The 57,671-nt window shown below is 53.9% G+C and carries 54 protein-coding genes (1 of these 54 running past the window's edge); 35 read left to right on the plus strand and 19 right to left on the minus strand.

Annotation, left to right across the window (positions count from 1 at the left end; genetic code table 11):
• Positions 1-357: 357 nt before the first annotated feature.
• The gene (locus tag AC07UY_RS19445) at positions 358-1,629 is read right to left on the minus strand and encodes a dicarboxylate/amino acid:cation symporter (RefSeq protein WP_494660518.1); all 1,272 of its coding nucleotides are present in this window, start codon (positions 1,627-1,629) and stop codon (positions 358-360) included.
• A 437-nt stretch (positions 1,630-2,066) separates the two neighbouring features.
• On the opposite strand from AC07UY_RS19445, the gene AC07UY_RS19450 reads away from it, so the two are divergent.
• The 10 genes from AC07UY_RS19450 (at position 2,067) to cheZ (ending at position 12,096) form a co-directional block, all read left to right on the plus strand.
• The gene (locus tag AC07UY_RS19450) at positions 2,067-2,627 is read left to right on the plus strand and encodes a Csu type fimbrial protein (RefSeq protein ID WP_238929238.1); all 561 of its coding nucleotides are present in this window, start codon (positions 2,067-2,069) and stop codon (positions 2,625-2,627) included.
• A gap of 86 nt (positions 2,628-2,713) precedes the next feature.
• On the plus strand, positions 2,714-3,181 hold the full coding sequence (locus tag AC07UY_RS19455) for a Csu type fimbrial protein (protein ID WP_494660519.1): 468 nt from the start codon (positions 2,714-2,716) through the stop codon (positions 3,179-3,181).
• A 15-nt stretch (positions 3,182-3,196) separates the two neighbouring features.
• On the plus strand, positions 3,197-3,952 hold the full coding sequence (locus tag AC07UY_RS19460) for a fimbrial biogenesis chaperone (protein WP_494701782.1): 756 nt from the start codon (positions 3,197-3,199) through the stop codon (positions 3,950-3,952).
• Positions 3,928-6,318, plus strand: a complete 2,391-nt coding sequence (locus AC07UY_RS19465) for a fimbria/pilus outer membrane usher protein (RefSeq protein ID WP_494701783.1) — start codon at positions 3,928-3,930, stop codon at positions 6,316-6,318. The genes AC07UY_RS19460 and AC07UY_RS19465 overlap by 25 nt, the downstream gene beginning before the upstream one ends.
• Positions 6,315-7,280, plus strand: coding sequence for a Csu type fimbrial protein (locus tag AC07UY_RS19470; RefSeq protein WP_494660447.1), 966 nt, complete (start codon positions 6,315-6,317; stop codon positions 7,278-7,280). Before AC07UY_RS19465 ends, AC07UY_RS19470 begins: the two co-directional genes overlap by 4 nt.
• 82 nt (positions 7,281-7,362) lie before the next feature.
• Entirely contained in the window at positions 7,363-9,024 is a 1,662-nt protein-coding gene (gene tar / locus AC07UY_RS19475; protein WP_494701784.1) for a methyl-accepting chemotaxis protein II, read from the plus strand.
• A 97-nt stretch (positions 9,025-9,121) separates the two neighbouring features.
• Complete coding sequence (gene cheR, locus AC07UY_RS19480) at positions 9,122-9,988, plus strand: protein-glutamate O-methyltransferase CheR (protein WP_494701785.1); 867 nt, start codon at positions 9,122-9,124, stop codon at positions 9,986-9,988.
• Entirely contained in the window at positions 9,985-11,034 is a 1,050-nt protein-coding gene (locus AC07UY_RS19485) for a protein-glutamate methylesterase/protein-glutamine glutaminase (RefSeq protein WP_494660450.1), read from the plus strand. The genes cheR and AC07UY_RS19485 overlap by 4 nt, the downstream gene beginning before the upstream one ends.
• A gap of 17 nt (positions 11,035-11,051) precedes the next feature.
• Positions 11,052-11,441 (plus strand): chemotaxis response regulator CheY, encoded by a 390-nt coding sequence (gene cheY, locus AC07UY_RS19490; protein ID WP_203360901.1) that lies wholly within the window; start codon positions 11,052-11,054, stop codon positions 11,439-11,441.
• Positions 11,442-11,451: 10 nt separating this feature from the next.
• A complete protein-coding gene (cheZ, locus tag AC07UY_RS19495) occupies positions 11,452-12,096 on the plus strand; it encodes a protein phosphatase CheZ (RefSeq protein ID WP_203360902.1) in 645 nt (214 codons plus the stop codon).
• 39 nt (positions 12,097-12,135) lie between these two features.
• On the opposite strand, the gene AC07UY_RS19500 is transcribed toward cheZ, so the two are convergent.
• The 4 genes from AC07UY_RS19500 to AC07UY_RS19515 all read right to left on the minus strand — a co-directional run bounded on the left by AC07UY_RS19500 (position 12,136) and on the right by AC07UY_RS19515 (position 17,199).
• Positions 12,136-13,296 carry a fimbrial protein gene (locus AC07UY_RS19500; protein ID WP_494701786.1) on the minus strand — a complete coding sequence of 387 codons (1,161 nt, stop codon included), beginning with the start codon at positions 13,294-13,296 and terminating at the stop codon, positions 12,136-12,138.
• Positions 13,286-15,841, minus strand: a complete 2,556-nt coding sequence (locus AC07UY_RS19505) for a fimbria/pilus outer membrane usher protein (protein ID WP_494701787.1) — start codon at positions 15,839-15,841, stop codon at positions 13,286-13,288. The genes AC07UY_RS19500 and AC07UY_RS19505 overlap by 11 nt, the downstream gene beginning before the upstream one ends.
• 9 nt (positions 15,842-15,850) lie before the next feature.
• Positions 15,851-16,543 carry a fimbrial biogenesis chaperone gene (locus AC07UY_RS19510; RefSeq protein ID WP_494660454.1) on the minus strand — a complete coding sequence of 231 codons (693 nt, stop codon included), beginning with the start codon at positions 16,541-16,543 and terminating at the stop codon, positions 15,851-15,853.
• Between the two features lie 92 nt (positions 16,544-16,635).
• A complete protein-coding gene (locus tag AC07UY_RS19515) occupies positions 16,636-17,199 on the minus strand; it encodes a fimbrial protein (RefSeq protein WP_494660455.1) in 564 nt (187 codons plus the stop codon).
• A 554-nt stretch (positions 17,200-17,753) separates the two neighbouring features.
• On the opposite strand from AC07UY_RS19515, the gene flhB reads away from it, so the two are divergent.
• The 5 genes from flhB to bglB all read left to right on the plus strand — a co-directional run bounded on the left by flhB (position 17,754) and on the right by bglB (position 24,407).
• Positions 17,754-18,908 (plus strand): flagellar biosynthesis protein FlhB, encoded by a 1,155-nt coding sequence (flhB, locus tag AC07UY_RS19520; RefSeq protein ID WP_494660456.1) that lies wholly within the window; start codon positions 17,754-17,756, stop codon positions 18,906-18,908.
• The gene (flhA, locus tag AC07UY_RS19525; RefSeq protein ID WP_203360908.1) at positions 18,901-20,979 is read left to right on the plus strand and encodes a flagellar biosynthesis protein FlhA; all 2,079 of its coding nucleotides are present in this window, start codon (positions 18,901-18,903) and stop codon (positions 20,977-20,979) included. Before flhB ends, flhA begins: the two co-directional genes overlap by 8 nt.
• Positions 20,979-21,374, plus strand: a complete 396-nt coding sequence (gene flhE / locus AC07UY_RS19530; protein ID WP_494660457.1) for a flagellar protein FlhE — start codon at positions 20,979-20,981, stop codon at positions 21,372-21,374. Before flhA ends, flhE begins: the two co-directional genes overlap by 1 nt.
• A gap of 306 nt (positions 21,375-21,680) precedes the next feature.
• A complete protein-coding gene (locus tag AC07UY_RS19535; protein ID WP_494701805.1) occupies positions 21,681-23,264 on the plus strand; it encodes an MFS transporter in 1,584 nt (527 codons plus the stop codon).
• 3 nt (positions 23,265-23,267) lie between these two features.
• Positions 23,268-24,407: a beta-galactosidase BglB gene (bglB, locus tag AC07UY_RS19540; RefSeq protein ID WP_494660458.1), complete on the plus strand. Its 1,140-nt coding sequence runs from the start codon at positions 23,268-23,270 to the stop codon at positions 24,405-24,407.
• A gap of 5 nt (positions 24,408-24,412) precedes the next feature.
• Here bglB and mrdA read toward each other — a convergent pair whose 3' ends face one another.
• Both mrdA and argS read right to left on the minus strand, forming a co-directional pair.
• The gene (mrdA, locus tag AC07UY_RS19545) at positions 24,413-26,329 is read right to left on the minus strand and encodes a penicillin-binding protein 2 (protein ID WP_494701788.1); all 1,917 of its coding nucleotides are present in this window, start codon (positions 26,327-26,329) and stop codon (positions 24,413-24,415) included.
• 186 nt (positions 26,330-26,515) lie between these two features.
• Entirely contained in the window at positions 26,516-28,249 is a 1,734-nt protein-coding gene (gene argS / locus AC07UY_RS19550) for an arginine--tRNA ligase (protein WP_494701789.1), read from the minus strand.
• 239 nt (positions 28,250-28,488) lie between these two features.
• On the opposite strand from argS, the gene AC07UY_RS19555 reads away from it, so the two are divergent.
• Together AC07UY_RS19555 and cutC are read left to right on the plus strand one after the other, a co-directional pair.
• Positions 28,489-29,058, plus strand: coding sequence for a VOC family protein (locus AC07UY_RS19555; RefSeq protein ID WP_494701790.1), 570 nt, complete (start codon positions 28,489-28,491; stop codon positions 29,056-29,058).
• A 71-nt stretch (positions 29,059-29,129) separates the two neighbouring features.
• Complete coding sequence (gene cutC, locus AC07UY_RS19560) at positions 29,130-29,876, plus strand: copper homeostasis protein CutC (protein WP_494660462.1); 747 nt, start codon at positions 29,130-29,132, stop codon at positions 29,874-29,876.
• Positions 29,877-30,027: 151 nt separating this feature from the next.
• On the opposite strand, the gene cmoB is transcribed toward cutC, so the two are convergent.
• Genes cmoB through AC07UY_RS19585 form a run of 5 tightly spaced genes read right to left on the minus strand, consistent with a single transcriptional unit; the run spans position 30,028 to position 33,605 of the window.
• Positions 30,028-30,996: a tRNA 5-methoxyuridine(34)/uridine 5-oxyacetic acid(34) synthase CmoB gene (cmoB, locus tag AC07UY_RS19565; RefSeq protein ID WP_494701791.1), complete on the minus strand. Its 969-nt coding sequence runs from the start codon at positions 30,994-30,996 to the stop codon at positions 30,028-30,030.
• On the minus strand, positions 30,993-31,736 hold the full coding sequence (cmoA, locus tag AC07UY_RS19570; protein WP_494701792.1) for a carboxy-S-adenosyl-L-methionine synthase CmoA: 744 nt from the start codon (positions 31,734-31,736) through the stop codon (positions 30,993-30,995). Before cmoA ends, cmoB begins: the two co-directional genes overlap by 4 nt.
• A gap of 40 nt (positions 31,737-31,776) precedes the next feature.
• The gene (locus tag AC07UY_RS19575; protein ID WP_192612502.1) at positions 31,777-32,172 is read right to left on the minus strand and encodes an MAPEG family protein; all 396 of its coding nucleotides are present in this window, start codon (positions 32,170-32,172) and stop codon (positions 31,777-31,779) included.
• A 51-nt stretch (positions 32,173-32,223) separates the two neighbouring features.
• The gene (locus AC07UY_RS19580; RefSeq protein ID WP_494701793.1) at positions 32,224-33,042 is read right to left on the minus strand and encodes a DUF72 domain-containing protein; all 819 of its coding nucleotides are present in this window, start codon (positions 33,040-33,042) and stop codon (positions 32,224-32,226) included.
• Positions 33,039-33,605, minus strand: a complete 567-nt coding sequence (locus AC07UY_RS19585) for a hydrolase (RefSeq protein ID WP_494660465.1) — start codon at positions 33,603-33,605, stop codon at positions 33,039-33,041. Before AC07UY_RS19585 ends, AC07UY_RS19580 begins: the two co-directional genes overlap by 4 nt.
• A gap of 322 nt (positions 33,606-33,927) precedes the next feature.
• On the opposite strand from AC07UY_RS19585, the gene aspS reads away from it, so the two are divergent.
• The 4 genes from aspS (at position 33,928) to ruvC (ending at position 37,598) form a co-directional block, all read left to right on the plus strand.
• Entirely contained in the window at positions 33,928-35,700 is a 1,773-nt protein-coding gene (gene aspS / locus AC07UY_RS19590; protein WP_203360919.1) for an aspartate--tRNA ligase, read from the plus strand.
• 117 nt (positions 35,701-35,817) lie between these two features.
• Positions 35,818-36,270, plus strand: a complete 453-nt coding sequence (gene nudB / locus AC07UY_RS19595; protein WP_276295165.1) for a dihydroneopterin triphosphate diphosphatase — start codon at positions 35,818-35,820, stop codon at positions 36,268-36,270.
• Positions 36,271-36,298: 28 nt separating this feature from the next.
• The gene (locus tag AC07UY_RS19600) at positions 36,299-37,042 is read left to right on the plus strand and encodes a YebC/PmpR family DNA-binding transcriptional regulator (RefSeq protein WP_192612498.1); all 744 of its coding nucleotides are present in this window, start codon (positions 36,299-36,301) and stop codon (positions 37,040-37,042) included.
• 34 nt (positions 37,043-37,076) lie between these two features.
• Entirely contained in the window at positions 37,077-37,598 is a 522-nt protein-coding gene (gene ruvC, locus AC07UY_RS19605; protein ID WP_203360920.1) for a crossover junction endodeoxyribonuclease RuvC, read from the plus strand.
• Here the strand turns inward: ruvC and AC07UY_RS19610 are convergent, their stop codons facing one another.
• The gene (locus AC07UY_RS19610; protein WP_494701794.1) at positions 37,599-38,201 is read right to left on the minus strand and encodes a YebB family permuted papain-like enzyme; all 603 of its coding nucleotides are present in this window, start codon (positions 38,199-38,201) and stop codon (positions 37,599-37,601) included. It abuts the gene before it with no gap.
• 488 nt (positions 38,202-38,689) lie between these two features.
• Between AC07UY_RS19610 and AC07UY_RS19615 the strand changes: the two genes are divergently transcribed.
• From AC07UY_RS19615 to ruvB, 3 genes are all read left to right on the plus strand, one after another.
• Entirely contained in the window at positions 38,690-39,274 is a 585-nt protein-coding gene (locus AC07UY_RS19615; RefSeq protein ID WP_494724437.1) for a hypothetical protein, read from the plus strand.
• A 139-nt stretch (positions 39,275-39,413) separates the two neighbouring features.
• Complete coding sequence (gene ruvA / locus AC07UY_RS19620) at positions 39,414-40,025, plus strand: Holliday junction branch migration protein RuvA (protein ID WP_276294834.1); 612 nt, start codon at positions 39,414-39,416, stop codon at positions 40,023-40,025.
• An 8-nt stretch (positions 40,026-40,033) separates the two neighbouring features.
• A complete protein-coding gene (gene ruvB, locus AC07UY_RS19625) occupies positions 40,034-41,044 on the plus strand; it encodes a Holliday junction branch migration DNA helicase RuvB (protein ID WP_192612496.1) in 1,011 nt (336 codons plus the stop codon).
• A 76-nt stretch (positions 41,045-41,120) separates the two neighbouring features.
• On the opposite strand, the gene znuB is transcribed toward ruvB, so the two are convergent.
• Together znuB and znuC are read right to left on the minus strand one after the other, a co-directional pair.
• Positions 41,121-41,906 carry a zinc ABC transporter permease subunit ZnuB gene (znuB, locus tag AC07UY_RS19630; RefSeq protein ID WP_203360922.1) on the minus strand — a complete coding sequence of 262 codons (786 nt, stop codon included), beginning with the start codon at positions 41,904-41,906 and terminating at the stop codon, positions 41,121-41,123.
• The gene (gene znuC, locus AC07UY_RS19635; protein WP_192612494.1) at positions 41,903-42,658 is read right to left on the minus strand and encodes a zinc ABC transporter ATP-binding protein ZnuC; all 756 of its coding nucleotides are present in this window, start codon (positions 42,656-42,658) and stop codon (positions 41,903-41,905) included. Before znuC ends, znuB begins: the two co-directional genes overlap by 4 nt.
• A 78-nt stretch (positions 42,659-42,736) precedes the next feature.
• Between znuC and znuA the strand changes: the two genes are divergently transcribed.
• The 10 genes from znuA to AC07UY_RS19685 all read left to right on the plus strand — a co-directional run bounded on the left by znuA (position 42,737) and on the right by AC07UY_RS19685 (position 51,497).
• Positions 42,737-43,681 (plus strand): zinc ABC transporter substrate-binding protein ZnuA, encoded by a 945-nt coding sequence (gene znuA, locus AC07UY_RS19640; RefSeq protein WP_494701795.1) that lies wholly within the window; start codon positions 42,737-42,739, stop codon positions 43,679-43,681.
• Between the two features lie 15 nt (positions 43,682-43,696).
• Positions 43,697-45,019: a murein DD-endopeptidase MepM gene (gene mepM, locus AC07UY_RS19645; protein WP_203360924.1), complete on the plus strand. Its 1,323-nt coding sequence runs from the start codon at positions 43,697-43,699 to the stop codon at positions 45,017-45,019.
• A gap of 257 nt (positions 45,020-45,276) precedes the next feature.
• On the plus strand, positions 45,277-45,636 hold the full coding sequence (hinT, locus tag AC07UY_RS19650; RefSeq protein ID WP_061381942.1) for a purine nucleoside phosphoramidase: 360 nt from the start codon (positions 45,277-45,279) through the stop codon (positions 45,634-45,636).
• 2 nt (positions 45,637-45,638) lie between these two features.
• Positions 45,639-46,013 (plus strand): YcfL family putative periplasmic lipoprotein, encoded by a 375-nt coding sequence (locus tag AC07UY_RS19655; RefSeq protein ID WP_203361262.1) that lies wholly within the window; start codon positions 45,639-45,641, stop codon positions 46,011-46,013.
• Between the two features lie 13 nt (positions 46,014-46,026).
• The gene (gene lpoB, locus AC07UY_RS19660) at positions 46,027-46,671 is read left to right on the plus strand and encodes a penicillin-binding protein activator LpoB (protein WP_203361263.1); all 645 of its coding nucleotides are present in this window, start codon (positions 46,027-46,029) and stop codon (positions 46,669-46,671) included.
• Positions 46,652-47,476, plus strand: a complete 825-nt coding sequence (gene thiK, locus AC07UY_RS19665) for a thiamine kinase (protein ID WP_494701796.1) — start codon at positions 46,652-46,654, stop codon at positions 47,474-47,476. The genes lpoB and thiK overlap by 20 nt, the downstream gene beginning before the upstream one ends.
• A gap of 10 nt (positions 47,477-47,486) precedes the next feature.
• Positions 47,487-48,512 (plus strand): beta-N-acetylhexosaminidase, encoded by a 1,026-nt coding sequence (nagZ, locus tag AC07UY_RS19670; protein WP_494660470.1) that lies wholly within the window; start codon positions 47,487-47,489, stop codon positions 48,510-48,512.
• A 38-nt stretch (positions 48,513-48,550) separates the two neighbouring features.
• Entirely contained in the window at positions 48,551-49,093 is a 543-nt protein-coding gene (ycfP, locus tag AC07UY_RS19675) for an alpha/beta hydrolase YcfP (protein WP_192612489.1), read from the plus strand.
• A gap of 237 nt (positions 49,094-49,330) precedes the next feature.
• Positions 49,331-50,635: an NADH-quinone dehydrogenase gene (gene ndh, locus AC07UY_RS19680; RefSeq protein ID WP_494701797.1), complete on the plus strand. Its 1,305-nt coding sequence runs from the start codon at positions 49,331-49,333 to the stop codon at positions 50,633-50,635.
• Positions 50,636-50,957: 322 nt separating this feature from the next.
• The gene (locus AC07UY_RS19685; RefSeq protein WP_192612487.1) at positions 50,958-51,497 is read left to right on the plus strand and encodes a glycine zipper 2TM domain-containing protein; all 540 of its coding nucleotides are present in this window, start codon (positions 50,958-50,960) and stop codon (positions 51,495-51,497) included.
• Positions 51,498-51,631: 134 nt separating this feature from the next.
• On the opposite strand, the gene comR is transcribed toward AC07UY_RS19685, so the two are convergent.
• On the minus strand, positions 51,632-52,264 hold the full coding sequence (gene comR, locus AC07UY_RS19690) for a TetR family copper-responsive transcriptional repressor ComR (protein ID WP_494701798.1): 633 nt from the start codon (positions 52,262-52,264) through the stop codon (positions 51,632-51,634).
• 241 nt (positions 52,265-52,505) lie between these two features.
• Between comR and bhsA the strand changes: the two genes are divergently transcribed.
• Positions 52,506-52,763: a multiple stress resistance protein BhsA gene (gene bhsA, locus AC07UY_RS19695; protein ID WP_192612485.1), complete on the plus strand. Its 258-nt coding sequence runs from the start codon at positions 52,506-52,508 to the stop codon at positions 52,761-52,763.
• Between the two features lie 80 nt (positions 52,764-52,843).
• Here bhsA and ldtC read toward each other — a convergent pair whose 3' ends face one another.
• The 3 genes from ldtC to AC07UY_RS19710 form a co-directional block, all read right to left on the minus strand.
• A complete protein-coding gene (gene ldtC, locus AC07UY_RS19700) occupies positions 52,844-53,809 on the minus strand; it encodes a L,D-transpeptidase LdtC (RefSeq protein ID WP_494701806.1) in 966 nt (321 codons plus the stop codon).
• 147 nt (positions 53,810-53,956) lie between these two features.
• Entirely contained in the window at positions 53,957-57,403 is a 3,447-nt protein-coding gene (gene mfd / locus AC07UY_RS19705) for a transcription-repair coupling factor (RefSeq protein ID WP_494701799.1), read from the minus strand.
• A 128-nt stretch (positions 57,404-57,531) separates the two neighbouring features.
• Positions 57,532-57,671 carry the end of an acyltransferase family protein gene (locus AC07UY_RS19710; protein ID WP_494660473.1) on the minus strand. 934 nt of this gene lie beyond the right edge of the window, so 140 of the gene's 1,074 nt are visible here — the last part of the coding sequence; the start codon falls outside the window, past its right edge; its stop codon occupies positions 57,532-57,534.

Consider the following 57,671-nt stretch of genomic DNA (forward strand, 5'->3'; position numbering starts at 1 on the left):
CCGTCCCCTCCGCCCGCGTCCCTGCGGGCGGCCCCGGTCAGCCGTCAACGTCTCATCGATTTTCAGCCGGACCGTGGCGTTGCTTCAGCATTCTGACTTTCAGTGATTTCCGTTTGGCTGTTTAACCAAAAACTCAGGTGGTCAGGTGCGGGGAGAGTCCGGCCGAAAATTGCCGACGTGTTTCCGTAAGGCCGGGGGAACCCGCAGGGATGCGGGTTCAGGGCGCGGCGATAGCCCCCTTAACCCGTTCACGGGACATGAAATGCCAGAGAAGCGAGAAACATAAGGTGAACGGAACCTTGTTCCGGAGTCAAAAATTTCCCAAAAAAAAGCATGACTCCTCAGAGCGTATGACTATCAGGCCTCCACCTGCTCTGTCCCCGTATCGCGGACATCTTCTTCTTCCAGTAATCCTTCGTCCTGCGCCAGCATGGCCGTGGCGATCCCGTTTCCTAACACGTTAATGGCGGAACGCCCCATATCGAGGAAGTGGTCGATACCCATCAACAGCAGGATCCCGGCGACAGGAATATTAAAGCTCGGGATCGTGGCCGCCAGGACCACCAGCGCGGAACGCGGTACACCCGCGATCCCTTTCGACGCCAGCATCAGCGTCAGCATCAACACGGTAATCTCGGCAAAAGAGAGATGAATATTGTAGGCCTGCGCGATAAACATCGAGGCAAATGAGCAGTACACCATCGAGCCGACCAGGTTGAAGGAGTAACCGATCGGCAGCACAAACGACACAATGTTGCGCGAACAGCCGAATTTGGTCAGTTGTTCGAGGGTCTTCGGGTAGGCCGCTTCCGAGCTGCTGGTTGTAAACGCCACCAGCACAGGGTCCTTCAGCATGCTGAGCAGGCGGAACACCTCTTTTTTCAGCACCAGGTATCCCACCGCTAACAACACCAGGCAGGTCATCAGGATAGCGGCGTAATAGCCGCCAATAAAGGAGGCGTAGTGAAGTAAAATGCCCAACCCCTCATTGGCGATAACCGATGAAATGGCCGCAAAAATTGCCAGCGGCGCGACGTACATGACGTAGCCCGTGACCTTCAGCATAATGTGTGAAACCACGTCCAGCGCGGCAACCAGCGGGGCATTAAATTTTTCACCCAGCGACGCGCCACCAATACCGAAAAACAGCGAGAACACGACGATTTGCAAAATTTCATTATCTGCCATCGCCCCCGCAATACTGGTTGGAATGGTATGAGACAAAAAGCCTTTTAAGCTCATGCCGCCCACCGCAAGACCGGTATCTACCGATTCCGCAGGGATCGCCAGATTTAACCCGCCGCCCGGTTGCTCAATCATCACGATAAAAAGCCCCACCAGAATGGACAGGACGGAAGAGCTGATAAACCAGATCATCGCTTTCCCTCCCACACGGCCAATGGTGGCGGTTTCACCCAAACGCATAATTCCTACGGTCAACGTGCTGAATACCAGCGGCGCAATCACCATTTTGATAAGTCTAAGGAAGATATCGGTGAGGAGAGTAATGTTGTCAGACCATGCGGCAATGGTGTCCTGACTGGTGTATGAATGAATCGCCGCCCCCGACAGAATGCCAGCCAGCATGAAGATCACGATAAATAACGTGAGTTTGTTTGCGTTTGCCACTAAAAAGCTCCCAGCTTGATTTAACATTTTATTTTCAGTGACGCATGTCTTTTATTTATTTAGAGGCACTGAAATATTCATTACCTAAATTGGAGTAAAGCGAGGTGGGATACAACTATTTTTTAGTATTTATCCATTTTGTTGCGTTCTGTTGGGCGTGATTATGTGATCCTGATCGCATAAGAATGAATATATCCTTCTGATACATCATTTTTCATGATGCGACCAAATGTTAATTTTTTGATAATTATGATGTTTTTATGTCAATAGGTCATAAGCATGACCATGCGCTGCGCTGGTGGTTGATTTCTCATACATAAACTAAATTTCAGTTTATCAGTTCGTTAGATCTTTTCCGCGTCTTCTGTTCCTGCCATCCCGGTCTGGTGGGAAAAACGTCGAGGATAGCGATTTCTGGAGGTGAAGTGATGAACAATATGTATCTGATCCTGGGCACCGTTAGCGTGTTTTTGTTGCCTGTACCTTCCGTCCTCGCGCTCTCGAGCAACGGGACGATAGGCGCGACGCTGACGCTGACTAACGGCTGCTTGATCAACGGATCGCCCAGCCAGAACGGGATCAATTTCGGTACGCTCGATTTTGGCGCGCATCCGGCGACGTTTTCAGAATTGACGACCCAGTTGACGGGGGCGGGAGGGGGCAACAGCTTTGGCATTCAGTGCACCACGACGGATTACACGGTACAAATCACCGGCAACACGAACTCCTCCGCACCGGGAAATGTGGTGGGGACGCCGGGCACGCCCGCTCGTTATCTCATCAACGCGGCAAACACAACGCAGGGCGTCGCTTACAGCCTGTACAGCGACAGTGGATTCAGTAATGTCATCGACAACAACACCCCTATCCCGAAAACATCGACCACTGCAGGTGTCGATAACTACACCCTGTACGGGCGTATTCAGGGCGGTGGCAACAGCGTCACCGTCGTACCAGGAACCTATACCGACACCATCAATGTCAGCGTAATTTACTGATAAATCAAAAAATGGGTTTTTCATACGCACACTCCTGTATCGGGAGCGGGGGGCTGTTACGCCTGATTTTGGGTCTGTTGGCCAGCATGTGGGGGGCGGCGCAGGCCGTCACCACTCAGTCTTTTCAGCTTAGCGCTACCGTAACGCCGGGCTGTTCCGTCATCACCGGCAGCGGAGGCGTGCTGGGCGCACTCGATTTTGGTACCTACAGCGGGGTAGAAACGCGGCAGGTGAATACTCGCTTTGTGCCGAATGCAGCGCTGTCGCTGGCATGCACGCCGGGAGTGTCGCTCAGTATGAGCATTGATGGAGGACGCAATTTTGCTTCAGTGCGAAATATGCAGCGCTCGGGAGGCACCCAGCGCGTGGCCTATCGTCTCTACAGCTCTTCTTCTCTGGGGGCGAACAGTGAAATCGGCGTTAATCAGCCTGTGTCGGTGGCTTACAGCGATAGCAATAACATTGCACTGCCGTTATTTGGCGTTGCATTTCTGACCGGATTCAGCCCGGCGGGAAACTATTCAGATCAACTTACCGTGACGCTGTCGTGGTAGTAAGGGAGTGATGTGATGAAGATGCGTTTGAATCCGGGGCGACTGTTTGCCCTGACGGCGATGCTGATGGCACCGGGGGCACACAGCGCAGGGACTATTTTGCTTTGGCCCATCGATCCCTGGCTTGCCGCCGACAGTCAGGCCACCGAACTGTGGATCCAGAATCAGGGCGATTCACCGATGATGATGCAGGTACGTATCGTGCGTTGGCACCAGGACGGGGGATTCGAACGTTATCAGCAACAGCAGGATGTGGTCGCCAGTCCTCCCATTGTGCGTATTGAGAAAGGGAGTAAACAGCTCATCCGTCTGATTAAGCAGGCCACCGTGCCCGCTGGGGTTGAGCAGGCTTACCGCATCATTGTCGATGAAATCCCGCAGCCAGAGAGCGTCAGTGCGCCGCAGATGGGGCTCAACGTACAGATGCGTTATTCATTGCCGCTCTTTGTTTACGGGCAGGGCGTCGCTACCTCGCCTGAAGGGGAATATCACGCGCGTGTAAACGTGCAGCAGCTCAACTGGCGGGTGGTGCAGGAGCAGGGCAAACCACAACTGGAAGTGCGCAATCAGAGCGATGTGCATGTCCGGCTCAGCAAAGTGTCGCTGCAGCAAGGGGGGGCGAAGTATACCGTGGCTGAAGGTCTGTTGGGTTATGTTCTGCCCGGCAGTTATCGGCGCTGGCCGCTACCCGCAGGTGTTTCTCACCCAGCAGAGTTAACCTCGGCAGCCAACACGCAGGGTGGTCAATGGCAGTCTGGTCCCGCCAACTGAGTGGTGTGGTGATGACGGCGCTATTGGCCAGTCCCTCCCTTTGCCGGGCGGAGTCGGGGGATGACTCACTGCCACCGCCGCCTGATGCCCGCGCGATGAATACCGACGCGGTCTTCCATCTGGCGCTGATCGTTAATCACTACGATACACAACAGGTGGTGCCAGTGACCCGGCGACAGGGGGACTTTTATGTTGCGAGCGCCGATTTACAGCGTGCCGGGCTCCCGCCTGACAAACTTCCGCACGGGGATGTCAACACGTCACGGTTAGCGCAGGTGCAAACCGAATACGATAGCAGCGGGCAGCGCCTGCTATTGACGGTTCCTCGCGACTGGGTGCCTGAACGGATCATGCATTTTGGCGGTGAGTCGTCGCAGAGTACGCCGCATCATGGGCGTGGCGCGTTACTTAACTATGATTTTTACGCAAGCGATTCTCAACATGGCGGTGGGCAGGCCTCGGTCTGGCATGAACTTCGCTTTTTTAATGATGCGGGATCGTTCTCTTCGACAGGCTATGTGCGCCAGAATATGGCGGGAAGCCACGATCAGCAAGAGGGCTATGTTCGTTATGACACAGTGTTCACGGCCACTCACGAAGACGATGCCACCCAGTGGCGCATCGGGGATGTGATCAGCGATGCCCTGAGCTGGAGCAACAGTGTGCGAGTGGGCGGTCTTTACTGGGGGCGCGATTTTTCTCTGCGTCCCGATCTTGTGACCTGGCCTCTGCCGGAATTTTCCGGCGAAGCGGCTGTTCCGACATCCGTTGACCTGTTCATTGATGGTTATCGGGCAGGGTCGACGCAACTCCAGCCGGGACCGTTTACGCTCACCAATCTGCCCTACATTAACGGCGCGGGCGATGCGGTACTGGTCACGCGTGATGCGTTGGGTCGGCAGGTGAGCACGACATTACCGTTTTATGTTGCCAGTGAACTGTTGGCACCTGGTATGAGTGATGGGGCGGCGACCTTGGGGAGCCTGCGGCGTAACTACGGTATCGACAATGCTGACTACGGTCCGGCAGTGGGGAGTGCGACATACCGATATGGCGCCACCGATTTTCTGACGCTGGAAGGACACGGGGAAGCGGCTGAAGAACTGGCACTGGCGGGAGCGGGAGCACTGGTCAAACTGGGGCGTTTTGGGGTGGTGAATGGCGCATGGACGGAAAGCCGCATGCGGGATAAAAGCGGTCATCAGATCAACTGGGGGTATCAGTACAGTACCGCGGCGTTCAGTCTCGCTACACAGCACTCCCGGCGTGAACGGGGGTTTGGCAATCTGGCGCTGTACGATCAGTCTGACGATGCGGATGATGATAATCAACCGCTGGCGTCGTTGAGTCAGCGCAGCGATCAATACTCGCTTACCTTCAATATGGGAACGTTCGGGAATGTCGGTGCGGCATGGATCGATATCCGTAGCTTTGATGCGCAAAAAACGGAATTGCTCAATCTCTCCTGGAGCCGCAATTTGTGGGGGAGCAGCAGCCTGTATCTTGCTGCCAGCCGGGACCGACAACAGGGTGACTGGACACTGGCGATGTCGGTGCAAATTCCGCTGGGTGAACGAGACAGCGCCGCTTTCAGCATGGAGAAGACGCCGGATGCGGGGCAAACGCAACGCATTAATTACACCCATTCGATGCCGACCGACGGAGGATTTAGCTGGAATCTGGCATGGGCGCGACAATCGCAAGACAGTGACTACCAGCAGGCGACGCTGGGCTGGCGGAATAACAACGTAGAGTTGCAGGGCGGAACCTACGGCGAGAGTGATGAAATGACCTGGTGGGGCGAAGCAATGGGTTCCCTGGTGCTGATGGACAATCAACTGTTTGCCGCCAACAAGATCAACGATGCTTTTGTGGTGGTCAGCACTGACGGGCATGCCGATGTTCCGGTCAATTATGAAAATCAGCCCATCGGGAAAACCAATGAGAAGGGGTATTTGCTGATCAGCAGCGTTTCGGCCTATTACCCGGCGAATTACAGCATCAATACGCTGAATTTACCGGCGGATATCCAGCTGAAGGAAACTGAACGCAAGGTGGCGTTACGGCGCCAAAGCGGTTATCTGGTGGATTTCCCCATGGAGCAGGAGCGTGTGGCCAGCGTGATTCTGCACGATGAGAACGCTCAACCGTTGCCTGTGGCAAGCCAGGTCATGCGATCGCAACAGAAATCTGCCGTGGTGGGGTACGACGGCATCGTCTGGCTGGAAAATTTAGAGAACGTTACGATCTTGCAGGCGACGACGCCGGACGGCAGACATTGTCAGGCAATGCTTACGCTGGCCGCGAATCCTCAGCATAAACTGCAAACCTATGGCCCGCTCATTTGCCGGAGCGGCCCAGGGTGATCGTTCGTGGGCTGTGGCTGTTAGCGTTATTGGTGATAGCACCGGGCGTTCGGGCGGCGTGCTCGGTTGCGACGACCAGCGGCGCATTAGGCAGCGTCTCTTCTTTTACCGTGAACAATACCGAACAAACGAGCAGCGCCGATCTGTTGGTGCAATGCGATGTGGTACTGGGATTGCTCAATAACGACACGGTCACGCTGACCTACACGGGAGCATCCGCCACGGTCAGCAATCGGGGGGCATTAAAGCGCGTGGATAACGCTACCCTGGCGGATGCCATTCCGGTTCGGCTGTGCGGCCAATCCAATTGCGCCAATAACAGTGAAATCGCCATTAACGGTAGCTACACCTGGAGCGGGAGTACGCTGCTGGCGTTATTGGGTTCAAAGCGCTTTACTCTGCCGCTCTATTTTCGCACGGTAACGGGGCAAAACGTCAGCGCGGGACCGTATCAGCTCATCTTCAATTTCAACGTTTACTACAATATTTGCCAGGTTGGCGCGCTGGGATTGTGTATTACCAATCAAACCAATACGGTGGCGACGACCTTACCATTGACCCTGACGGTCACCAACGACTGCATCACTATTACCGCGCCGAACGTCAATTTTGGCAGCGCGCCGCTGGTGAAAAACTTTCCCGCGATCGCCCAGTCCGTTTCAGTCACGTGCACTAAAGGCAGTACATACACCGTCGGTATCAATAATGGCAGCAACGCGAGCGGGAATGTCAGAAATATGGCAAGCGGCGCTAATCGCCTGAGTTATGAGATTTACAAAGGCAGCACCACTGAGCGATGGGGAAGCAGCGGGACGGAACGCTGGGCCAGTAGCGCCTCGTCCTCACTGAGTTCCGACGGACTACTGCGAACTTACAACTACACGGCCAAAATTTTGAATACGCAAACGACGCCGCCCGCAGGGACGTATACCGACACCGTTGTTGTCGATATTGCGTTCTAGCCCATTTTTTCCTTTTCGCAAATGTAAAGTTCTGCCCCGGGGTGCCGATAACGGAGATAACTCGTTTTCAGGAAGGTGCCTTATGTTTAACCGTATCCGCGTTGTCACAATGCTGATGATGGTGCTGGGGGTTTTCGCACTGCTACAGCTTGTTTCCGGTGGTCTGTTGTTTTCTTCATTGCAGCAGAATCAGCAAAGTTTTGTTATTTCTAACGATTTACGCCAGCAGCAGAGTGAACTTACCTCGACATGGGACCTGATGCTGCAGACACGTATTAACCTGAGTCGCTCTGCCGCGCGCATGATGATGGATGCCAGCAACCAGCAGAGCAGCGCAAAAAGTGATCTGCTGAAGAATGCCAAAAACGTTCTGGCGCAGGCGGCGGCGCATTACAACACGTTCAAAAATATTACACCTTTGCCTGAAATGGCGGAGGCCAGCGGCAATGTGGATGAGAAATACCTGCAATACCATGCGGCGCTGGCAGAACTGATTCAGTTCCTGGAACACGGCAACATGGACGCGTACTTTGCCCAACCGACCCAGGGGATGCAAAACGCGCTGGGCGAGGCGCTGGGTAAATATGCCAGCGTCAGCGAGAAACTGTATCGCCAGGCGTTCGACGAAAGCGCCCGTGATTATCACTTTGCGCAATGGCAACTTGCCATTCTTGCGGTGGTCCTGGTGCTGATTCTGGTCGTCGTCTGGTACGGCATTCGCCATACCTTACTGAATCCACTCGCAAAGGTGATTGGCCACATTCGCGAAATTGCCAGCGGCGATTTGACGAAGACATTGACCGTCGCCGGGCGTAACGAAATTGGCGAGCTGGCAGGCAGCGTTGATCACATGCAGCGTTCGTTGATTGACACGGTGACCCAGGTTCGCGAAGGTTCTGACGCCATTTATTCCGGCACCAGCGAAATTGCCACCGGTAACACCGATCTCTCTTCACGCACCGAGCAACAGGCGTCGGCGCTGGAAGAGACCGCCGCCAGCATGGAGCAGCTCACCGCAACGGTGAAACAGAACGCCGACAACGCGCGTCAGGCGTCGCAGCTCGCGCAAAGCGCCTCTGATACGGCGCAGCACGGCGGAAAAGTGGTCGACGGCGTGGTGAAAACGATGCACGAGATTGCCGACAGCTCCAAAAAAATCGCCGACATTATCAGCGTTATTGACGGTATTGCCTTTCAGACCAACATCCTGGCGCTGAACGCCGCCGTGGAAGCGGCTCGCGCCGGAGAGCAGGGGCGTGGGTTTGCGGTGGTCGCCGGTGAAGTGCGCAATTTAGCCAGCCGCAGCGCGCAGGCGGCGAAAGAGATTAAAGCGCTGATTGAAGACTCCGTGTCGCGGGTCGATACTGGCTCGGTGCTGGTGGAAAGTGCGGGCGAGACGATGAACGACATCGTCAATGCCGTCACGCGCGTCACCGACATCATGGGGGAAATTGCCTCCGCATCTGACGAGCAGAGCCGCGGTATTGATCAGGTGGCGCTGGCGGTGTCTGAAATGGATCGCGTCACGCAGCAAAACGCCTCGCTGGTACAGGAGTCTGCGGCGGCCGCGGCGGCGCTCGAAGAGCAGGCCAGTCGTTTAAATATGGCTGTCTCGGCATTCCGGCTGGCGGCACGCCCCCTTGCATCAAAACCGCGTGACGCGCATCGCTCAGGCAATACGCCTCACGCCGCACAATCCCGTCCACTGACAACGGAACCGGACACCCATTGGGAAACATTCTGATGGTCGTTTAAACCTGAATTGCACATCGTACCACCCTAAGCACCGGCACCGCGAAAAGCGGTGTCGGTTGCATCCTGAATGTGATTGAGAAGGCGCTATGACATCATCTCTGCCCACTGGGCAAACGTCATTATTGTTACAGATGACACAGCGCCTCGCGCTGTCTGACGCGCATTTTCGTCGGATATGTCAATTAATCTACCAGCGCGCGGGTATCGTGCTGGCGGACCACAAGCGGGATATGGTCTATAACCGCCTGGTCCGCCGTTTGCGTACGCTGGGACTGGACGACTTTGGTCGCTATCTCAGTACGCTGGAGGCCAACCAAAACAGCGCCGAGTGGCAGGCGTTTATTAACGCACTGACCACCAATCTGACGGCTTTCTTTCGTGAAGGTCATCATTTTCCCGTGCTGGCGGAGCATGCGCGTCGTCGTAACGGCGAATACCGGGTATGGAGCGCGGCGGCCTCCACCGGCGAGGAGCCTTACAGTATCGCCATCACGCTGGCGGACACGCTGGGCACCGCGCCGGGACGCTGGAAAGTGTTTGCCAGTGATATCGACACCGAAGTGCTGGAAAAGGCGAGGAGCGGGATTTATCGCCTTGATGAACTCAAAACGCTCTCGCCACAGCAGTTGCAGCGTTACTTCATGCGGGGAACTGGCCCCCATGAAGGGCTGGTGCGCGTGCGTCAGGAACTGGCCAATTACGTCGAGTTTTCCAGCGTTAATTTGCTGGATAAGCAGTACAACGTACCGGAACCGTTTGACGCCATATTTTGCCGTAACGTGATGATCTATTTTGATAAAACGACGCAGCAGGACATTTTGCACCGTTTTGTTCCACTCCTTAAGCCTGATGGACTGCTGTTTGCCGGTCACTCAGAAAACTTTAGCCACCTCGTGCGCGATTTTTGCCTACGCGGACAAACGGTGTATGCGCTAAGTAAGGATAAAGTATGAGTAAAATCAGGGTATTGTCAGTTGATGATTCCGCGCTTATGCGCCAAATCATGACCGAGATTATAAACAGCCATAGCGACATGGAGATGGTGGCGACGGCGCCCGATCCGTTGGTTGCCCGGGATTTAATCAAGAAATATAACCCCGATGTCCTGACGCTGGATGTCGAAATGCCGCGGATGGACGGTCTCGATTTCCTTGAGAAGTTGATGCGGCTGCGGCCAATGCCCGTGGTGATGGTCTCTTCCCTGACCGGAAAAGGCTCCGAAGTGACCCTGCGTGCGCTGGAGTTGGGGGCGATTGATTTTGTGACCAAACCGCAGCTCGGTATTCGTGAAGGCATGCTGGCCTACAGCGCGATGATTGCGGAAAAAGTGCGGACGGCGTCGCGCGCGCGTCTGGCTGCCCATAAACCGTTGGCGGCGCCTGTCACCCTGAAAGCCGGGCCGCTACTCAGTTCGGAAAAATTGATCGCCATTGGCGCCTCAACCGGGGGAACCGAGGCGATACGCCATGTGCTTCAGCCGCTGCCGCTCTCCAGCCCGGCGGTGATTATCACGCAGCATATGCCGCCCGGATTTACCCGTTCCTTTGCTGAGCGCCTGAACAAACTGTGTCAGATAGCAGTGAAAGAGGCGGAACACGGCGAGCGAGTGTTACCCGGACACGCCTATATCGCGCCGGGAGACAAGCACATGGAGCTGGCGCGCAGCGGGGCAAACTATCAAATCAAAATTCATGACGGTCCGCCGGTTAACCGGCATCGACCTTCAGTAGATGTGTTGTTTCATTCGGTGGCGATTCATGCGGGGCGCAACGCCGTGGGGGTGATCCTCACGGGGATGGGCAACGATGGCGCGGCGGGGATGTTAGCGATGCACCAGGCAGGCGCCTGGACCATTGCGCAAAATGAAGCAAGTTGTGTGGTGTTCGGCATGCCGCGCGAGGCCATCAATATGGGTGGCGTGAGCGAAGTGGTCGATCTCAGCCAGGTAAGCCAGCAGATGCTGGCGAAAATCAGTGCCGGACAGGCAATACGTATTTGAATCAGGAGCAAATTTTTATGGCGGATAAAGAACTTAAGTTTTTGGTTGTGGATGACTTTTCCACCATGCGTCGCATTGTGCGCAACCTGCTAAAAGAGCTGGGTTTTAACAACGTCGAAGAGGCCGAGGATGGCGTGGATGCGTTGAACAAACTGCAGGCCGGTGGGTATGGGTTTGTCATTTCCGACTGGAATATGCCCAATATGGACGGTCTTGAGCTGCTGAAAACAATCCGTGCAGACGGCGGGATGTCCTCGCTGCCGGTATTGATGGTGACGGCGGAAGCCAAGAAAGAGAACATCATTGCTGCGGCTCAGGCAGGGGCGAGTGGTTACGTGGTGAAACCGTTCACCGCCGCGACGCTGGAAGAGAAACTCAACAAAATCTTTGAGAAACTGGGTATGTGAGGGTGTGACGATGATGCAACCATCAATCAAACCTGCGGATGATCACTCGGCAGGAGATATCATCGCGCGCATCGGCAGCCTGACCCGAATGTTGCGCGACAGCCTGCGGGAACTGGGGCTGGATCAGGCCATTGCAGAAGCGGCGGAAGCGATTCCGGACGCGCGCGATCGTCTGGATTATGTCGTGCAGATGACGGCGCAGGCGGCAGAACGCGCGCTGAACAGCGTTGAAGCGTCTCAGCCGCACCAGGATGAAATGGAGAAAGGGGCGAAAGCGCTATCCCAGCGTTGGGATGCGTGGTTTGAAAACCCGATCGAACTTTCTGACGCCCGTGAACTGGTCACCGATACGCGGAAATACCTTGGCGATGTGCCGGGGCATACCAGTTTTACCAATGCGCAGCTGCTCGACATCATGATGGCGCAGGATTTCCAGGATCTTACCGGTCAGGTGATCAAGCGCATGATGGATGTGATTCAGGAGATCGAGCGTCAATTGCTGATGGTCTTACTGGAAAACATTCCGGAGCAGGGCGCGCGTCCGAAACGCGAAAATGAAAGCCTGCTGAATGGCCCGCAGGTCGACACCTCGAAGGCTGGCGTTGTTGCCAGTCAGGACCAGGTGGATGATCTGCTGGACAGTCTTGGCTTCTGATAATCATTGCCGCCCAGTGCAAACCGGGCGGCTTTTCTGCTAGCGAAGCTCCATTTTCACCGTTACGTTACCCTCAAATTTACCCGGTTCCGGTTTTTTCTCGGTGGTGCCAACCGGGGCGGCTTTCATGATGATGCTGCCGTTGCCCTGTCCATCCATCGTCACCGGTAGGTCCAGCGACCCGTCCAGCACAACGTCATCGTTGTTTTGATCAAACATCCGCACCCCAATGTCATCCCGGCCCTCCATTTTGGCAATCAGACTGTTGCTGCCTGAAACGACCCCCTGATCGGCACTGAGTGTCAGCTGAATTTTCCCGGTGTTAGCGGCCGCCGGATCGTCACAATGGTAAGAGATATTGACGTCTCTGAGCGTATAGCTTGCCGGAGGCTTACCCTGCACAACGAACTGTGAGGTGACAATATTGCCGAGTTCAACCTCGATGGTGCTGCCGGCGTTAATCGTACAGCTGAGCGGGGCGCTGAGTTTTCCCGTCAGGTGAAAATCGGAAACATGTTGGGTGTTGGTGACGGCACAATAGTTTCCGGTAGAGAGGCAGGAATAGTTTTGCGCGATAACGGTCAGTGGGATGATCTCTTCGCCTAAAATGGCTTGCTTAACGTAGAGCGTGATCAGGACAACGTTCCACTTAAATTCTCGCTTAATGCTGCTTCCAGTGGAAGGGCGCGATGCATCGCTACAAACATCGCTGGTTGCCTCAGTCGGTTTTATCGATTCAGTCTTCTTCTGCATGCTGGCGAAGGGGGTGGGGTAACTATCAATGTTGATTTGCGTTAAGTTAATGCCATCGGGTGAGTTTATTGCATCGGCGTAGGCGGTGACATCAATATCTAAATGATCGGTCAGGGAGCCGTATCCCGCTTTACCCGCAGGTAACGGGCTGCCGGCGGCGGTGAGTTCATAGACCGGGGTGCCCGTATTCATCCCGTTCGGGCAATCGCAATTGGCGACGACCGAGGGCCCTACGGCGACAAAATGGTATTCCGGATTGCTGATAATTTGCCCATCCTTATTATTCTCAGCGGTGAGTTCCGTATTGATGGTGGTGGTGTAATCCACCGGCGGCGGGAAGCAGTTGGTTAGTATGACGGTAGCGGCGCGAGTCGCGAGAGGTAAGGCCAATAGGACCATAACGAGTCCGACGCTGTAGAGTCGGCGGGTGAGATGTTTATTCTGCATGAGTTGCCTCCGGCTTGCAGAGCGCACTGACCTGGCGGATACCGCCGGGGGCCGTGTCGGAAGAAGATGAAAGCGTGATGTCAACATGGCAGCGCTGTTGTGCGGAGTTTCCCCACTTCACTGTCAGAGGGAGAGTTTCGGCGACGCCGGCGAGATACAGTACGCCGCGATCGTCGACAATACCGCTGAGAGGGAGGTCATCGACGCTGGCGATGGCACCAAAGGGGATCGCCCGACCATCAGGGCGGGTGAGAGACACCAGAACCCGGTAGCCGACATGTGCCGTAAAGTGCGTACTGACGGCGGCGTTACGGGATGGCACCACGGTCATCGCGGTGGCATCCGTATCTACATCAGACGGCAAACTGGTGGTATCAATACGGATCACGTTTTCCTGGTAAGGCGTCAGTGAAGGGATCACCGCGTTGCCAAAAAGATCGGTTTGCACGCCCCGCTGGTTGGCAAAATGCACGCCAGGCGCGCCTTTGGCACTGACAATGGCGAATTGATCGCCTAAGGGCTGAGCAAGCGTGACGCCTGCAGGGTGAGCCACTATCCCACCGCTGATCCCATAACTTAGCTGCTGTGAGCTATCGGAGGCGGAGGCGTATCCGGCGTTAAGATTGGCATATTGCGAACGATAGCTACTATAGACGCTACTGCTGTCGCCGCCACCATGGTTAGTCCGGCTCTGCTGGAGTGAATAACTGAGCCGATCATCATCCAGCAATGTGCCACTAAGCCCCACGTTCTGCGAGGTATCCCCTTGCTTACTGGTGCTGAGATTGTAGCTGGCCCAACTTTTAGGTAGCCATCGGGAGAGCGGCAGGCTAAAACCCAGAGATAGCATCTGATCGCTGGGTTCGTCGCTGGTTTTGCTATAGGTATAAGCCAGGTTGACGCTGACGTCGCCAATCATCCGATTGATGCCCGACGTGATGCTTCGCTCTTTGTGGCTGGTTTGCCAGTAATCCTGTTGATAGCCGGAAATGTACACACTGCTGTCGAGTACGGTCTGGCTAACGTTGAGCTGGAGTCGGCTGCGTTTGTTGTAGTTGTAAGACCAGTCGCTATCGTTCGCATCGTGCTTTTCGTTAGCATCGGCAAACGTGTAATAACCGTCGGTCGAGTATCGGTAACTCGCCAGGCTGAAGTTAGTGCCTGTTGCCTCAATCTGTTTGGAATACATCAGACGCCAGGACTGCCCGTCGTGCTGTTCGTGATTATCCAGTTGCGTGCGGGCCAGCGTTACATCGGTTGAGATGGCGCCCAGCTCCCCCAACATGACCCCTGTACCGCCATTCACCGCCTGGTAGTCCGAAGACGTGGTTACGCCGCCGAAAAACGTCAGGAAGTTATTCAGACCATAAATAAGACTGGCCTGAGCGAAAAGGGGCTCTCTGGCGGCTTGACTCTCGTCTGCACGATAGCGGGCGAGAGTCACTTCGTAGCGGATATTGCCGGGTCGCTGCATGATGGCGACGCTTGAATAGGGCTGGGTGAAATGATGCTCGGTCCCGTCGGCTTCTTTAATTGTTACGTCAAGATCGCCGCTATTGCTGGTGGAGTAGAGATCGGTAATTTCAAAAGGACCGGGTGCGACGTTGGCCTGATAGATGACATACCCATTTTGTCGCACCGAGACTTCGGCATTAGAACTGGCGATACCGCGAATAACCGGGGCAAACCCCCGCTGGTTATAGGGCAGCATTTGATCGTCAGATGCCACGTTGATGCCGCGGTATTGCAGGCTGTCAAAGATCTCGCCACGGGTGCTGTTTTCGCCAGCGATAAACTGGGCTTTTAAACAACGGATATCATGCTGGAGCCAGGTATTAATGGTTTGCCAGGATTGCGTCTCATCGGACTGGTTCCAGGTTGAATAGTTGCGTAACCGCCAGCCACCGAGATTGGCGCCGCTACGCAGGTTAAGATACTGGCTGGAACCGTGGGTTTGATCCCCACCGCTACGCTCTGAGCCAGAGAACGCGTAGTTGGTAAAGAGTACCGGCACGCCGTCGTTCCAGGATGACGCTGCAATCTCATCGCGATGATGCTCGTCAATAGCCGCTTGCGGCATACTGATGCGTAACGTCATGGCATTAAAATCAAACGTCACTGCCGCAAAGGGAATGTAATCGCCGAGCGGCTTTCCCAGCGGCTCATTGGCAGGCAACTGCGCCAGTTCAGGGTAAGCTTCAACACGAATCCCCCATTGTCGCAACTGCTCAGGGGTTAACTGCGGCTGCAATGCCCCTGTTTTATCATTGATATAGGTAATCGATTTATCGTCGATGTACTGTTTATTCATGATCACTTTGGTGTGATATGTGCCGGGTAATTGCCCGTTTTCTTTTGAAAACAAGGAGAGATCGATATCCTGCTGCGATAGCCCGTCTCCCTCAAGTGATGAAGGGGCGAAGTAATATTCCCGCGCATTGACGTTGCTCACCGCGACGAGGAGCAAGCTGCTCAAACCTCTCAGGAGAGGATTGAGTCGTTTCAAAGGGCGGAAGAGGGACAGGCGCAATCCATTAGCAGCCATTGAGCACCACTATTTCTGGTTTAAACTGGCGGTAAACTCCGCGCTTGCATTGCCGTAGTCGGTAATGCAGCGCCAGCTCACCTTCGCGCCATTCACGGCGTTAGCGAGGGGGAATGTTGCGTTGGCTTTCGGGGCAACCATGTCAACGTGGGTTATCGACTTACCATTTATTCGCAGGGTATCGAAAACGCTGTAATAGTCGCCGTCATTGGTAATGAAAACCTGCCCCCCACGCTGACTAAAACGCAGATTTTTACAGGTATCCATGGGGGCGTTTTTCAGTCCTTCCGGGCGCCAGAACAGTTTTAATCTGGTTTTGTAAATAAGGCGTAAGACATTATTTTGGTTGTTGTCTTTCGCGATGGCCGGGATGGTGCGAACGTTCATATAAAACAGGGATTCACGATCGGTGGGGAGCGCCTGCCCGGACCAGGTAATACGCAGGCTTTGTTCTTTTTGCGGATCGAGTCGAAAGAGCGGGGGGGTCACAATAAACGGCCCCCGGGTTTTTCCATCGCCGGTATCCGTCCATGACTGAATAAGCCAGGGGAGCTCTTTTTCTGTATTGGTGAGCGCCAGCGCCACTTCTTTTTTGCTTGCATCATAAATAACACGCGTACGCCCCACCTGAATCCCTGCCGCGTGGCTGAGAGTGGTAAATGCATAAGGGGTGATACAAATGATGAGCAGAAGAAGGCGCATATAAAAACCTTTAATAAACAAATGTGTTATAAAATAGTTCCTGACGTGTTATTAACGGCATCGCTAATAACACGCCGGAAAAGACTCCAGATTTACTCATATAGAATATTAATTGTTAAATCGGCATTGGCTTCACCCGCGGTTACCGTTGATGAGATAGACTTATAGCGGGCATTCAGCATGGTGGAAATGGTATCTGTTGCGCTGGTTGACAATGGGATATAAACTTGCCCGCTTGACTTATCAAACTTGATCAGAGTGGTATCATGGTCTAACTCGCTGAGGACGATAGCCACGCCTTCGGCTTCTGAAACGGCCAGTTCGTCTGGTGACCCCGCGACTGTGACGCCAGAAAAGGTGAGCTGAATCGCTGCAAGCCCATCGCTTTTCACCGGACAGTCCTTAAGCTCAATGGGAACCGGTGTGAGAGGTGTTTCCGTTCCCACCGTTTTGAATAGCGACGTAGGGTAAGTCCCCAATGGCACTTTATACTCTGTTGTACCACCATCGCCTACAACCACGCAGCTTGGCGCAATAATTTCCCCGGTAAAGTGGATTTTCCCGGCATTATCTTCCGCAGCAACGTTTCCCCGAGCCGCAATGGCGGTTGACGTTGACAGGGCCAAAAGCAAACAAACAAAAATATTCCTTTTCACGCTATTATTCTCCAGAACAATTAAAGCCGGTAAATATATTAAATAAAAATATAGTTCAGGGATGTTCCATTTAAATGAGTGTCGCTAGTATACACTGAAGTTTCTTATTCGGAAGCGGCTGTTATTTTTTCATGGAGCGGGGTCGTAGTTTTTTGATGTTTGTCATTTTTATTTATTCTTGATTTATATGTATCCCTGTGAATTTATTTTCCAGATAATAAAATAAAGGTGTTTTAGGCCGTGTATGAGTGCTGTTGTAGGTGTTCTGTTATTTGTATTTGCGTTGTTATTATAGGTTTCATGTTTAATTAATTTCGTGGGGAAGTGTTTTTGATTTTTATAAATGCCAGTGAAGGTATATTTATTTTCAATAAATAAGCGTTAGCAATTAATAGCACAATGTTCCGTAATAATGTCAGTTCTCCACGCTGAAAACCTCGCCCTAAACGTAAATCAATGGTCTAAAAAGAGCGCTTTACGGGGTCTTTTCGCGCCATTGGCAGGGGCGCGTTCTGTCATCATAACGCAGAGACAACCTGGCGTGAGCGCGTGCTGTGGCAGACGAAAGCGATACCGAAGACAAAACAGAAGCTCCCACACCCCACCGACTCGAAAAAGCGCGGGAAGAAGGGCAAATCCCCCGCTCCAAAGAGCTCACCTCAATGCTGATTTTGCTGGTAGGCGTTTGCATTATCTGGATTGGCGGCGAGTCGCTGGCGGGGCGGTTATCAAACATGCTTTCGGCGGGATTACGTTTCGATCACAGCATGGTGAACGACCCCAATTTGATACTCGGGCAAATTATTCTGCTGATCAAAGAGGCGATGTGGGCGCTGTTGCCGCTGATCACCGGCGTGGTGCTGGTGGCGCTTATCTCTCCGGTAATGCTGGGGGGACTGGTTTTTAGCGGCAAGTCACTGCAGCCCAAGTTCTCAAAACTGAATCCCTTGCCAGGCATCAAACGCATGTTCTCCGCACAGACGGGGGCAGAATTGCTGAAAGCGATACTCAAATCCACCCTGGTGGGCAGCGTGACGGGGTTTTATCTCTGGCACAACTGGCCGGAGATGATGCGTTTGATGGCTGAGTCGCCGGTGACGGCGATGGGCAACGCGCTGGATCTCGTCGGGCTCTGCGCGCTGCTGGTGGTGCTGGGGGTGATTCCGATGGTGGGTTTTGACGTTTTCTTCCAGATTTTCAGCCATCTGAAAAAGTTACGTATGTCGCGCCAGGATATTCGCGATGAGTTCAAACAAAGCGAAGGCGATCCGCATGTTAAAGGGCGCATTCGCCAGATGCAGCGTGCGGCTGCGCGTCGCCGCATGATGGACGATGTGCCGAAAGCCGATGTCATTGTCACCAACCCCACGCACTACTCGGTGGCGCTGCAGTACGACGAAAACAAAATGAGTGCGCCCAAAGTGGTTGCCAAAGGGGCGGGGCTTGTGGCCCTGCGCATTCGCGAAATAGGCGCTGAACATCGCGTGCCGACGCTGGAAGCGCCGCCGCTGGCGCGTGCGTTGTATCGCCATGCTGAAATTGGTCAGCAAATTCCTGGACAACTGTATGCCGCTGTGGCGGAAGTCCTGGCATGGGTCTGGCAGCTTAAACGCTGGCGCCTTGCCGGTGGGCAGCGTCCGCCACAACCTGAAAATCTACCGGTGCCTGACGCACTGGATTTTATGAACGAGAAGAATACCGATGGCTAATCTGGTTGCGATGCTGCGCCTGCCCAACTCTATGAAGTCCACCCAATGGCAAATCCTTGCCGGGCCGATCCTCATCCTGCTGATTTTGTCGATGATGGTGCTGCCGCTGCCCGCGTTCATCCTCGACCTGCTGTTCACCTTTAATATCGCGCTGTCGATCATGGTGCTGCTGGTGGCGATGTTCACCCAGCGTACGCTGGAATTTGCCGCTTTCCCGACCATATTGCTGTTTACCACGCTGCTGCGCCTGGCGCTGAACGTGGCATCAACACGTATCATTCTGATGGAAGGGCATACTGGCGCAGCGGCGGCGGGCAAGGTGGTTGAAGCCTTCGGTCACTTCCTGGTGGGCGGGAACTTCGCCATTGGTATCGTGGTGTTCGTGATTCTGGTCATCATCAACTTTATGGTTATCACCAAAGGGGCAGGGCGTATCGCTGAGGTTGGCGCGCGCTTTGTGCTGGATGGGATGCCCGGTAAGCAGATGGCGATTGATGCCGACTTAAATGCGGGGTTGATCGGCGAAGACGAAGCGAAAAAACGGCGTACGGAAGTGACGCAGGAAGCCGATTTTTACGGTTCGATGGACGGTGCGAGTAAGTTCGTTCGCGGGGATGCCATCGCCGGTATTTTGATTATGGTGATCAACGTGGTGGGGGGACTGCTGGTGGGGGTTCTGCAACACGGCATGAGCATGGGGCACGCGGCGGAAAGTTATACCCTGCTGACCATCGGCGACGGTCTGGTCGCGCAGATCCCGGCGCTGGTGATTTCAACGGCGGCGGGCGTCATTGTTACCCGCGTCAGTACTGACCAGGATGTCGGTGAACAGATGGTCGGCCAGCTGTTCAGCAACCCTCGTGTCATGCTGCTCAGTGCGGCGGTGCTGGGGCTGCTGGGTCTGGTGCCCGGGATGCCGAACCTGGTCTTCCTGATGTTTACGGCGGCGTTACTGGGTCTTGCCTGGTGGATGCGGGGCAGAGAGCAAGCAGCGCCCGCTGAACCGCAGCCGGTGAAGATGCCGGAAAACAATTCGGTGGTGGAAGCGACCTGGAATGATGTGCAGCTCGAAGATTCCCTGGGCATGGAGGTCGGTTACCGGCTGATTCCGATGGTGGATTTTCAACAGGACGGGGAGCTGCTCGGACGTATTCGCAGTATTCGTAAAAAGTTTGCCCAGGAGATGGGATTCCTGCCGCCAGTGGTGCATATCCGCGACAATATGGATCTGCAGCCTGCCCGCTACCGAATTCTGATGAAAGGGGTGGAGATCGGCAGCGGCGATGCATACCCTGGCCGCTGGCTGGCCATTAACCCTGGGACGGCGGCGGGGACGCTGCCCGGTGAACCGACGGTGGATCCCGCTTTTGGCCTGGAGGCTATCTGGATTGAAAGCGCGTTGAAAGAGCAGGCGCAGATTCAGGGCTTTACGGTTGTGGAGGCGAGCACTGTTGTAGCTACGCACCTTAACCATCTGATCGGTCGGTTTGCGGCGGAATTGTTTGGCCGCCAGGAAGCGCAACAGCTGTTGGATCGCGTCTCGCAGGAGATGCCCAAGCTGACAGAAGATCTGGTACCCGGCGTGGTCACACTCACCACGCTACATAAAGTGCTGCAAAACCTGCTGGATGAGAAAGTGCCGATTCGCGACATGCGCACCATCCTCGAGACGCTGGCCGAACATGCCCCGATACAGAGCGATGCGCAGGAACTCACCGCCGTGGTACGTGTGGCATTGGGCCGCGCTATCACTCAGCAGTGGTTCCCGGGCAATGATGAAGTGCATGTCATTGGTCTTGATACCCCGCTTGAACGTTTGTTATTGCAGGCGTTACAGGGCGGCGGCGGACTTGAGCCTGGTCTGGCGGATCGTTTGCTGGCGCAGACGCAAGAGGCGTTGTCACGCCAGGAGATGCTGGGCGCGCCGCCCGTGCTGCTGGTGAATCATGCATTGCGCCCGCTGCTGTCACGTTTTTTACGTCGCAGTTTGCCGCAACTGGTGGTGCTTTCGAACCTGGAACTCTCGGATAACCGTAACATTCGCATGACCGCGACCATTGGAGGAAAATAATGCGTAAATTACTCAGCGTGCTGTGCCTGCTTCCGTCGATGGCGCTGGCTGCCGGAGAAGGGGCGTGGCAGGACAGCAGTACCGGTATTACCCTGAATTATCGCGGTGAGTCCGCATCTTCATCGCCGTTGTCCTCGCGACAACCGGTTTCCGGCTTAATGACTCTGGTCGCCTGGCGTTATACCCTGGACGGCCCTACGCCGGCGGGTCTGCTGGTACGTTTGTGCTCGCAATCTCGTTGTGTAGAGTTAGAAGGACAAAGCGGAACCACGCGCGGATTCACCAATGTGCCCGCTATCGAACCGCTGCGTTTCGTCTGGGAAGTGCCGGGTGGAGGACGCCTGATCCCGGCGCTTAAGGTCCAGAGTAACCAGGTGATTGTTAACTACCGCTAATTGTCAATTGTCTCTATTTCAGGCGGTTGGCAGGTGAAAATGCAAACCGCTTCGCAATTATTCGACCTCTTTTTTGATTTGTAGGAAACGCTGTTTTATAAATCGGTGACACGTGTTGCCGGACTCTTTGTGTTTCTGCCACTACACGAAATGCGGTGGCAGAAACAAAAAGGTATCACTTCCTGTAAGCTTCTATTGTAGCCGTGTATGAACTCCCCCTGGTTTTTCACTTACTCCTCCGTTCGTCTGGTGGGGCTGGTGAGGTCCAGCGTTGGCGATCTCTTCATCTTTGCAGGGTTAACGGCAATGAATACACGTAAAATTGGATTGGTGAATTATTTTGCTTATGGGGCTGGTGACTTTTTAGGTGCCGGAACGACCGCGCTAACAGCTGCCTGGCTTCTTTACTTCTATACGACGTTTTGCGGGTTAACGCCGATCGAGGCGACGTTCATTTTTGCTGCTGCAAGGGTACTTGATGCCGTTGTGAGCCCGCTGATGGGCTTTTTAACCGATAACTTCGGCTCTACGTGGCTCGGTAAACGTTTTGGCCGTCGTAAGTTCTTTATTCTGCTCGGGATCCCTTGCGTATTCAGCTACTCACTGATGTGGGTTGGCGACATGAGTTTCTGGTACTACCTGCTGACCTATCTGATCTTTGATGTCGTTTACACCATGATCCTGGTGCCTTACGAGACGCTGGTGCCGGAGATGACCGATGACTTCAAGCAGAAGACCAAGTTCTCCGGGGCGCGTATTGCAATGGCGCAAATGTCCGCCATTCTGGCCTCCTTCCTGCCGGGCATTCTTCTGACGACCTTTGGTAAAGACAACCCGGTCTCCTTTTTCTATGCCAGCATGGTGTTCTCGGTACTGTGCGCGCTGATGCTGACGTTTGTATGGTTCTTTACCTGGGAGCGTCCACGTGAAGAGTGGACGGAAGCGGCTCTGCGTGCCGAGGAAGAGAAGAAGAATCTGAACTTCCGCCAGAGCATGAGTCGCCTGTTAGTTGAACTGAGTTCGACGCTGCGCATCAAAATTTTTCGTCAGCATTTGGGAATGTACCTTGGCGGATACATCGCGCAGGACGTCTTCAACGCGGTCTTTACCTACTACGTGGTCTTCGTTCTCATGCAGGAAGCCTCAATGGCGTCGAATCTGCTGGGCACGATGGCGATATTCCAGTTCATTGCGGTTATCGGGATGATCCCGCTGTGCATCCGTTTTGGACCTGCACCGTCTTACCGGATGGTGGTCGTCCTGTTTGGCCTGAGTTCGCTGTCGTATGCCGTTCTCTATTATGCCGGTATGAGCGATGTGTACACGCTGTTACTGCTGGTTTCTGCGATTGCGGGTCTGGGACGCGGCGGTATCAACTATGTACCCTGGAACACCTATACCTACATTGCCGATGTCGATGAAGTCATTACCGGACAGCGTCGTGAAGGGATCTTCGCAGGCATTATGACGCTGACCCGTAAAGCGTCTCAGGCGGGAGCGGTGATGCTGGTGGGGATTGTGATGCAGCTGTCGGGCTTTGTGTCAGGGCAGAGTACGCAGCCTGAAGCCGTCAGCCACACTATTCTGTTGATTCTGAGCTGCGGCACGCTAATCGTACTGGCGCTGGGCTTCCTGGTTTCCCTGCGCTTCAAGCTGAATCTGCAAACGCACAGTGTTCTGCGTGAAGAGACCGCCAAAATGCGTAACTCGGGCCGGGCACTGCCAGAAGAGATTACGCCGCAGGCACGCGCCACCGTCGAGATGCTTGCAGGCATACCGTACGAATCACTTTGGGGTAACAACAATATTGGTTACCTGAACCGTAATAAACCGGCTGCGCCGTCTCTTAAGCAAGGCGCGGCAATGAATTCGACATACAATAGAGGTTAAGATATGAAAGTTTGGCCCGTCAAACACAGCCCATTATTACGTCAACCGGAGCGTTTTATCTCACGGGAAGCGCTGAAAGACTTGATTCAGACGGTGACTAAAAACCTGGTGGATATCAAGGATGAGACAGGTCAATTTCTGCTACGACTGGATGATGGCCGGGTAATTGACACCAAAGGTTGGGCCGGATGGGAGTGGACCCACGGCGTCGGCTTGTACGGGATGTACCAGTACTACCAGCAGACCGGCGATGAGGCGACGCGCGACACCATCGACAGCTGGTTTGCCGACCGTTTCGCCGAGGGCGCAACCACCAAAAACGTCAATACGATGGCACCGTTTTTAACGCTGGCCTACCGCTACGAAGAAACCCGCAACCCGGCGTATCTGCCGTGGCTTGATAGCTGGGCGGAGTGGGCGATGAATGAGATGCCACGCACCGATCACGGCGGTATGCAACACATCACGCTGGCGGAAGAAAACCATCAGCAGATGTGGGACGACACGCTGATGATGACGGTGTTGCCGCTGGCGAAAATTGGCAAACTCCTCAATCGTCCGGCGTATGTAGAAGAAGCGACCTATCAGTTCCTGCTGCATGTGCAGAATCTGATGGATAAAGAGACGGGGCTGTGGTTCCACGGCTGGAACTATGATGGGCACCATAACTTTGCCAATGCCCGCTGGGCGCGTGGCAACAGCTGGCTGACCATCGTGATCCCGGATTTTCTGGAACTACTGGATCTGCCTGAAAACAACGCCGTCCGCCGTTATCTTGTGCAGGTGCTGAATGCGCAAATAGCTGCACTGGCGAATTGTCAGGATGAGAGCGGGTTGTGGCATACCTTACTGGACGATCCGCAATCATACCTGGAAGCGTCGGCCACGGCGGGATTTGCCTACGGTATTCTGAAAGCGGTACGTAAACGCTATGTTGGTCAGGAGTATGCGGTGGTTGCCGAGAAGGCCATTAAAGGCATCGTAGCGCACATTTCACCGCAAGGTGAGTTGCTGCAAACGTCCTTTGGTACCGGCATGGGCCATGACCTTGATTTCTATCGCGAGATCCCGCTGACATCGATGCCGTACGGCCAGGCGATGGCGATGCTGTGCCTCACCGAGTATCTGCGTAAGTACTTCTAATCCACTCAAACGCTCCCCGGTGTCGGTTTCGCTACCGGGGACGCGCCTTCCGCCTGGCGGTGAACGGGCTGGGCAACGGCGTTTTGCGACACAAACAGATGATCAAGTATTTGACGCATCACCGGCGCGGCGGTCACACCGTCGCTGCCACCGTTTTCCAGAATCAATGCGATGGCGACTTTTGGGTTGTTATAGGGCGCAAACGCGGTGTAGAACACGTGGTCGCGCAGGCGAATCGGGATCATTTTCGCATTGTAGGTCTGGTTCTCTTTCAGGCTGAACACCTGAGACGTACCACTCTTGGCGGCAATACCGTAAGGTGCGGTGTGGAAGAACTTATAGCCGGTACCGTTAGGGGAATTGGCCATACCGAACATCGCCTGGCGCACCAGTCCCCAATACGGTGATGCGGCGTTGGCGATTTGTGTCGGTGGCGTGGCGGCGTGGTAAGGAATCCGGGTTTTGCCGTTATCTTCTTCCTGCAACAGGTGAGGGGCGATCACTTTCCCATTGTTGAGCAGGGCCACCATTGCTTTCACCATCTGAATCGGCGTGGCGATCCAGTACCCCTGGCCGATGCCGACCGAGATGGTATCTCCCTGATACCAGGTCTTTTTATGTACCCGCTGTTTCCAGTCGCGGCTCGGCAGCAGGCCGTTGTACTCTTCGTCAAGGTCGATACCGGTCGGTTTACCGTAGCCAAACTGCGACAACATGCGGTCGATCCTGTCGATACCCATCATGAAAGCGACCTGATAGAAAAAAGTGTCAGCCGACTCTTCAATCGCTTTGGTGACATTCAGCATGCCGTGGCCGGTTTTCTTCCAGTCGCGGTAGCGGCGTTCGGTGCCGGGGAGCGTCCACGTCGGTGCGCCGAAGAAACTGGTTTGCGGTGTAATCACGCCGTTTAACAGCGCCGACATCGCCATATACGGTTTTACCGTGGATGCCGGTGGATACAGCCCTTGGGTGACGCGATTAATCAACGGCAGATCTTTATCCTTCAGCAGTTTGTCGTACGCCTGATAGCTGATGCCTTTCACAAAGGGATTCGGGTCATAGCTGGGATTTGAGACCATCGCCAGTACCGCGCCGTCATGCGGATCTTCAACCAGTACCGCCGCGCGTTGTCCGGCAATCAGACTCTCAATATATTCCTGCAGGTGGAGATCCAGCGTCAGGTGGATGTTTTTCCCGGCGACGGGAGGAACATCTTTCAGCAGACGGACAATCCGTCCATGATTATCCACCTCCACTTCCTGATAGCCGGTTTTGCCGTGCAGTTCGTTTTCGTAGTAGCGTTCAATACCCTGTTTGCCGATGTTATGGTCAGCGGCGTAGTTTTCCGCAATCCCTTCTTTGCTGAGTGTTTTTAGATCGCTATCGTTAATTTTTGAGACATAGCCAAGCACGTGCGCCAGTTCCGCACCGTAGGGATATTCCCGATCTTCGTAGCTGTTGACGGTGACGCCGCTGAAACGAAACTGGTTCACTGAGAAGCGCGCAATCTCGACTTCGGTCAGGGCATTTTTAAGCACCACCGGTCGATAGCGACTGCCTGATTTCAGCGCATGGCGAAAGGCATCGATATCCTCCTGAGTCAGGTCAACGATGGGCGTCAACTGCTGGATTAGCGTATCCATATTGCTGATTTTGTAGGGCGTAACCGCGATATCGTACCAGGTCACGTTGCGTACCAGCGGGATGCCGTTGCGGTCATAGATCATGCCCCGGGTAGGTGCGACCGGCAGCATTTTAATGTCGTTCTCATTCGAGCGGGTCGCGTAGTACTGATGCTGGCGAATTTGTAAATTGTAGAGATTGAAGAGAAGGATCCCAAAGCAGATAACCACCAGGCCGAACGCCACCACTACCCGTCTCAGAAAGAGTTTCTCTTCTGCTGCGAAATCTTTAAACGTCATTGACCCGTACCTGATTAATTAGCCGCCTAATGATACGGAGAGGTCAACGCGATGACAGACAAAAAATGTACCATCCCTCCAGAGAAATGTGTCATTCCTTGTGGCATGTTACAGAGTGCGAACGCCGGACATAAAAAAGGCCCGAGTCCGCAAGCGAACTCAGGCCTGAATGTTAAGCGTACGGGCTTACATACGTTCTACGGTTTCGATACCCAGCGTATCCAGACCCAGCTTCAGCGTTTTCGCCGTCAGCTGCGCCAGTTTCAGACGGCTGTTACGAACGGTTTCGCTTTCTGCGCTCAGGATCGGGCAGTGCTCATAGAAACCGGAGAACAGACCGGCGAGATCGTACAGATAGGCACACATGACGTGCGGTGTACCTTCACGCGCGACCACCGTCAGCGTCTCTTCAAACTGCAGCAGGCGAGCGGCTAACTGCGCTTCGCGATCTTCGCTGATGATAACCGGTGCCGCCGCCAGCGCGTCTTCATCGATTTCTGCTTTACGGAATACGGACAGGACACGGGTGTATGCATACTGCATGTAAGGCGCCGTGTTGCCTTCAAACGCCAGCATGTTGTCCCAGTCGAAGATGTAGTCGGTGGTGCGGTTTTTGGAGAGATCCGCATATTTCACCGCGCCGATGCCGACGGCATTGGCCAGTTTTTCCAGCTCATCGGCAGGCATGTCAGGATTCTTCTCTGCCACCAGACGGCGTGCGCGTTCCAGCGCTTCGTCCAGCAGGTCAGCCAGCTTCACCGTGCCACCCGCGCGGGTTTTGAACGGTTTACCGTCTTTACCCAGCATCATGCCGAACATATGGTGTTCCAGCGGTACGGAGTCCGGCACATAGCCCGCTTTACGCACGATAGTCCATGCCTGCATCAGGTGTTGGTGCTGGCGGGAATCGATGTAGTACAGCACGCGATCGGCATGCAGCGTTTCATAGCGGTATTTGGCGCAGGCGATGTCAGTGGTGGTATAGAGGTAGCCGCCATCTTTCTTCTGAATGATGACGCCCATCGGGTCGCCTTCCTTGTTTTTGTACTCATCAAGGAACACTACCGTCGCGCCTTCGCTTTCAACGGCCAGGCCTTTGGCTTTCAGATCGGCGACGATACCCGGCAGCATCGGGTTGTACAGGCTCTCGCCCATCACGTCGTCACGCGTCAGCGTCACATTCAGGCGATCGTAGGTTAACTGGTTCTGCGTCATGGTGATGTCGACCAGTTTGCGCCACATTTCGCGGAAGTACGCATCGCCGCCTTGCAGTTTCACCACGTAATTACGTGCGCGCTCGGCAAACACTTCATCTTCATCGTAGTGCTTCTTCGCATCACGATAGAATCCTTCGAGGTCAGCCAGCGCCATTTCACCGGCGTTTTCCTGCTGCTGTTTTTCCAGCCAGGCGATCAGCATACCAAACTGTGTGCCCCAGTCGCCGACGTGGTTGGCGCGAATAACGTGGTGGCCCAGAAACTCCAGGGTACGCACGGCCGCGTCACCGATAATGGTCGAACGCAGGTGGCCGACGTGCATCTCTTTAGCGACGTTAGGCGCAGAGTAATCCACTACAACTGTCTGCTTTTCTGGGAGAGCGACACCCAGACGGTCACTGGTCAGCGCCTGCTGTACGTTTTGGGCGAGAAACGCCGCATCGAGGAAAATATTGATAAAGCCCGGGCCGGCAATTTCAACCTTGCTGGCGATGCCGTTGAGATCCAGATGAGTCAGCACCTGCTCTGCAAGTTGTCGCGGCGCCATACCCAGTTTTTTAGCAACTGCCATCATGCCGTTGGCCTGATAGTCGCCGAACTGTACTTTTGCTGACTGACGAACCTGGGGTTCGCAATCTGCAGGCGCGCCTGCAGCAATCATGGCCTGACGGACTTTTTCTGAGAGAAGAGCCTGAATATTCACCGGAATACCTTACGTTTAAGACGCGAGTTGACTGTGCCCGCACCAGTTTAAGAATTTAGGGCGGGAGTATACTGCAAATGCCCGTTTGCGTCAGCCCTGGCGCATGTCGTCGCTGCTCTGAAATCGCCTCAACATAATGAGGCATCACTGTTCATGGCGCGTTGACCACAATCAGCGGTTGGTTGCCGCCGTGCAACAGAGTAAATTAGCGGCTTTGAAGATGAAGAAGAGTATCCAAAATGGCGAACTGGCAATCTATTGACGAACTGCATGATATTTCCGCGGATTTGCCGCGTTTTGCGCTGGCGTTAGCGGCGCTTTCTACTCGTCTCGGTCTGGAACTGGCCCCCCTTGAGGCCGACCATATCTCTCTTCGTTGCCATCAGAATGCGACCGCAGAGCGGTGGCGCCGGGGCTTTGAGCAGTGCGGCGAACTCCTGTCGGAAAATATCATCAACGGCAGACCGATCTGTCTGTTCAAATTGAAAGAACCTGTTTGTGTTGAACACTGGCAATTCAGCGTTGTGGAATTGCCGTGGCCGGGTGAAAAGCGCTATCCGCATGAAGGCTGGGAACATATTGAAATTGTGTTGCCCGGCGAGCCGGAAACGTTGAACGCCCGGGCGCTGGCGCTGCTCTCTGACGATGGTTTAAGCCAGCCGGGCATTTTTGTGAAAACCAGTTCGCCCAAAGGCGAGCACGAACGTCTGCCGAACCCGACGCTGGCGGTGACGGATGGTAAGGTCACCATCAAGTTTCACCCGTGGTCGATTGAAGCTATTGTGGCAAGCGAACAGTCAGGGCAATGAGTTTGTGAGCGTCTGCGACGTTTAGCGCAAACCGACATGGCATGATATACGATTCAGAAAAAGGAGTGAGTATGGCATTGCTCGAGATTTGTTGTTACAGCATGGAGTGCGCGTTAACCGCGCAGCAAAACGGTGCCGATCGGATCGAGTTGTGTTCAGCACCGAAAGAGGGCGGATTGACGCCTTCGCTGGGTGTGCTGCGTTCGGTTCGTCAACACGTAACGATTCCCGTGCATCCGATTATTCGCCCCCGCGGTGGTGATTTTTGTTATACCGACGGTGAGTTTGCCGCCATGCTGGACGATGTGCGCACGGTCAGAGAATTGGGTTTTCCCGGACTGGTGGTGGGCATTCTGGACGTGGACGGCAACGTGGATATGCCGCGAATGGAAAAAATAATGGCCGCTGCCGGGCCGTTAGCCGTGACGTTTCATCGTGCCTTCGATATGTGCGCTAATCCATTAAATGCGCTTAAGAATCTGGCGGATTTGGGTGTTGCGAGAGTGCTGACATCCGGGCAAAAATCTGACGCGCTGCAAGGTTTACCAATAATTATGGAACTAATTGCACAAGCCGGTGCTCCAATAATTATGGCCGGAGCAGGGGTTCGTGCAAAAAATTTGCAGGATTTCCTGAATGCAGGTGTCAGGGAAGTACACAGTTCTGCCGGAACCCAGGTTGCCTCGCCAATGCGTTATCGCAATCAGGGACTGTCGATGTCAGCGGATACGCAAGCGGATGAATATTCCCGCAGTGTGGTTGACGGGGCGGCGGTTGCAGAGATGAAAGGAATCATTGTTCGTCATCAGGCCAACTGATTTTTACCGTTGCATCATGTCGCCCAATATGATGCTTGCTCGTACCAGGCCCCTGCAATTTCAACAGGGGCCTTTTTTTATCTTTTTCGAAGTGTGCGTAATTTTCATTAGCGTTGTAGGCCCGGTAAGCATAGCGCCACCGGGAAATTCATCAGGGTTTACGCGCAATCAACACCGCACGCAGAGGGGCGGGGTAGCCTTCGACCGTTTTGCTGCTGTCGTTCGGGTCAAGGAAATCGGCCAGCGACTCGGTCACCATCCATTCGGTACGGCGCTGCTCTTCGGTTGACGTCACACAAACGTCCGCGATACGCACATCGACAAAACCGCACTTCTCCAGCCAGTTTTTCAACGCCAGCGCGGAAGGAATAAAGTAGACGTTACGCATCTGCGCGTAGCGATCGCCCGGCACCAGAACGGTGTTTTCATCACCCTCGACGACCAGCGTCTCAAGCACCAGTTCACCGTCTTTGACCAGTTGATCTTTTAACTGCCACAGATGCTCCAGCGGCGAGCGGCGATGATAAAGCACGCCCATTGAAAATACGGTATCAAACGCATTCAGCGCGGGCAGTTGTTCGATCCCCAGCGGCAGCAGATGCGCACGCTGATCGTTACCCAACAATTTCCGCACCGCTTCAAACTGGCACAGGAACAGCTGCGTTGGGTCGATCCCGACGGCGAGATGTGCGCCAGCGCCAATCATGCGCCACATGTGATAGCCGCTGCCGCAGCCCACATCCAGAATCGTGCGCCCGGTAAGATCGGACAGATGCGGTAATACGCGATCCCACTTCCAGTCAGAACGCCATTCGGTATCAATATTGACGCCGTACAACGAGTACGGGCCTTTACGCCACGGCATCAGGTTGCGCATCAGGGTATCGATACGTTTACGCTGGCCTTCGCTCAGCGGTGTTTCGTTTTCGGCAGTGACGCTGTGCAGCAGATCCAGACGGTGCGGCGTTAACTCCGGCAGAAATTCAACCGCGTTCGACCACTGTTTAAACAGACCATGCTGATCGCGCTGCCAGGCCGCAATTTGCGCGGGCAGGGTTTCAAGCCAGTGGGAAAGGTGATTTTTGGCAATTAGCTGATAAAAGTTTCCGAACTCGATCATGCAGAAACCTCAGCTTTTAGTGCCACCAGAGAACCAAAGTTGAAGCACTGGAACCACAGTTCGCTGTGCTCGAATCCAGCCTGACGCAGACGCGTTTTATGGGTTTCGACGGAATCGGTCAGCATGACGTTTTCCAGCATGCTGCGTTTCTGGCTGATTTCCAGTTCGCTGTAGCCGTTGGCACGTTTGAAGTCATGATGCATGTTGAACAGCAATTCGCCGACCTGCGCATCTTCAAAACTGAACTTTTCTGACAGCACCAGCGCGCCGCCCGGATTCAACCCCTGATAAATCTTATCCAGCAATGCCTGGCGCTCGGGCGGCTCAAGGAATTGCAGGGTAAAATTCAGCACCACCATCGAGGCGTTTTCGATAGCGATATGACGAATATCGCCTTCCACAATCTCAACGGGTGTCGGGGCTTTGTAGGCATCAATGTGGCGGCGGCAGCGTTCAATCATTGCCGGAGAGTTATCGACGGCGATTATCTTGCAATTGTCATGGTGGATGTTGCGACGCACCGAGAGCGTCGCCGCGCCCAGAGAACAACCCAGATCGTAGACCTGTGTGTTGGGTTTAACAAAACGTTCAGCCAGCATGCCAATCATCGAGATAATGTTGGAGTAGCCAGGAACGGAACGCTGGATCATATCCGGGAAGACTTCAGCTACCCGTTCATCAAAGGTCCAGTCACCCAGGCTGGCGATAGGCGCAGAAAAAAGCGTGTCGCGGTGAGACATAACGTAAAAGTCCGGGAAAAATAAAGGGGCGTATTGTGCGCTAATGCAGGGAGAAAACCAACTCCCAGGGCATATACCAGAGATTTGCCAGCACCATCAGCAACAGGGCGCACCAGGTTGCGCTCATACCGGAACGCCGCCAGCGAAACAGCCGGTGATAGAACCCGTAATAATGCATGAGCCGACCGGCAATGAGAATCAGGCCGCAGATGTGCACCATCCATGTTTCCGCACCGTTCATCTCCATAAACAGCAGCAGTACCAGCGCAACAGGAATATATTCCACCGCATTGCCATGAATACGAATCGCACTTTGTAGCTCGCTAAAACCTCCGTCACCATAGGCAACGCGGTACTGCATCCGTAGACGAACAACGTCAAAGGAGAACTTCATCAACAATAACGCACCCAATACGGCATATAGCGCGCTTACCATACAAACTCCCTTTAAAATGGCTGATGGCATTGTCTATGATAGGTGGCATTTTCAGAAAAGAGAAGATTGCTGTGGAATAGACGGTGCGGCGCCAATACCAGGAATAACGGTATGTAAATCCTGCCAGATGGCGTCTACTAACTCCGGAGCCTGCGCGATATCGGGCGTGTGTAAAAAAAGGTAGGGCGTCGTGGACTGTTCCCAGAGCGGTAATTTGTTTAACCAGGCGGTGAAAAAATCACGATTTTGTACCATGTCATCGCTGCCGATGAATCGCACCATCGGATGACCGGCAGTGACAACCGCATGTACAGGGACTCTGGGTTTCTTGCGCTGCGCCTCGCGTATCGCCTCATTGTGAGGGCGGGCGGCATGGACTGGACGGCTGTCGAGAATGACCCGGTTGACGCCTCTCTCGTGTAAGCCACGATTGAGCTGTTGTTCCTCTTCGCCTTTTGCAAAGAATCCCGGATGCCGGACTTCAACACCGTACGTGAAGCGCCCGGGCAGGGCATCAAGAAATTGCCACAATGCCGGAAGTTCGCGAGGTGAAAATGTGGCGGGAAGCTGGAGCCAGTATTGACCAATGCGCCCCTCAAGCGGCGACATGCGGGTCAAAAACTCCAGCACTAAATCGTCACAGTTTTTCAGCGCGGCTTGATGCGTGATGGTCGCCGGAAACTTAAAACAGAAGCGAAAATCATCGGTCGTCTGCGCGTGCCAGCGTTCAACCACCTCGGCTTTAGGAAGCGCGTACAAGGTGGTATTGCCCTCCACACAATTGAAGTGGCGGGCATATTCTTCAAGGCTGGTTATCCCCAGACGCACCCACTTTGGGTGCGACCATTGCGGTAAGCCGATGTAAATCATAGCGCTTTCAGGATTTCTTCCACGCGACGCACGCGGGCGATGCGCGGGAAAATGTGCGTGACGCTGCTCTGGTGTTGCTCGGTACTTGCCGCGCTACAGGCATCTTCGGCAATGATCAGCCGAAAGCCCAGTTCCCAGGCGTTGCGGGCCGTGGATTCCACGCCGATGTTGGTGGAGATCCCGCACAGGACGAGCGTGTCAATGCCGCGACGGCGCAGTTGCAGTTCCAGGTCAGTGCCGTAGAACGCCCCCCACTGGCGTTTAGTGACCTCAAGATCGCTGTCGGCTTTGCCCAATGCCGCCGGGTAATTCCACCAGTTTTCTGGCAATGCTTTTGCAGGGGATGGGGCATCGACAGGCTGTTTTAGTGCTTCTGCGTAATCCGGCGACCAGCCGACACGCACCATCACCACCGGTGAACCGTGAACACGGAATTTTTCCGCCAGACGTGCAGCGCGATCCACAACGTCTGGTGCGGAATGTGGGCCTGCGGCGAAGGGTAAAATGCCCTCCTGCAAATCAATGACCACCAGCGCGGTGGTTGAGGCGTTCAGTTCCAGCATAAAGACTCCCGTATTTTCAACGCTATTTCGCTCTATCTTAGTCGCGGTCCTGGAGGCGAGGGGCAACAAATTTTGTCTTTTTTTTGCGTATACGCAATACCTGCGGCGTAAACATGCGTACAGTCAGTGTCTGGTTCGGAGTCTGTTCTGGTTCAAAGTGGTAAGTAATCGAACCTTGATGGGATAGACTCTTATCGTGCGGCAGAATTTCCAGTATAATAGCCGCCTTTTTTCATTCAGTTGTGACATTCAGCTAACGCTGCGACTTGGTCACCTGCGAGGCAGGCGACATTCCGCCTGCGGCAAAGTTAAGGGATATCTCATGCGTACAGAATATTGCGGGCAGCTACGTCTGTCCCACGAGGGGCAGCAGGTGACTCTGTGTGGTTGGGTCAACCGTCGTCGTGATCTTGGTAGCCTGATCTTTATCGATATGCGCGACCGCGAAGGTATCGTGCAGGTATTTTTCGACCCGGACCGTGCGGACGCATTAAAGCTGGCCTCCGAACTGCGTAATGAGTTCTGCATCCAGGTTACGGGTACCGTACGCGCGCGTGACGCGAAAAACGTTAACGCCGATATGGCGACGGGCGAAATTGAAGTACTGGCGTCCGATCTGACCATCATCAACCGTTCAGAATCACTGCCGCTGGACTCTAACCACGTTAATACCGAAGAAGCGCGTCTGAAGTATCGCTACCTGGACCTGCGTCGTCCGGAAATGGCGCAGCGTCTGAAAACACGCGCCAAAATTACCAGCCTGGTGCGTCGCTTTATGGATGACCACGGTTTCCTCGACATCGAAACCCCGATGCTGACCAAAGCCACGCCAGAAGGTGCGCGTGACTATCTGGTGCCTTCACGCGTTCACAAAGGTAAATTTTACGCGCTGCCGCAGTCTCCACAGCTGTTCAAACAGCTGCTGATGATGTCTGGCTTTGATCGCTATTATCAGATTGTAAAATGCTTCCGCGACGAAGACTTACGTGCCGACCGCCAGCCTGAATTTACCCAGGTCGACGTGGAGACCTCCTTCATGACGGCACCGCAGGTGCGTGAAGTGATGGAAGCGCTGGTGCGTAATCTGTGGCAGGAAGTGAAAGGGGTGGATCTGGGTGATTTCCCGATCATGACTTTCGCCGAAGCTGAGCGTCGTTACGGTTCCGATAAGCCGGATCTGCGTAACCCGATGGAACTGGTGGATGTTGCCGATCTGCTGAAATCCGTCGATTTCGCCGTATTCTCCGGCCCGGCGAACGATCCGAAAGGCCGCGTGGCTGCTCTGCGTGTGCCGGGTGGTGCCAGCTTAAGTCGTAAGCAAATCGACGACTACGGTAACTTTATCAAGATCTACGGTGCGAAAGGTTTGGCTTACATTAAAGTCACCGAGCGTGCAAAAGGTCTGGAAGGGATCACCAGCCCTGTTGCCAAGTTCCTGAACGCTGAAATCGTGGAAGCTATTCTGGATCGTACCGCTGCGCAAGACGGCGATATGATTTTCTTCGGCGCTGACAGCAAGAAAGTGGTTGCCGACTCTATGGGCGCACTGCGCCTCAAACTGGGTAAAGATCTGAGCCTGACCGACGAAACCAAATGGGCGCCGTTGTGGGTTATCGACTTCCCGATGTTTGAAGACGACGGTGAAGGTGGCCTGACGGCGATGCACCATCCGTTTACTGCACCGAAAGACATGACGGCTGCTGAGCTTCAGGCTGCGCCTGAAAATGCTGTTGCCAACGCGTACGATATGGTGATCAACGGCTACGAAGTGGGCGGCGGTTCCGTTCGTATCCACAACGGCGAAATGCAGCAAACCGTGTTTGGTATTCTGGGCATCAACGAACAAGAGCAGCGTGAGAAGTTCGGCTTCCTGCTGGATGCGCTGAAATATGGCACGCCGCCGCACGCAGGCCTGGCGTTTGGTCTGGATCGTCTGACCATGCTGCTGACCGGAACTGATAACATTCGTGACGTTATTGCCTTCCCGAAAACCACGGCTGCTGCCTGCCTGATGACTGAAGCGCCAAGCTTTGCTAATGAAGCTGCGCTGGCAGAACTGAGCATTCAGGTTGTGAAGAAGGCCGAGAATAACTGATATGGCTGCTGTACACGAAATCATTCGCGTTGCATCGCGGCGGCAACTGAGTGAATACCCATGAGCATAGAGAACTATGTGAATGGGATGAACGATGGCAGCCAACAAAGAGGCAGCGTGAAGGATAAAGTGTATAAGCGTCCCGTTTCGGTTCTGGTCGTTATTTTTGCCCAAGATACGAAGCGGGTGCTGATGTTACAGCGACGCGACGATCCCGATTTCTGGCAGTCGGTTACCGGCAGTCTGGAAGAGGGTGAAACCGCGTCGCAAGCCGCCATGCGCGAAGTAAAGGAAGAGGTCACCATTGATGTTGCGACAGAGCAACTGACCTTAATTGACTGCCAGCGCACGGTGGAGTTTGAGATTTTTCGCCATTTACGTCATCGCTATGCGCCGGGAATCGAACGTAATACCGAATCCTGGTTTTGCCTGGCACTTCCCTCAGAACGAGAGATCGTGTTCACCGAACATCTGACCTATCGTTGGGTTAATGCGGCTGAGGCTGCACAGTTAACCAAGTCGTGGAGTAATCGGCAGGCGATCGAAGAATTTGTTATTAACGTCGCCTGAGAAGGCGCGCTTTTTGGAGAGATTATTTATGGCAGGTCATAGTAAATGGGCCAACACCAGACATCGCAAAGCAGCGCAGGATTCTAAGCGCGGCAAAATTTTCACCAAGATCATTCGTGAGCTGGTGACGGCGGCCAAACTGGGTGGCGGCGATCCGGACGCTAACCCGCGTCTGCGTGCAGCTATAGATAAAGCACTGTCAAACAACATGACGCGTGACACGCTGAACCGTGCAATCGCGCGTGGCGTGGGCGGTGATGATGACGCGAACATGGAAACCATCATCTATGAAGGTTATGGTCCTGGCGGCACCGCGGTGATGATTGAATGTCTGTCCGACAACCGTAACCGTACGGTAGCGGAAGTGCGTCACGCATTCAGCAAAACTGGCGGCAACCTCGGTACCGACGGTTCCGTGGCGTATCTGTTCAGCAAAAAAGGCGTTATCTCCTTTGAAAAGGGCGACGAAGACACCATCATGGAAGCGGCGCTGGAAGCCGGTGCTGAAGACGTTGTGACCTTTGACGACGGCGCGATTGATGTCTATACCGCATGGGAAGAGATGGGCAAAGTGCGTGATGCACTGGAAGCCGCCGGTCTGAAAGCCGACAGCGCTGAAGTCTCAATGATCCCGTCGACCAAAGCGGATATGGATGCGGAAACCGCACCTAAACTGATGCGTCTGATCGACCTGCTGGAAGATTGTGATGATGTGCAGGAAGTTTACCACAACGGTGAAATCTCCGATGAGGTTGCCGCTACCTTAGAATGACGTGGTTAAGCGATAACATAACAGGAGATGCGTGATGTCCATTATTCTCGGCATTGACCCGGGCTCACGCATCACCGGTTATGGCGTGATCCGCCAGGTCGGTCGGCAACTGACCTACCTGGGCAGCGGATGTATTCGTACCAAAGTGGATGATTTACCGTCGCGCCTGAAGCTGATTTATGCGGGCGTGTCGGAAATCATTACCCAGTTTCAGCCGGACTACTTTGCCATTGAGCAGGTTTTTATGGCGAAGAACGCGGATTCCGCGCTCAAACTGGGTCAGGCGCGTGGTGTGGCGATTGTCGCTGCCGTAAATCAGGATCTGCCGGTGTTTGAATATGCGGCACGTCAGGTCAAGCAGACCGTCGTCGGGATAGGCAGCGCGGAGAAAAGTCAGGTTCAGCATATGGTGCGTACCTTGCTTAAACTCCCCGCTAACCCGCAGGCGGATGCCGCCGATGCGCTGGCGATTGCCATCACCCATTGCCATGTAAGCCAAAACGCGATGCAAATGAGCGACTCCAGACTCAATCTGGCGCGCGGACGACTGCGCTAGTTATACCGTCTCAGCCTCTGCTGGCTGAGACGTTTCTATCCCACTAGCATTAATCAGTACTAAATCCGGATGATGCCACAGGCTGGCAGGGGTCACGGTTTTACGTTCCCACGGAATTGAACCTAAAAACCAGAACTTCCAGAAGGCAAGTTTTGCGTTCGGGTTGCTGTGCAACAGATTTTCAAATGTCTCTATTTCCCCGACCGAAATGCATAATGCCTCTTTATAAATATCGAAGACGAACTTGGAGCAGAACTGACGTGCAGAGTCGTATTTAAAGCCGGTGTGATAGAGTTTATGCAGGCGGCCAGGGACCTTTTCGACCAGCGACAGTTTCTGTTCTGTCGTTAATCCGCCAGCCAGACGACGGACGGCATAACGTTGTTCGGTAGAGCGCTGAATAAAACGCGACATCGTGGTGACCGTCGAGAGCGGCACGCGACTTTCCGCCACCAGATAATCATCGCCATTGTGTCCCACAATAATCCCTACATGATTACACCAGCACTGTGATGCCGCGGAGATCTGCCCAAACAGACGAGCACCTATGCAGGTAAATACGATATCGCCGGTCTCGTATTTGGCAGGGTAATTAATTTTCACGGTTCTAATCCATTATTGATATGTGGAACAACGTCTTTTTTCATCCTGATAAAGAACTAGCATTGTATTTAAATAATGACAAGGAATGTTTTATGCGATGCTTTGAATTACCGAGTTCCCTCGATAGAAATGATTATAATGAATACCCAATTTACGCTAACCAGGTTTCGGTTGAAATTGATAATAACGCGGGTTTAGCAACGAATTAATGATGGGCAGACGCCACCATGATATAAAACAAAAATATTATTTGGCTGTAATTAATAATGGAAAGAGATGTATCTCCTTGGGCGTCTTTAGATGAAAAGTATGCAGATTGGGTAAAGTCTGGTCGCGGCAGCGATGAGCAAAAACGCATGCAACTCGCCAGGTGAAGGTATGGTCTTTATGACGAATCAGTCTGGTAAATAGCGTGCAATTAGCGTTGAAGGAAACTATGTTTTGTAGTTATGCGCGCGTGTTAAGCGACACGGAAGAGTCATTTCAACATGGATAACCAGACCCTCATGCCAATTATTTATGCACTGGTACTGCTATTTGCCTGCTGGGCCCTCATTACGCACTACCAACGGTACAGAAAACCGATCGCGTTCTTTTATACGCTATTGCTACTGTATACGGGTTATGCGGCATTCATGGAATACTATTACCATCGCAATAGCATCACCACCACAGCCAACGTTTCTGCCGTGCGCTACACCAGCAGTTTTGAACGTCGGACAACCAACACCTGTAGCCACCTCCGGGGTGGCAGAACAGATTGTTCTGCATTATATGATTATGACCTGAGCGGGTGGGGGGCATACAAAGCCTGGACTTACCATGTCGAGGGCGCGCGTACAGAACCCGCCAGCACAATGTGCGTAAATATCGTTAAAAAGAAACCTGCGGTCGGCAAACCTTGCGAAAATGTGTTTTTTAACGTCAGTCCTTTGCCGGTGCTGATCTCCATTTGGGCGATAAGCGCATTCGCTTTTCTTACCCTGGCTTTGCACAGGTTTAAATTACGCCGGATGTCGAAGCATTCACTCTCCACGGCAGAAAAGCATCGCCATGGAAAACGCGCGTCCTGAAGATAACGGCTTGTCGCAGCCCTGCTCCGTTAGCACGCTGTGCGAACTCTGGATTTTAATTTCATCCCCGCTGGATATCTATCCAGCATTTTTTTATGATACACCTTTGTATCAAGAGCCATTAACGCAGGAGCGTCATGTGATAGGCAGACTCAGAGGCATTATTCTCGAAAAACAACCCCCGTTGGTACTGCTGGAGACGGGCGGCGTCGGCTATGAAGTGCATATGCCGATGACCTGCTTCTATGAGCTGCCGGAAGCGGGGCAGGAGGCAATTATCTTCACCCATTTTGTGGTGCGTGAAGATGCCCAACTGCTGTATGGCTTTAACAACAAACAGGAACGTACCCTGTTTAAAGAATTGATTAAGACGAATGGCGTCGGCCCGAAGCTGGCGCTGGCGATCCTCTCCGGCATGTCGGCACCGCAGTTTGTTAATGCTGTCGAGCGTGAAGATCCCGCCGCCCTGGTGAAACTACCGGGCATTGGTAAGAAAACCGCCGAACGTCTGATTGTTGAAATGAAAGATCGCTTCAAAGGGTTGCATGGCGATCTGTTTACCCCTGCCGCCGATCTGGTGCTGACCTCACCGGCCAGCCCGGCAACGGATGATGCTGAACAGGAAGCGGTTGCTGCGCTGGTGGCGCTAGGCTATAAACCTCAGGAAGCCAGCCGGATGGTCAGCAAAATTGCCCGCCCGGATGCCAGCAGCGAAACATTGATCCGCGAAGCGCTCCGCGCCGCGCTGTGAGGTAGAGGATGATAGAAGCAGACCGCCTGATTTCAGCAGAAAGCACGTTGCCAGAAGATGTGGCAGACCGGGCGATTCGTCCCAAACTGCTGGCGGAGTACGTTGGTCAGCCGCAGGTGCGCTCGCAGATGGAGATTTTTATCCAGGCGGCGAAACTGCGCGGTGATGCGCTTGACCACCTGCTGATTTTCGGCCCGCCGGGTCTGGGTAAAACCACGCTGGCGAATATTGTCGCCAATGAAATGGGAGTGAACCTGCGCACCACCTCCGGTCCGGTGCTGGAGAAAGCAGGGGATCTGGCGGCGATGCTCACTAACCTCGAGCCGCACGACGTTCTGTTTATCGACGAAATTCATCGCCTGTCTCCGGTGGTTGAAGAAGTATTGTACCCGGCGATGGAGGACTATCAGCTCGATATCATGATTGGTGAAGGTCCGGCAGCGCGCTCGATAAAAATCGATCTGCCGCCCTTTACGCTGATTGGCGCAACCACCCGCGCGGGCTCATTAACCTCGCCGTTGCGCGACCGTTTTGGCATCGTTCAGCGTCTGGAGTTTTATCAGGTTGCCGATCTACAGCATATCGTCGGGCGCAGCGCACGTTATATGGGACTGGAGATGAGCGATGAAGGCGCACTGGAAGTCGCCCGTCGCGCGCGTGGCACGCCACGTATCGCCAACCGTCTGCTGCGCCGCGTGCGTGACTTTGCCGAAGTGAAGCACGACGGCACTATCTCGGCGGATATTGCCGCTCAGGCGCTGGATATGCTTAACGTCGATGCCGAAGGGTTCGACTATATGGACCGCAAACTGTTGCTGGCGGTGATCGATAAGTTCTTTGGTGGGCCTGTTGGGTTAGATAACCTGGCTGCGGCTATCGGCGAAGAGCGCGAAACGATTGAGGACGTGCTGGAACCGTATCTGATTCAGCAGGGTTTTTTACAGCGTACCCCGCGTGGTCGTATGGCAACGGTGCGTGCGTGGAATCACTTTGGGATCACTCCGCCGGAAATGCCCTGAGCGTAGCGCCGGATAGCGATGCGAGCGCATCTTATCCGGCCAGGGAAGACAGTGCGATCCGGTAAAAAAACAGGCCTCAACTGGCCTGTTTTTTCATCATGGTAAGGATAAACAGCAGCGCAGCGCACAGAACGACCGAAGGGCCGGCTGGCGTGTCGTAAAATGCCGAAAAGGTCAGCCCACCTGTAACCGCTACCATTCCTACAATCACCGCAACACCTGCCATCTGCTCTGGCGTACGGGCAAAACGACGCGCCGTGGCTGCCGGGATTATCAGCAATGAGGTGATGATCAGCGCGCCGACAAACTTCATTGCCACCCCGATCGTTAACGCCGTCACCAGCATCAGCAGAAGTTTCACGCGCTGAATTTTCACCCCATCAACAAACGCCAGGTCCGGGCTGATGGTCATGGACAGCAAATTGCGCCACTGCCAGAACAAAATCGCCAGAACAATGACGACGCCAATGGCGATGGAGATCAGATCTTCAGGCGTGACTGCCAGTAAATCGCCAAACAGATAGGCCATCAAATCGACACGGATGTTCGACATCAGACTGACCACCACCAGACCCAGCGACAGGGCGCTGTGTGCCATAATGCCCAGCAGAGTATCGATCGCCAGGTGAGGGCGTTTCTCAAGCCACACCAGACCTGCCGCCAGCACCAGCGTGACGGCGATGACCGCGTAAAACGGATTGACATCCAGCAGTAAACCAAATGCCACGCCTAACAGCGAAGCGTGCGCCAGCGTATCGCCAAAATAGGACATCCGACGCCAGACCACGAACGAGCCCAGCGGACCTGCAGCGCAGGCCAGCATGATCCCGGCGAACCAGCCGGGTAACAAAAATTCAATCATGAGTGACCATTTCCCCGGCGCAATACAATACGGCCCTGTAAATCATGGCGGTGATTATGATGATGGCGATAAATGCCTAACTGCTCAGCGCCGCGCGGCCCAAACATGGAGATAAACTCCGGGTGCATTGAGACAATCTCCGGCGTACCGGAGCAGCAAATGTGGTGATTCAGACACAGCACTTCGTCTGTTTTGGCCATCACCAGATGCAGGTCATGCGACACCATCAACACCGCGCAGTCGAGTTCGCGACGCAACTGGTCGATGAGATCGTAAAGCGCCACCTGACCGTTGACATCGACGCCCTGCGTTGGCTCATCCAGCACCAGCAACTGCGGTTGATTTAATAACGCGCGCGCCAACAGCACACGCTGCGTTTCCCCGCCGGATAACTTTTGCATGGGCGCGTTAATCAGATGGCCAGCCTGAACGCGTTTAAGAGCAGGCAGAATGTCTGATTTATGCGTGCCAGGACGTAAGCGTAAAAAACGGTTTACGGTGAGTGGGAGCGTGGTATCGAGATACAGTTTCTGCGGGACATAGCCGACGCGTAGCTGGCCGTTACGCTTGATAACGCCTTCATCAGGTGTTACGAGCCCTAATACCACACGTACCAGGGTGGACTTCCCGGCACCGTTAGGGCCAAGGAGAGTCAAAATTTTTCCGGGTCTGAGTTCAAGCGACACGTCAGAAAGGACGCGGCGTTGACCATAAGAGACCGAGACATTTTCCAGTGAAACCAAAGTCGTCATGTCAATTTTAGGCTTGCAGAAGTTATAGAATGTTATAATATCACATTTCACACATTCATTACGATGATTCGTTGCATTATGTTACATAAAAATACGCTTCTTTTCGCAGCATTATCCGCTGCTCTTTGGGGGAGTGCAACACACGCCGCAAATGCCTCTGTCGTTGCCTCCCTTAAGCCCCTGGGGTTCATTGCTTCCGCGATTGCTGATGGTGTAACAGAGACCGAGGTTTTATTGCCGGATGGCGCCTCGGAACATGATTACTCACTGCGTCCTTCCGACGTAAAACGCTTACAGGGCGCGGACTTAGTTGTCTGGATTGGTCCAGAGATGGAAGCGTTCATGGAAAAGTCAGTAAAGAACATTCCAGAATCAAAACAGGTAACGATTGCGCAGCTTCCGTCGGTGAAACCGTTGCTCATGAAAGGGGGGGACGACGACGATGACGGGCATGATCACGACCCTGCTCATGATGAAAAAGGTGACGACCATCACCATCACGGCGACTACAATATGCATCTTTGGCTTTCCCCAGAGATAGCGCGGTCTTCAGCGGTTGCAATCCATGATAAATTAGTGGAACTTATGCCGCAAAGTCGAGCCAAACTTGACGCCAACCTGAAGGATTTTGAGGCACAATTAGCCCAGGTCGATAAACAGGTCGGTAACGAGCTCGCACCGCTCAAGGGGAAAGGGTACTTCGTTTTTCATGACGCTTATGGTTACTACGAAAAACACTTCGGACTGACGCCGCTTGGTCACTTCACCGTCAACCCTGAGATTCAACCTGGTGCGCAGCGTTTACATGAAATAAGAACACAGTTGGTTGAGCAAAAAGCAACCTGCGTTTTTGCTGAGCCACAGTTCAGGCCAGCGGTCGTTGAAGCCGTTGCGAGAGGGACGTCCGTTCGAATGGGAACGCTGGATCCCCTCGGAACGCATATTGCACTGGGTAAAACGAGCTATTCAGCGTTTCTGACTCAATTAGCGAACCAGTATGCGAGCTGCCTGAAAGGAGATTAACGAGGAAGTGAATACGTGCAACAGATAGCCCGCTCTGTCGCTCTGGCATTTAATAATCTGCCCAGACCCCATCGCGTCATGCTGGGGTCACTTACTGTTCTGACGCTTGCTGTCGCGGTGTGGCGCCCATACGTTTATCACCCTGAGTCCGCGCCTATCGTCAAAACCATCGAACTGGAAAAAAGTGAGATTCGGTCGCTGTTGCCTGAGGCGAGCGAACCTATCGATCAGGCTGCGCAGGAAGATGAAGAGATTCCTCAGGATGAACTGGATGACAAAACCTCAGGTGAGGTGGGTGTCCACGAATATGTGGTCTCTACCGGAGATACACTGAGCAGCATCCTGAATCAGTACGGCATTGAGATGGGCGATATCAGCCAGCTTGCCGCCGCAGACAAAGAACTGCGTAATCTGAAAATTGGTCAGCAACTCTCCTGGACGCTGACTGCCGACGGCGATTTACAACGTCTGACTTGGGAAGTTTCCCGCCGCGAAACCCGCACTTACGATCGCACGGCTGCCAATGGCTTCAAGATGAGCAGCGAGATGCAGCAAGGTGACTGGGTTAACAGCCTGATGAAAGGCACCGTCGGCGGTAGTTTTGTCTCCAGTGCGAAAGAGGCAGGACTCACCAGCGCGGAAATCAGCGCTGTGATCAAAGCCATGCAGTGGCAGATGGACTTCCGCAAACTGAAAAAAGGCGATGAATTCTCGGTATTGATGTCACGTGAGATGCTGGATGGAAAACGTGAACAAAGCCAGTTGTTGGGCGTGCGGTTACGTTCTGACGGTAAAGACTACTACGCGATTCGCGCTGAGGACGGTAAGTTCTACGATCGCAATGGTACCGGTCTTGCTAAAGGGTTCATGCGTTTCCCGACGGCGAAACAGTTCCGCATTTCGTCCAACTTTAACCCTCGTCGCCTGAACCCGGTTACGGGACGTGTTGCGCCGCATAAAGGCGTCGATTTCGCCATGCCGCAAGGTACGCCGGTACTGTCGGTAGGTGACGGTGAAGTGGTGGTCGCAAAACGCAGCGGTGCGGCGGGTTACTACGTCGCGATCCGTCATGGACGCACCTACACCACCCGTTATATGCACTTGCGTAAACTGTTAGTGAAACCGGGGCAAAAAGTGAAACGTGGCGATCGCATCGCGCTTTCAGGGAATACCGGAAGATCAACCGGTCCGCATCTGCACTATGAAGTGTGGGTCAACCAACAGGCGGTGAACCCGTTGACGGCGAAACTGCCGCGTACGGAAGGGCTGACCGGATCGGATCGCCGTGATTACCTGGCCCAGGTGAAAGACGTCCTGCCGCAGTTGCGCTTCGACTAACCCGTTTAGCATGTTCCTCTAAAGCCGGTACACAATGTGTACCGGCTTTTTTGTTTCTGTAAGGCGCTCACCCGAAACGATAGGCTTGCTTCGGGAGGGGGAAATGGCGATAAGCGCAGCACCAGATAAGCTTTTACTGAATAAATCGCGGGTTAAAGTTGAAAGAGCGTGAGTAACTCGCTCATACTCTATACTCGCAATGCGGCTCAGCGTAGCATGGTGAAACGTAAGAGCTAATTATGAAAAAGGAAAACGTCGTGGCAGAAGAAACTATTTTCAGCAAAATCATCCGTCGTGAAATTCCCTCGGATATCGTTTATCAGGACGATCTGGTCACTGCATTTCGTGATATCTCTCCCCAGGCGCCGACACATATCCTCATTATTCCTAATATTCTGATCCCCACCGTCAATGACGTGACGGCTGAGCACGAGCAGGCGCTGGGTCGGATGATCACAGTGGCGGCGAAAATCGCCGAACAGGAAGGTATTGCTGCTGACGGTTATCGTTTAATTATGAATACCAATCGCCATGGCGGACAAGAGGTGTATCACATCCATATGCACCTGTTAGGCGGTCGCGCACTGGGTCCAATGCTTGCGCATAAAGGTCTTTGATGATGACGAGAGGATGCGTTGCGCTGTCGTTGGCGGTGCTGTTGCTCGTTGGCTGCCGTTCACATCCTGAAATACCGGTGAGTGATGAGCAGACGCTGGTCATGGAATCAACGCTACTGGCGGCGGGGATCACCGCTGAGCCTCCGGCATTGACGACGTCCGATATTCAGACTTCTGCCTCCTCGCGACTCTATAACGAAAGACAAGAACCCGTTACCGTTCATTATCGCTTTTATTGGTATGACGCCAGAGGACTGGAAATGCACCCTCTGGAGAAGCCGCGTAGCGTAACAATTCCGGCGCACTCGTCGGTTACGTTATACGGAAGCGCCAATTATCTGGGGGCGCACAAAGTTAGACTTTATCTTTATTTGTAAGAGGTGAATCTTGATAACTAAAATACATCGCTACGCACTGGTAGCCGCGCTGGCGATATTCCTCTCGGGATGTGTGACCCAACGAGAACAACCCGCGCCGGTCGATGAAGCGAAACCGACACCTGAACAGCCTGTTCAGCCGGAGCAACCAGTGCCTGTCGTACCGACGGTGCCGACGGTTCCTCAGCAACCGGGTCCCATTGAGCATGAAGATCAGACTGCGCAACCCGCACCGCGCGTCCGTCACTATGACTGGAACGGCGCCATGCAACCGATGGTCGGAAAAATGTTGCAGGCGGGGGGGATTGCGGCAGGGAATGTCCTGCTGGTCGACAGCGTAAACAACCGTACCAATGGCTCCCTCAATGCGGGTGAAGCGACGGATACGTTACGCAATGCGCTGGCGAATAACGGCAAATTTACGCTGGTGTCGGTGCAGCAGTTGTCGCTGGCAAAACAACAGTTAGGGTTGTCTCCGCAAGACAGTCTGGGAACCCGCAGTAAAGCCATCGGGATCGCCCGTAACGTGGGCGCGCAATATGTGCTCTATTCCAGTGCGACGGGTAACGTCAATGCCCCTACGCTGCAAATGCAGCTCATGCTGGTACAAACTGGCGAGATAATCTGGTCGGGTAAAGGTGCAGTCCAGCAAAAATAACCGACTGACGCGCGACGACGTGTTGTCGCGCTATTTCCCGCAATATCATCCCGTCGCCGCGAACAACCACGGATTAAGCGGCGGGAGCGTCATCATTGAAAATGCGACCCATCGTCTGGTTCTTCGTTGTCATCATGATCCTCAGGCGCCGGAGTCGCAATTTTTGCGGCAGTACCGGGCGCTCTCACACTTGCCCGACACGCTTGTGACCCGTCCCCGATTCTATACGCTAGGCTGGATGGCCGTGGACTATTTAGCGGGCGACGTAAAATCCGGATTACCGGACGCCGACGCGCTGGCGGGCTTGCTGTATCATCTGCATCAGCAACCGTGCTTTGGCTGGCGGGTCACGCTGCTGCCGTTGCTGGAGCAATACTGGCAGTGTTGCGATCCTGCTCGTCGCACGCCGGACTGGTTACGACGGTTAAAACGGCTGCGAACAGTGCGTGAACCTCGCCCTCTGCGTCTCGGGCCTTTGCATATGGATGTTCATGGCGGCAATCTGGTGCACACGGCGTCAGGGTTACGATTGATTGACTGGGAATATGCCGGAGACGGCGATATTGCTCTGGAACTGGCGGCGGTGTGGGTGGATGATGCGTCACAGCATCAGCAGTTGATCTCCGCCTACGCTAAGCGTGCGCATATCGATCCCCGACGCCTCTGGCGACAGGTCCGGTTATGGCATCCCTGGGTGATGATGCTGAAAGCGGGATGGTTTGAGTACCGCTGGCAGCAGACCGGCGAACAACAATTTATCAGGCTGGCCGATGAAACCTGGCGTCAGCTAACAACGAAAAAATAAGGAGAGCAGTGTGGGCCCAGTAATGTTGGATGTTGAAGGATTTGAACTGGATGCCGAAGAGCGCGAGATTCTGGCGCATCCGCAGGTAGGCGGTCTCATTCTCTTCACCCGTAATTACCATGATCCGGAGCAGTTGCGTGAACTGGTACGCCAAATTCGGGCGGCGTCGCGTAATCATCTGGTGGTGGCGGTCGATCAGGAAGGCGGACGCGTACAACGTTTTCGCGAAGGCTTTACTCGCTTACCGGCCGCGCAATCTTTTGCTGCGCTGAAGGGGCTGGAAGAGGGCGGAAAGCTGGCTCAGGAGGCGGGCTGGCTGATGGCCAGTGAAATGATCGCCATGGATATCGATATCAGCTTTGCGCCGGTTCTTGATGTCGGGCATATCAGCGCGGCCATTGGCGAGCGTTCTTATCATGCCGATCCGCAAAAAGCGCTGATCATGGCCACGCGCTTCATTGACGGTATGCATGCCGCGGGCATGAAAACCACTGGCAAACACTTCCCGGGCCACGGGGCGGTTACGGCGGACTCACACAAAGAAACGCCTCGCGACCCGCGTCCACAAGCGGAAATCCGCGCCAAAGACATGTCTGTTTTCCAGGCGTTGATCACCGGGAACAAGCTCGACGCCATTATGCCTGCGCATGTGATTTACAGCGATGTGGATCCGCGTCCGGCGAGCGGTTCTGCGCACTGGCTGAAAACAGTACTGCGCGGTGAGCTGGGGTTTGACGGCGTGATTTTCTCTGACGATTTGTCGATGGAAGGCGCGGCGATTATGGGCAGCTACGCAGAACGTGGTCAGGCTTCACTGGATGCAGGTTGCGATATGATCCTGGTCTGCAATAATCGTAAAGGTGCGGTCAGCGTGTTAGATAATCTGTCGCCGATCAATGCAGAACGTGTTACACGTTTGTATCATAAAGGTTCATTTTCGCGCCAGGAACTCATGGATTCTGAGCGCTGGAAAACCGTCAGCGCCCAGCTTATCCAACTGCATGAACGCTGGCAGGAAGAGAAAGCAGGTCAATAACACTCCCGTCAGGGGAGTCGGGTTTTGGTGAGGATGCGATGATTATCTATTTACACGGTTTTGACTCTAACAGTCCGGGTAACCACGAGAAAGTGCTGCAACTGCAATTTATTGACCCGGATGTCAGGCTGATCAGCTACAGCACGAGGCATCCTAAACATGATATGCAGCATCTGCTGAAAGAAGTGGACAAAATGTTGCAGCTCAACGTGGACGAACGCCCGTTGATTTGTGGTGTGGGTCTTGGCGGCTACTGGGCGGAACGAATCGGTTTTCTCTGTGACATTCGCCAGGTGGTGTTTAATCCGAATCTGTTCCCTTATGAGAACATGGAAGGCAAAATCGACCGTCCGGAAGAGTACGCCGATATCGCCACCAAGTGCGTTACCAACTTTCGGGAAAAGAACCGCGATCGTTGCCTGGTGATCCTTTCTCGCCATGATGAAGCCTTGAACAGCCAACGTTCGTCAGAAGAGTTGCACCATTTCTACGAAATTGTGTGGGATGAGGAGCAAACCCATAAGTTCAAGAATATCTCGTCTCATTTGCAGCGAATTAAAGCCTTTAAGACCCTGGGTTAACAGGGTCAGACTGTTTTGTAAGACCAGCCTTCGGGCTGGTTTTTTTATGCATATTGCCAGTGTTGTCTAACTTTTCAGCGAGAAAACTTGATGCACATCAATTTTGGTATGACCAATGCACCGTTCGTGTTATTCTCACTCTCGAAGTCGCTTTTCATTGTCGTAACTTGTTGTTAATTAAAGGCTATGCCTATAACGTTTAATTAACAATTGGTTAATAAATTTAAGGGGGTCACCTTGACTACACCATTGAAAAAAATCGTGATTGTCGGCGGTGGTGCTGGCGGGCTGGAAATGGCGACGCAGTTGGGCAAAAAACTGGGTCGCAAGAAAAAAGCGAAAATCACGCTGGTGGACAGAAACCACAGCCATTTGTGGAAACCGCTGTTGCACGAAGTGGCGACCGGTTCGCTGGATGAAGGTGTGGATGCGCTGAGCTACCTGGCGCATGCGCGCAATCATGGCTTCCAGTTTCAGCTTGGATCAGTGATGGATATCGATCGTGAAGCAAAAACGATAACCATTGCCGAACTGCGCGATGAAAAAGGGGAGCTGTTGGTGCCGGAGCGTAAAATTGCCTATGACACGCTGGTGATGGCGCTGGGAAGTACCTCCAATGATTTCAATACGCCAGGCGTGAAAGAGCACTGCATTTTCCTCGATAACCCACATCAGGCGCGCCGTTTCCATCACGAAATGTTGAACCTGTTTTTGAAATACTCCGCTAACCTGGGGGCGAACGGTAAGGTTAACATCGCCATTGTGGGCGGGGGCGCAACGGGCGTTGAGCTCTCGGCAGAACTGCATAATGCAGTGAAACAACTGCACAGTTACGGTTACAAAGGGCTGACCAACGAAGCGCTGAATGTGACGCTGGTTGAAGCCGGTGAACGTATTCTGCCAGCATTGCCGCCGCGTATTTCTGGCGCAGCGCATAGCGAATTGACCAAGCTGGGTGTTCGTGTGTTGACGCAGACAATGGTGACCAGTGCTGATGTCGGCGGGCTTCACACCAAAGATGGCGAATATATCGAAGCCGATCTGATGGTGTGGGCGGCAGGTATTAAAGCGCCAGATTTTATGAAAGATATCGGCGGTCTGGAAACCAACCGTATCAATCAACTGGTGGTGGAACCGACCCTGCAAACCTCCCGCGACCCTGACGTATATGCCATTGGCGACTGTGCGTCCTGTGCGCGTCCGGAAGGGGGCTTTGTACCGCCGCGTGCTCAGGCGGCACACCAGATGGCAACCTGCGCGATGAACAATATCCTGGCGCAGATGAACGGCAAACCGCTGAAGGCGTACCAGTATAAAGATCACGGCTCTCTGGTGTCTCTCTCCAACTTCTCTACCGTGGGGAGTCTGATGGGGAATCTGACGCGCGGATCAATGATGGTGGAAGGGCGTATCGCCCGCTTCGTTTATGTTTCGCTGTACCGTATGCACCAGATTGCGTTGCACGGCTACTTCAAAACCGGGTTGATGATGCTGGTTGGCAGCATTAACCGTGTGATTCGCCCACGTCTGAAACTGCATTAATAAACTCTTTACTCACCGGCCATTCGTGCCGGTGAGTTTTTTACAGAAAATCCTCCCATCAGTTAACACCGGCCATTTAAGCTAATGACTGAGGGGAAACACCGGGATTGGGTTCCCGGAGGGACGCCAAACCCGGTGGTCGCCCCGGATATCTCGGTTTTAAACTAACGGCGTTATCCCGCCAGTCCTTGTTATGCGCTTCGGAGTACTCCGAATCCTCCTGTTTCGCCACTCAAACCCCTACTTTTCATCCGTTGTCTGATTTGCTTACTTCCCCACCCGTTGCAAAATTGTTACTAATAGCAAAAAAGGAGGAGTTCCCGTGAATAAATCAATGTTGGCGGGTATCGGGATTGGCGTAGCGGCTGCGCTGGGCGTTGCGGCTGTCGCCGGTCTTAATGTCTTAGAGCGTGGCCCGCAGTATGCTCAGGTTGTTTCTGCAACACCGATTAAGGAAACGGTTAAAACTCCGCGTCAGGAGTGCCATAACGTCACGGTCACGCACCGTAAACCCGTCCAGGATGAAAACCGTATCGCCGGTTCTGTACTTGGCGCGGTTGCCGGTGGGGTTATTGGTCATCAGTTTGGCGGTGGTCGCGGTAAAGATGTGGCCACGGTCGTGGGTGCGCTGGGCGGCGGTTATGCCGGCAACCAGATCCAGGGCTCAATGCAGAACAATGACACCTACACCTCAACCCAGCAGCGTTGCAAAACGGTGTATGACAAGTCTGAAAAGATGCTGGGTTATGATGTCACTTATAAAATTGGCGACCAGCAGGGCAAGATTCGCATGGATAAAGATCCAGGTGCGCAGATCCCTCTGGATAACAACGGCCAGCTCATTTTGACTAACAAAGCGTAAAAATAGCTCTACTCTGCACACTTGCCCCTCATTCGCTCAGGCTGAGGGGCTTTTTTATGTCTGCGATGACTATCAGGAGCGGGCGAGTGAGTCCGATACTCTATCGGCATCACGATACGCCCAGGCCCGACAGACTATTTCAGCAGCTCAGGCCACAGTTTTAGCGTGGTGTGGGTGATCAACATCAGCTTCTCGAAGGTTGCGCCTTCGCGGGCGCTTATCGACATCCCCTGCAATATACAGTTCAGATACTCCGCCAGACTCTGCGGATCACAGTGCGCTGGAATTTCGCCGCGCTCTTGTCGTTGACGCAGAAATTGGGTCAGTGTCTGTTCCTGCATCGCATGGCGTGATTTGACCGTATGCGCAATATCACGAGAAGAGGCTGCCAGTGTCGCGGAGGTGTTAATCATAAAGCATCCGGCGGGGGTCTCTTTACTGGTGAAGCAGGTCGCAACGGCAGTGAAGTAATCTTCGAGTGCCGATTCAACACTTTTTTCTTCGCAGAAGAGCTGTGCCTCGTGCTTTGCCGCAAAACGGCTAATGTAGCGATCCAGCACGGCGCGAAATAACCCTTCTTTGTTGGTAAATTCCGCATACAGCGTCGGCGCTTTCGCCCCGGTTGCTTCTACGAGGTCGGAGAGCGATGTCGCTTCATAGCCATGTTGCCAGAAGAGTGTCATGGCCTTATCAAGCGCGGCTTCCCTGTCGAACACTTTTGGTCGGCCACGGCTTTTTTTTGCGCAACTTGTTGGGGTAGTTGTCATGGTGCCGTTGTACCAGGTTAGGTTTATTGAACAACCATTATAAAAATAAACCCGCTCAGTCTCCAGCGGATTAAGGATAAAAATAAATTAATCTTACGGCGCTGAAAAATAAGGCATTTATAATTAAACTAACGACCATTATAAAAATACATTGACGTGTGACCTGGATCACATCTATGATTTACCTATCGATCGTTAAGTTAATTCTAACGACATCATTCATCTGCTACAGGTCACTATCATGAAAAACGTAAAAACCCTTATCGCTGCCGCTGTTCTGAGCTCACTTTCATTTGCCAGCTTTGCGGCCGTTGAAGTTCAGGCTACGCCTGCCGGTCAACAAAAAGTGGGCACCATCTCTGCGAATGCAGGGACTAACCTGGGTTCTCTGGAAGATCAACTGGCGCAGAAAGCGGATGAGATGGGGGCGAAATCCTTCCGTATTACTTCCGTTACCGGTCCTAACACTCTTCACGGAACGGCGGTTATTTACAAATAAGCATGACTCCCTCATCAATGCCTGTTTAATTGCCACAAAAAACCCCGCGATGTTTGCGGGGTTTTTTATATGCTGAGTCTCTACATCGCCTGTGGTGTGGCATCCTGATGGCGGGTGACATCCACCGGCATACCGGAACGCACTTCCATAACATGTTCCATGACCGCCGCATCGGTCTGCGCTGAGGCTTTAAATGCCTGCATGGCGCTGTTCAGGTTGATGGGCAATACCTGCGGGTCATCGTTCAGATTCTTCGACAACGGCTGATGCACTTCCACCAGACGCACACCTCCCGGTTCTACAGAGGCTTTGATTGGCGTATTGATGATATTCACTTTTGTCCCAGGCGTGACCTGGCGGAATAATGTCTCAATATCACCGTCACGTAAGCGAATACACCCTGAGCTGACGCGCATGCCGATACCAAAATCGGCATTGGTGCCATGCAGCAGATAAACCCCGCCGTAGGCAGCTAAGCGAATCGCATGATGCCCCATAGGATTATCCGGTCCGGCAGGGACCACGGCAGGGAGGTCAACCCCTTGCGCTTTGTAACGGGCGCGAATATTCGCCGTCGGAGTCCAGGTAGGATTGGCGCGTTTGTCAGAGATGGTTGTCACCATCGTTGGCGTCAGCGTATCGCCGCCTAACTGACCGATACCGATCGGGTAGACGGTGACCACGTTTTTCCCCGGCGGGTAATAGTACAGACGTAATTCCGCCAGGTTGATAACGATCCCTTCGCGCGGCGCGTCTGGCAGGAGGGTTTGCAACGGAATAGTCAGTACGCTGCCCGCGCGCGGAACATAAGGGTCAACGCCCGGGTTGGCCTGTAACAGCGCCAGAAAACCGACATTGTATTTCTTTGCGATCGATTCCAGCGAGCCGCCGTTGTTTTCAACGACGTGATATTTGTTTTCGCCCACCAGTTTGCTGCCCGCCGGAGGCAGTGGCCAGGTGTTCGCTTTGGCAGGCAGCGCAACCGCCACGGTCGCGGCGAGGGCACAAAATGCCAGCCACCGAGAAAAACGCATGTGTAATCTCATCACTATAAATCCATGTAAATCACAGGGTTATTGTTGCGATAACGTAAACGGGGATTATGACGGCTGGCTATGTCGGGAAGTGCAGGGAAATGCAAAGAGTTTGTAAATCCTGAGCCGGGTGAAGACTGACCTCTCCCGGCACAGTGATTACGCGACGGCGTTTTCTTCCAGTTGTCGCATGAACTGACGTACCCATTCGATGCGGGTTTTACGTTCACCCAGTTCCTGAATAAATTTCAGTCGGGTTGGCCCGTCCAGACGGAAGTGCTGCGGTTGTTTCTGCAACAGACCGATAAGCCAGACCGGGTTGACGTGGTTTTTCTCAGCGAACTCGATGATGCCGCCTTTCTCGTTGCCTTCCAGCTTTTTAATGCCGAGTTTTTGCGCCTGCTGGCGCAGACGGGCAATCTCCAGCAGCGTGCGGGCGGGATCAGGCAACAGCCCAAAGCGGTCGATCAGTTCGACTTTTATCTCTTCCAGTTCGTTTTCGCTTTTCGCACTGGCGATACGCTTGTAGAACGAGAGACGGGTGTTCACATCCGGGATAAAATCATCCGGCAACAGCGACGGCATACGCAGTTCGACTTCTGTCTGTTGGCTGGTAAGGTCTTCCAGCGACGGTTCGCGCCCGGCTTTCAGTGCATCGACGGCGTTTTCCAGCAGTTCCATATACAGCGAGAAACCGATGGTTTCCATCGAGCCGCTCTGGTCTTCGCCGAGTAATTCCCCCGCGCCACGAATTTCGAGATCATGCGTTGCCAGCGCGAAGCCCGCCCCCAGATCCTCAAGCGACGCGATGGCCTCAAGGCGTTTTTGCGCATCGGTGGTCATGGCTTTTGGATGCGGCGTCAGCAGCCAGGCATACGCCTGATGGTGCGAGCGACCAACACGGCCACGCAACTGGTGTAATTGCGCCAGACCGAAGTGATCGGCGCGTTCGATAATGATGGTGTTGGCGGTGGGAATGTCGATCCCGGTTTCGATAATCGTGGTACAGACCAGGACGTTAAAGCGCTGATGGTGGAAGTCATTCATCACGCGTTCCAGTTCACGTTCGCGCATCTGTCCGTGCCCAATCGCGATACGCGCTTCGGGCACCAGTTCCGCCAGCCGGTCCGCCGTTTTCTGAATATTTTCCACATCGTTGAACAGGTAATACACCTGGCCTCCACGCAACACCTCACGCAGGATCGCCTCACGCACCACCAGATTGTCGTATTCACGGACAAAGGTTTTGACCGCCAGACGACGGGCGGGCGGGGTGGCAATGATAGAGAGATCGCGCATACCGCTCATCGCCATATTCAGCGTACGTGGGATCGGCGTTGCCGTCAGCGTCAGAATGTCTACATCGGCGCGCATGGCCTTAATGCGCTCTTTGTGACGGACACCAAAACGGTGCTCTTCGTCGACAATCAACAGGCCTAAATCTTTCAGTTTTACATCGCTTTGCAGCAGTTTGTGGGTGCCGATCAAAATATCGATCTTACCTTCGGCGACCTGCTCAAGGATTTGCGTCTGCTCTTTGGCGCTACGGAAGCGAGAGAGCATTTCAATACGCACCGGCCAGTTGGCAAAGCGATCGCGGAAGTTGTCGAAATGCTGCTGGGCAAGCAGGGTGGTGGGGACCAGTACCGCCACCTGTTTGTGGTTTTCCACCGCCAGAAACGCAGCGCGCATGGCCACTTCGGTTTTACCAAAACCGACATCACCGCAGACTAAACGGTCCATCGCCAGCGGCTGGCACATATCACTGAGGACCGCGTTGATGGCTTGCGCCTGGTCAGGCGTGGTTTCAAACGGGAAGCTGTCGCAGAATAACTGGTATTGCTCACGATCGTGCTTAAAGGCGAAGCCCTCTTTAGCGGCGCGTTGGGCATAAATATCCAGCAACTCTGCCGCCACATCGCGTACTTTTTCCGCCGCTTTCTGCCTGGCGCGCGACCACGCGTCACCGCCCAGTTTATGCAGCGGCGCATTGTCTTCCGCACCGCCTGCGTAACGGCTGATCAGGTGCAACGACGACACCGGAACATACAATTTGGCGTCATTGGCGTAGGTGAGCATCAGATATTCAGCGGTGATGCCGCCAGCTTCCAGCGTGGTCATACCGGCATAGCGACCGACGCCATGCTCAAGGTGGACGACAGGCTGACCCGGATGCAACTCCGCCAGGTTGCGGATCAGCGTATCCGGGTTGATAGTCCGGCGGGTATCCTGGCGACGCCGCGCGACGCGCTCACCGAGCAGATCGCTTTCGCAGATCAGCGCCAGATTACGCTGGGTGTCGACAAATCCATGTTCCGCCGCGCCAATCATCAGGTAGCGACCTGAATCGCTCGCTTCATCCAGACGTAAAATTCGCTTAGGCGCTACCTTGATGCGGGCAAGCAGTTCACCGAGGGCTTCCCGGCGACCTTCGCTTTCTACGGAGAAAATGACCGGACCAGTAAAGGCTTCCAGGAACTTACGTAGGGCATCCAGCGGGGCTTTGTGCTGCGCCTGCACCGCCAGGTCGGGAAGTTTCTGGAAACCCAGATTGGTATTGGCGGCTTTTTCCGGCAGATGTTCGGTTTTGAGTTGTACTCGGGGCCAACGTTTAAGCTCGGAAAAGAGTTCATCAACGCGTAGCCAGAGCGATTCCGGCGGTAAAAGCGGGCGCATGGGGTCAACGCCGCGATTTTCGAAACGTGACAGGGTATCGGCCTGGAAGCGCTCGGCGCTGTTTTCCAGGTTCCCGGTGTTCACCAGTAGCGTATTCGCCGGAAAGTAACTAAACAACGGCGGCAGCGGCTCGCTGAAAAACAGCGGCTGCCAGTATTCGATTCCCGCCGGTAACGTGCCTTTGCTGACCTGCTGATAAATATGTTCAGGGTCGCGTTTCACCTCAAAGGTGTCGCGCCACTGGCTACGGAACAACTCAATGGCCGCTTTGTCCGTCGGGAATTCGTGCGCAGGTAGCAGGTTAATCGCCGCAACTTCTTCCAGCGTGCGTTGGGTGTCGGTGTCGAACAGACGCAGGCTGTCGATCTCATCATCAAAGAAATCGAGTCGGTAAGGCTGCTCGCTGCCCATCGGGAACAGATCCAGTAACGCGCCGCGGGTGGCGTATTCTCCGTGTTCCATAACCTGATCGACATGACGATACCCGGCGCTCTCCAGTTGCGCGCGTAAGGCATCGCGCGACAACTGCTGGCCCTTTTTCATCACCAGCGCGTGACCATGCAGATAATTGTGCGGGCAGACGCGCTGCATCAGGGTATTGACCGGCACGATCAATACGCCACGTTGCATCGACGGGAGCTGATACAGCGTGGAGAGACGCGAGGAGATGATCTCCTGGTGCGGCGAAAAACTGTCGTAGGGGAGCGTTTCCCAGTCTGCCAGATTCATCACCATCTGGTCGGTGAACTGGCTAATTTCATCATGCAGACGCAGGGCATTCTGCATATCCGGCGCAATGAGCACGATGGGGCCCGTGTGACGCTCGGCAATCTCCGCGACCTGTGTGGCGCAAGCAGCACCGGTAAGCTCACCCAACTGGCGCTGATCGCCGGCTTTCGTCGGCAGAGTATAACGTTGTTGTTCAGGCATTCGGTTGTCAGGATCTCTTTTGGGTATACACCACACTATGGGGGCATATGACTGATAAGCAATGCTCTTTATTATCCTTGATCAACACTCATTAGCAAATGATTCGCCCCCGTACAGGGGCGAAAAACTTACGCGGACGGGCTCGTGACGGCCTGGCGGGAAGGGGGAGAAAAGAAGAGATCGGCGAAGACCTTCTGCGATACAGTGCGCACGGCAAGTCCCGCCAGAGTACAAAGCAGCAGACTGAGGAAGGGATAGACCAGCAACA

This window comes from Citrobacter sp. GW821-FHT02E08, from assembly GCF_059421685.1.

Coding starts and splice junctions, on each gene's coding strand:
- AC07UY_RS19450 (WP_238929238.1), top strand. CDS start 2,067: ATGTATCTGATCCTGGGCACCGTTAGCGTGTTTTTGTTGCCTGTACCT.
- AC07UY_RS19455 (WP_494660519.1), top strand. CDS start 2,714: ATGTGGGGGGCGGCGCAGGCCGTCACCACTCAGTCTTTTCAGCTTAGC.
- AC07UY_RS19460 (WP_494701782.1), top strand. CDS start 3,197: ATGAAGATGCGTTTGAATCCGGGGCGACTGTTTGCCCTGACGGCGATG.
- AC07UY_RS19465 (WP_494701783.1), top strand. CDS start 3,928: ATGGCAGTCTGGTCCCGCCAACTGAGTGGTGTGGTGATGACGGCGCTA.
- tar (WP_494701784.1), top strand. CDS start 7,363: ATGTTTAACCGTATCCGCGTTGTCACAATGCTGATGATGGTGCTGGGG.
- cheR (WP_494701785.1), top strand. CDS start 9,122: ATGACATCATCTCTGCCCACTGGGCAAACGTCATTATTGTTACAGATG.
- AC07UY_RS19485 (WP_494660450.1), top strand. CDS start 9,985: ATGAGTAAAATCAGGGTATTGTCAGTTGATGATTCCGCGCTTATGCGC.
- cheY (WP_203360901.1), top strand. CDS start 11,052: ATGGCGGATAAAGAACTTAAGTTTTTGGTTGTGGATGACTTTTCCACC.
- cheZ (WP_203360902.1), top strand. CDS start 11,452: ATGATGCAACCATCAATCAAACCTGCGGATGATCACTCGGCAGGAGAT.
- AC07UY_RS19500 (WP_494701786.1), bottom strand. CDS start 13,296: ATGCAGAATAAACATCTCACCCGCCGACTCTACAGCGTCGGACTCGTT.
- AC07UY_RS19505 (WP_494701787.1), bottom strand. CDS start 15,841: ATGGCTGCTAATGGATTGCGCCTGTCCCTCTTCCGCCCTTTGAAACGA.
- AC07UY_RS19510 (WP_494660454.1), bottom strand. CDS start 16,543: ATGCGCCTTCTTCTGCTCATCATTTGTATCACCCCTTATGCATTTACC.
- flhA (WP_203360908.1), top strand. CDS start 18,901: ATGGCTAATCTGGTTGCGATGCTGCGCCTGCCCAACTCTATGAAGTCC.
- flhE (WP_494660457.1), top strand. CDS start 20,979: ATGCGTAAATTACTCAGCGTGCTGTGCCTGCTTCCGTCGATGGCGCTG.
- AC07UY_RS19535 (WP_494701805.1), top strand. CDS start 21,681: ATGAATACACGTAAAATTGGATTGGTGAATTATTTTGCTTATGGGGCT.
- bglB (WP_494660458.1), top strand. CDS start 23,268: ATGAAAGTTTGGCCCGTCAAACACAGCCCATTATTACGTCAACCGGAG.
- mrdA (WP_494701788.1), bottom strand. CDS start 26,329: ATGACGTTTAAAGATTTCGCAGCAGAAGAGAAACTCTTTCTGAGACGG.
- AC07UY_RS19555 (WP_494701790.1), top strand. CDS start 28,489: ATGGCGAACTGGCAATCTATTGACGAACTGCATGATATTTCCGCGGAT.
- cutC (WP_494660462.1), top strand. CDS start 29,130: ATGGCATTGCTCGAGATTTGTTGTTACAGCATGGAGTGCGCGTTAACC.
- cmoB (WP_494701791.1), bottom strand. CDS start 30,996: ATGATCGAGTTCGGAAACTTTTATCAGCTAATTGCCAAAAATCACCTT.
- cmoA (WP_494701792.1), bottom strand. CDS start 31,736: ATGTCTCACCGCGACACGCTTTTTTCTGCGCCTATCGCCAGCCTGGGT.
- AC07UY_RS19575 (WP_192612502.1), bottom strand. CDS start 32,172: ATGGTAAGCGCGCTATATGCCGTATTGGGTGCGTTATTGTTGATGAAG.
- AC07UY_RS19580 (WP_494701793.1), bottom strand. CDS start 33,042: ATGATTTACATCGGCTTACCGCAATGGTCGCACCCAAAGTGGGTGCGT.
- AC07UY_RS19585 (WP_494660465.1), bottom strand. CDS start 33,605: ATGCTGGAACTGAACGCCTCAACCACCGCGCTGGTGGTCATTGATTTG.
- aspS (WP_203360919.1), top strand. CDS start 33,928: ATGCGTACAGAATATTGCGGGCAGCTACGTCTGTCCCACGAGGGGCAG.
- AC07UY_RS19600 (WP_192612498.1), top strand. CDS start 36,299: ATGGCAGGTCATAGTAAATGGGCCAACACCAGACATCGCAAAGCAGCG.
- ruvC (WP_203360920.1), top strand. CDS start 37,077: ATGTCCATTATTCTCGGCATTGACCCGGGCTCACGCATCACCGGTTAT.
- AC07UY_RS19615 (WP_494724437.1), top strand. CDS start 38,690: ATGGATAACCAGACCCTCATGCCAATTATTTATGCACTGGTACTGCTA.
- ruvB (WP_192612496.1), top strand. CDS start 40,034: ATGATAGAAGCAGACCGCCTGATTTCAGCAGAAAGCACGTTGCCAGAA.
- znuB (WP_203360922.1), bottom strand. CDS start 41,906: ATGATTGAATTTTTGTTACCCGGCTGGTTCGCCGGGATCATGCTGGCC.
- znuC (WP_192612494.1), bottom strand. CDS start 42,658: ATGACGACTTTGGTTTCACTGGAAAATGTCTCGGTCTCTTATGGTCAA.
- znuA (WP_494701795.1), top strand. CDS start 42,737: ATGTTACATAAAAATACGCTTCTTTTCGCAGCATTATCCGCTGCTCTT.
- AC07UY_RS19655 (WP_203361262.1), top strand. CDS start 45,639: ATGACGAGAGGATGCGTTGCGCTGTCGTTGGCGGTGCTGTTGCTCGTT.
- ycfP (WP_192612489.1), top strand. CDS start 48,551: ATGATTATCTATTTACACGGTTTTGACTCTAACAGTCCGGGTAACCAC.
- comR (WP_494701798.1), bottom strand. CDS start 52,264: ATGACAACTACCCCAACAAGTTGCGCAAAAAAAAGCCGTGGCCGACCA.
- bhsA (WP_192612485.1), top strand. CDS start 52,506: ATGAAAAACGTAAAAACCCTTATCGCTGCCGCTGTTCTGAGCTCACTT.
- ldtC (WP_494701806.1), bottom strand. CDS start 53,809: ATGAGATTACACATGCGTTTTTCTCGGTGGCTGGCATTTTGTGCCCTC.
- mfd (WP_494701799.1), bottom strand. CDS start 57,403: ATGCCTGAACAACAACGTTATACTCTGCCGACGAAAGCCGGCGATCAG.